This is a genomic window from Kitasatospora sp. NPDC059803 (assembly GCF_042732255.1).
Classification (GTDB): domain Bacteria; phylum Actinomycetota; class Actinomycetes; order Streptomycetales; family Streptomycetaceae; genus Kitasatospora.
Genome location: NZ_JBHWIJ010000042.1, coordinates 1 through 42,799 on the forward strand (window position 1 = coordinate 1; position 42,799 = coordinate 42,799).

General features: G+C 71.9%; 28 protein-coding genes and 1 riboswitch. Of the genes, 13 read left to right on the plus strand and 15 right to left on the minus strand.

Going from position 1 to position 42,799, the window contains the following annotated elements:
- Positions 1-120: 120 nt before the first annotated feature.
- The 3 genes from pyk to pta form a co-directional block, all read right to left on the minus strand.
- Positions 121-1,548, minus strand: coding sequence for a pyruvate kinase (gene pyk / locus ACFV6I_RS09975; RefSeq protein WP_063347766.1), 1,428 nt, complete (start codon positions 1,546-1,548; stop codon positions 121-123).
- Between the two features lie 94 nt (positions 1,549-1,642).
- A complete protein-coding gene (locus ACFV6I_RS09980; protein WP_380380820.1) occupies positions 1,643-2,857 on the minus strand; it encodes an acetate kinase in 1,215 nt (404 codons plus the stop codon).
- A complete protein-coding gene (pta, locus tag ACFV6I_RS09985; RefSeq protein ID WP_380336700.1) occupies positions 2,854-5,007 on the minus strand; it encodes a phosphate acetyltransferase in 2,154 nt (717 codons plus the stop codon). Before pta ends, ACFV6I_RS09980 begins: the two co-directional genes overlap by 4 nt.
- Positions 5,008-5,185: 178 nt before the next feature.
- Between pta and ACFV6I_RS09990 the strand changes: the two genes are divergently transcribed.
- Entirely contained in the window at positions 5,186-5,467 is a 282-nt protein-coding gene (locus ACFV6I_RS09990; RefSeq protein WP_063347763.1) for a type II toxin-antitoxin system Phd/YefM family antitoxin, read from the plus strand.
- On the plus strand, positions 5,464-5,868 hold the full coding sequence (locus ACFV6I_RS09995) for a type II toxin-antitoxin system VapC family toxin (protein ID WP_380424266.1): 405 nt from the start codon (positions 5,464-5,466) through the stop codon (positions 5,866-5,868). The genes ACFV6I_RS09990 and ACFV6I_RS09995 overlap by 4 nt, the downstream gene beginning before the upstream one ends.
- A gap of 64 nt (positions 5,869-5,932) precedes the next feature.
- Here ACFV6I_RS09995 and glgB read toward each other — a convergent pair whose 3' ends face one another.
- The 4 genes from glgB to ACFV6I_RS10015 all read right to left on the minus strand — a co-directional run bounded on the left by glgB (position 5,933) and on the right by ACFV6I_RS10015 (position 13,820).
- Positions 5,933-8,299 (minus strand): 1,4-alpha-glucan branching enzyme, encoded by a 2,367-nt coding sequence (glgB, locus tag ACFV6I_RS10000; protein ID WP_079135617.1) that lies wholly within the window; start codon positions 8,297-8,299, stop codon positions 5,933-5,935.
- Between the two features lie 112 nt (positions 8,300-8,411).
- Positions 8,412-9,902 carry a phosphotransferase gene (locus tag ACFV6I_RS10005; RefSeq protein WP_380336691.1) on the minus strand — a complete coding sequence of 497 codons (1,491 nt, stop codon included), beginning with the start codon at positions 9,900-9,902 and terminating at the stop codon, positions 8,412-8,414.
- 241 nt (positions 9,903-10,143) lie between these two features.
- Positions 10,144-11,868 (minus strand): maltose alpha-D-glucosyltransferase, encoded by a 1,725-nt coding sequence (treS, locus tag ACFV6I_RS10010; protein ID WP_063347760.1) that lies wholly within the window; start codon positions 11,866-11,868, stop codon positions 10,144-10,146.
- A complete protein-coding gene (locus ACFV6I_RS10015; RefSeq protein ID WP_380424284.1) occupies positions 11,865-13,820 on the minus strand; it encodes an alpha-1,4-glucan--maltose-1-phosphate maltosyltransferase in 1,956 nt (651 codons plus the stop codon). Before ACFV6I_RS10015 ends, treS begins: the two co-directional genes overlap by 4 nt.
- Before the next feature lie 1,007 nt (positions 13,821-14,827).
- On the opposite strand from ACFV6I_RS10015, the gene glgP reads away from it, so the two are divergent.
- Entirely contained in the window at positions 14,828-17,509 is a 2,682-nt protein-coding gene (glgP, locus tag ACFV6I_RS10020; RefSeq protein ID WP_380424268.1) for an alpha-glucan family phosphorylase, read from the plus strand.
- Positions 17,510-17,541: 32 nt separating this feature from the next.
- On the opposite strand, the gene ACFV6I_RS10025 is transcribed toward glgP, so the two are convergent.
- The 3 genes from ACFV6I_RS10025 to glgX form a co-directional block, all read right to left on the minus strand.
- Positions 17,542-19,401, minus strand: a complete 1,860-nt coding sequence (locus tag ACFV6I_RS10025; protein ID WP_363371973.1) for an ABC transporter ATP-binding protein — start codon at positions 19,399-19,401, stop codon at positions 17,542-17,544.
- Positions 19,398-21,218: an ABC transporter ATP-binding protein gene (locus tag ACFV6I_RS10030; protein WP_063347758.1), complete on the minus strand. Its 1,821-nt coding sequence runs from the start codon at positions 21,216-21,218 to the stop codon at positions 19,398-19,400. Before ACFV6I_RS10030 ends, ACFV6I_RS10025 begins: the two co-directional genes overlap by 4 nt.
- 168 nt (positions 21,219-21,386) lie before the next feature.
- Positions 21,387-23,594: a glycogen debranching protein GlgX gene (glgX, locus tag ACFV6I_RS10035; protein ID WP_063347757.1), complete on the minus strand. Its 2,208-nt coding sequence runs from the start codon at positions 23,592-23,594 to the stop codon at positions 21,387-21,389.
- A 313-nt stretch (positions 23,595-23,907) separates the two neighbouring features.
- Between glgX and ACFV6I_RS10040 the strand changes: the two genes are divergently transcribed.
- The 5 genes from ACFV6I_RS10040 to ACFV6I_RS10060 all read left to right on the plus strand — a co-directional run bounded on the left by ACFV6I_RS10040 (position 23,908) and on the right by ACFV6I_RS10060 (position 30,473).
- A complete protein-coding gene (locus tag ACFV6I_RS10040) occupies positions 23,908-25,182 on the plus strand; it encodes an Ig-like domain-containing protein (protein WP_380336683.1) in 1,275 nt (424 codons plus the stop codon).
- A gap of 174 nt (positions 25,183-25,356) precedes the next feature.
- Positions 25,357-26,631, plus strand: coding sequence for an Ig-like domain-containing protein (locus ACFV6I_RS10045; protein ID WP_380424270.1), 1,275 nt, complete (start codon positions 25,357-25,359; stop codon positions 26,629-26,631).
- Between the two features lie 288 nt (positions 26,632-26,919).
- The gene (locus ACFV6I_RS10050) at positions 26,920-28,152 is read left to right on the plus strand and encodes an Ig-like domain-containing protein (RefSeq protein ID WP_380424272.1); all 1,233 of its coding nucleotides are present in this window, start codon (positions 26,920-26,922) and stop codon (positions 28,150-28,152) included.
- Positions 28,153-28,430: 278 nt separating this feature from the next.
- Positions 28,431-28,928 (plus strand): ATP-binding protein, encoded by a 498-nt coding sequence (locus tag ACFV6I_RS10055; protein WP_244293363.1) that lies wholly within the window; start codon positions 28,431-28,433, stop codon positions 28,926-28,928.
- Positions 28,929-29,519: 591 nt separating this feature from the next.
- Positions 29,520-30,473 (plus strand): DMT family transporter, encoded by a 954-nt coding sequence (locus tag ACFV6I_RS10060; protein WP_380424274.1) that lies wholly within the window; start codon positions 29,520-29,522, stop codon positions 30,471-30,473.
- 281 nt (positions 30,474-30,754) lie between these two features.
- On the opposite strand, the gene ACFV6I_RS10065 is transcribed toward ACFV6I_RS10060, so the two are convergent.
- Positions 30,755-31,498, minus strand: coding sequence for a TetR/AcrR family transcriptional regulator (locus ACFV6I_RS10065; protein WP_380424276.1), 744 nt, complete (start codon positions 31,496-31,498; stop codon positions 30,755-30,757).
- A 140-nt stretch (positions 31,499-31,638) separates the two neighbouring features.
- Here ACFV6I_RS10065 and ACFV6I_RS10070 point away from each other — a divergent pair, with 140 nt between their 5' ends.
- The gene (locus ACFV6I_RS10070; protein WP_380424278.1) at positions 31,639-32,241 is read left to right on the plus strand and encodes an NADPH-dependent FMN reductase; all 603 of its coding nucleotides are present in this window, start codon (positions 31,639-31,641) and stop codon (positions 32,239-32,241) included.
- Positions 32,242-32,396: 155 nt separating this feature from the next.
- On the opposite strand, the gene ACFV6I_RS10075 is transcribed toward ACFV6I_RS10070, so the two are convergent.
- From ACFV6I_RS10075 to gcvT, 4 genes are all read right to left on the minus strand, one after another.
- On the minus strand, positions 32,397-33,764 hold the full coding sequence (locus ACFV6I_RS10075; RefSeq protein WP_063347749.1) for an L-serine ammonia-lyase: 1,368 nt from the start codon (positions 33,762-33,764) through the stop codon (positions 32,397-32,399).
- A 158-nt stretch (positions 33,765-33,922) separates the two neighbouring features.
- Positions 33,923-35,191, minus strand: coding sequence for a serine hydroxymethyltransferase (gene glyA, locus ACFV6I_RS10080; RefSeq protein ID WP_063347748.1), 1,269 nt, complete (start codon positions 35,189-35,191; stop codon positions 33,923-33,925).
- 93 nt (positions 35,192-35,284) lie between these two features.
- On the minus strand, positions 35,285-35,659 hold the full coding sequence (gene gcvH / locus ACFV6I_RS10085) for a glycine cleavage system protein GcvH (RefSeq protein WP_063347747.1): 375 nt from the start codon (positions 35,657-35,659) through the stop codon (positions 35,285-35,287).
- Between the two features lie 200 nt (positions 35,660-35,859).
- Positions 35,860-36,981, minus strand: coding sequence for a glycine cleavage system aminomethyltransferase GcvT (gcvT, locus tag ACFV6I_RS10090; protein ID WP_063347746.1), 1,122 nt, complete (start codon positions 36,979-36,981; stop codon positions 35,860-35,862).
- A gap of 231 nt (positions 36,982-37,212) precedes the next feature.
- A riboswitch (glycine riboswitch) is annotated at positions 37,213-37,318 on the minus strand.
- A gap of 187 nt (positions 37,319-37,505) precedes the next feature.
- Between gcvT and ACFV6I_RS10095 the strand changes: the two genes are divergently transcribed.
- The 4 genes from ACFV6I_RS10095 (at position 37,506) to ACFV6I_RS10110 (ending at position 42,648) form a co-directional block, all read left to right on the plus strand.
- The gene (locus ACFV6I_RS10095; RefSeq protein WP_380424280.1) at positions 37,506-38,348 is read left to right on the plus strand and encodes an enhanced serine sensitivity protein SseB C-terminal domain-containing protein; all 843 of its coding nucleotides are present in this window, start codon (positions 37,506-37,508) and stop codon (positions 38,346-38,348) included.
- Positions 38,349-38,465: 117 nt separating this feature from the next.
- Complete coding sequence (locus ACFV6I_RS10100; RefSeq protein ID WP_380424282.1) at positions 38,466-39,389, plus strand: enhanced serine sensitivity protein SseB C-terminal domain-containing protein; 924 nt, start codon at positions 38,466-38,468, stop codon at positions 39,387-39,389.
- Between the two features lie 442 nt (positions 39,390-39,831).
- On the plus strand, positions 39,832-40,821 hold the full coding sequence (locus ACFV6I_RS10105; RefSeq protein ID WP_063347744.1) for an ABC transporter permease: 990 nt from the start codon (positions 39,832-39,834) through the stop codon (positions 40,819-40,821).
- A 51-nt stretch (positions 40,822-40,872) separates the two neighbouring features.
- Positions 40,873-42,648, plus strand: a complete 1,776-nt coding sequence (locus ACFV6I_RS10110; protein WP_380344984.1) for an ABC transporter substrate-binding protein — start codon at positions 40,873-40,875, stop codon at positions 42,646-42,648.
- The last annotated feature ends 151 nt before the right edge of the window (positions 42,649-42,799 follow it).

Sequence of the window (42,799 nt, forward strand, 5' to 3'; positions counted from 1 at the left end):
GCGCTACCCGCCTGACTGGCCCCCGGCCGCGCGCCCGGGGGGGGGGGCTAGCCCCAGACCCCCCGCGGGGGCCGCCACCCCACGGACTCCCCCCGCCCGGGGCGTCGGTGCCACGGGGTGTTACTCGCCCCGGGTGCCCAGGTGGTGCACCTGGACCATGTTGGTGTTGCCGGGGATGCCGGGGGGCGAGCCGGCGGTGACGATGACGGTCGCGCCCTCGGCGAGCTGGCCCATGCTGAGCAGCTCGCGGTCGACCTGGGCGACCATCGCGTCGGTGGACCCGACCTGCTCGGTGACGTGCGCCTCGACGCCCCAGCTCAGCGAGAGCTGGTTGCGGGTGGCGACGTCCGGGGTGAACGCGATCACCGGGATCGGCGAACGGTAGCGGGACAGGCGGCGGGCGGTGTCACCGGACTTGGTGAACGCGACCAGCGCCTGGCCGTTCAGGAAGTCGCCCAGCTCGCACGCGGCGCGGGCGATCGAGCCGCCCTGGGTGCGCGGCTTGCGGCCCGGGTTGAGCGGCTGGAGGCCCTGGGACAGCAGCTCCTCCTCGGCCCTCTCGGCGATCCGGCTCATGGTGCGGACGGTCTCGATCGGGTACTTGCCGACGCTCGACTCGGCGGACAGCATGACCGCGTCGGTGCCGTCCAGGATGGCGTTGGCGACGTCGGAGACCTCGGCGCGGGTGGGGCGCGAGGCGTGGATCATCGACTCCATCATCTGGGTGGCGACGATGACGGGCTTGGCGTTGCGGCGGGCCAGCGTGATCAGCTGCTTCTGGACCAGCGGCACCCGCTCCAGCGGGTACTCGACGGCCAGGTCGCCGCGGGCGACCATGATGGCGTCGAAGGCGAGGACGATCTCCTCCATGGCCTCGACGGCCTGCGGCTTCTCGATCTTGGCGATGACCGGCACGCGGATGCCGACCTCGTCCATGACCTCGTGGACGTCCTTGACGTCGTCCGCGTTGCGGACGAAGGACAGGGCGACCATGTCGACGCCCAGGCGCAGCGAGAAGCGCAGGTCGTCCTTGTCCTTCTCGGACAGGGCGGGCACGTTCACGGCCGCGCCGGGCAGGTTGATGCCCTTGTTGTTCGAGAGCACGCCGCCCTCGATCACCACGGTCTTCACCCGCGGGCCGTCGACGCTGACGACCTCCAGGGCGATGACGCCGTCGTTGATCAGGATCGGGTCGCCGGGCTTGACGTCGCCGGGCAGGCCCTTGTAGGTGGTGCCGCAGATGTGCTGGTCACCGGGGACGTCCTCGGTGGTGATGGTGAACTCGTCGCCGTTGTCGACGGTCACCGGGCCGTTGGCGAAGGTCGCCAGACGGATCTTGGGACCCTGGAGGTCGGCCAGGACGCCGATGGCCTTGCCGGTGTCCTCCGAGACCTGGCGGACCTTGCGGTACCGCTCCTCGTGGTCCGCGTGGTTGCCGTGGCTCATGTTCAGTCGGGCGACGTTCATGCCCGCCTCGACGATGGCCTTCAGCTGTTCGTAGGAGTCCGTCGCCGGACCCAGGGTGCAGACAATTTTCGCTCGGCGCATATGGATCAGTCTATCCGTTCGTGTTATAGGTGCATTCGGCACGAATCGTGAGGAATCGCCAACGAAGGATCCCGAGGGGCGAGACGGCGTCCAGTCAGTCCCCAGACGGCCGGTGGACCAGGGCGAAGGCCTGTCGGGCGATCTCCAGTTCCTCGTCGGTGGGCACCACGGCGACCGCCACCCGGGCGTACGCGGGTGAGATGATCCGGGCCTCGCCGGAGCGCACCGAGTTCAGCTCGGGGTCGACCGCGATGCCCAGTTCGTCCAGCCCGGCGGTGGCCGCCGCGCGTACCGGCGCCGCGTTCTCCCCGACGCCCGCGGTGAACGCGATCGCGTCCACCCGGCCGAGCACGGCGTAGTAGCCGCCGATGTACTTGCGCAGCCGGTGGATGTACGCGTCGAAGGCGAGCTTCGCGTCGGCGTCCCCGGCCTCGGCCCGGCGCATGATCTCGCGCATGTCGTTGTCGCCGCACAGGCCGCGCAGACCGCTGCGGCGGTTGAGCAGGTCGTCGATCTCGTCGATCGACAGCCCGCCCACCCGGTGCAGGTGGAACACCACACCGGCGTCGATGTCGCCCGAACGGGTGCCCATGACCAGGCCCTCCAGCGGGGTCAGGCCCATCGAGGTGTCCAGGCAGCGACCGCCGGCGACCGCCGAGGCGGAGGCACCGTTGCCCAGGTGCAGCACGATCACGTTCACCTCGGCCGGGTCCTTGCCGAGCAGCCGGGCGGTGGCCCGCGAGACGTACTGGTGCGAGGTGCCGTGGAAGCCGTAGCGGCGCACCCGGTGCTCGTCGGCCACGGCCTTGTCGATCGCGTACCGGGCCGAGAACTCGGGCATCGAGGCGTGGAAGGCGGTGTCGAAGACGGCCACCTGGGGGAGGTCCGGGCGCAGCGCGCGGGCCACCTCGATGCCGGTGATGTTGGCCGGGTTGTGCAGCGGCGCGACCGGGATCAGCCGGCGGATCTCCTTGAGCACGTCGTCGGTGACCACGGTCGGCTCGGTGAACCGCTTGCCGCCGTGCACCACCCGGTGGCCGATCGCGGCCAGCTCGGGGGAGTCCAGCCCGAGGCCGTCGGCGGCCAGCTCCTCGGCGACGGCCTTCAGGGCGGCGGAGTGGTCCGGGAAGAGCTGCGGCAGCTCGCGCGGCCCGCCCGCGTGCGGGGTGTGCACCAGCCGCCCGCCGGGCTCGCCGATCCGCTCCACCAGGCCGGAGGCCAGCCGGGCACCGTCCAGCATGTCGATCAGCTGGTACTTCACCGACGACGAGCCGGCGTTCAGCACGAGAACGCGCGTTCCATCGCTCATGCCTGCGACTCCTTGTCGTCCTGGGCCTGGATGGCGGTGATCGCGACGGTGTTGACGATGTCCTGGACCAGCGCGCCGCGCGAGAGGTCGTTGACGGGCTTGCGCAGGCCCTGGAGGACGGGGCCGACCGCCACCGCGCCCGCCGAGCGCTGGACCGCCTTGTAGGTGTTGTTGCCGGTGTTGAGGTCCGGGAAGATCAGCACGGTCGCCCGGCCCGCCACCGCGGAGCCCGGCAGCTTGGTGGCCGCGACGTGGGCGTCCACCGCCGCGTCGTACTGGATCGGGCCCTCGACCAGGATGTCCGGCCGCAGCTCGCGGACCAGCTCGGTGGCCTTGCGGACCTTGTCGACGTCCGCGCCGGAGCCGGAGGTGCCGGTCGAGTACGAGAGCATCGCGACCCGCGGCTCCACCCCGAACTGGGCGGCGGTGGCGGCGGACTGGATCGCGATGTCGGCCAGCTGCTGGGCGTCCGGGTCGGGGTTGACCGCGCAGTCGCCGTACACCAGCACCTTGTCGGCCAGGCACATGAAGAAGACGCTCGACACGATGGCCGCGCCCGGCGAGGTCTTGATCACCTCGAAGGCGGGCCGGATGGTCGCGGCGGTGGAGTGCACCGCGCCGGAGACCATGCCGTCCGCGATGCCCTCCTGGACCATCAGGGTGCCGAAGTACGAGACGTCGGTGACCACGTCCAGCGCCAGCTCGACGGTCATCCCCTTGTGGGCGCGCAGCCGGGCGTACAGCTCGGCGAACTGGCGGCGCAGCGGGCTGGTGGTCGGGTCGACGATCCGGACCTGGGCGCGGTCGCCGCCCGGCTGTTCCTGCGGGAGGTCGATGCCGAGGCCCGCGGCCTTGCGGCGCACCGCGTCGGCCTCGCCGAGCAGGGTGAGGTCGCAGATGTTGCGGCGCAGCAGGATCTCGGCCGCGCGCAGCACCCGCTCCTCGGTGCCCTCCGGCAGGACGACGTGCCGCCGGCTTGCCCGGGCCCGCTCCAGCAGCGCGTGCTCGAACATCATCGGGGTGACGCGTTCGGACCGGCCGACCTCGATCAGGTTGGTCAACTCGGCCGTGTCGACATGCAGTTCGAACAGTCCGAGGGCGATCTCGGCCTTCCGCGGACTGGCCGCGGTGAGCTTGCCCTCCAGGTGGGTGAGGGTCGCGGCGGTCGGCCAGCTGCCCTCCGGGACGACCGCGACCGGGGTGCCGGGGGCGAGCCGGGCGGCCAGCGCCATCACGTTCGGGCCGGGGTGCTGGCCGAGCGTCAGCAGCACGCCGGCGATCGGCGGGGCGCCGGCGGCGTGCGCGGCCAGCGAGCCGATCACCAGGTCGGCGCGGTCCCCGGGGGTGACGACCAGGGCGCCCTCGGTCAGGGCGTCCAGGAAGGTGGGCAGCATGGCGCCGCCGAAGACGAAGCCGCGGACGTCCCGGGCCAGGCCGGCGGCGTCCCCGAGCAGGACCTCGGCGCCGGTCGTCTCGACCAGTTGGGCGACGGTCGGCGCGGCCAGCGCCGGCTCCTCCGGGATGACGTAGGCGGGGATCGGCAGCTTCTCGGTGAGCTTGCGCTGGATCCGCTGCTTGGCGCCCGGGGCGACCCGGTTGGCGATCATCGCCAGGGTCTCGCAGCCCAGGTCGGTGAACGCCCGGTGGGCGTTGCGGACCTCGGCGATGACGGCCTCCGGGTCCTCGGCGTGCCCGCCGACCACCGGCAGCACGGCGGCGCCGAACTCGTTGGCCAGCCGGGCGTTGAAGGCCAGCTCGTCCGGGATGTTGGTGTCGGCGAAGTCGGTGCCGAGGACCAGCACCGCCTGGCAGCGCCGCTCCAGCGCGCGGAAGCGGTCGACCAGGGTGGAGACCAGCTCGTCCTGCCCCTGGGCGGCCTGCAGCGCGGCGGCCTCCTCGTAGCTGAGCCCGTACAGCTCGGAACTCGGCAGGTCGATCCGGTACCGGCCGCGCAGCAGTTCCACCACGTGGTCCGAGCCCGGCTCGCCCCCGGCCCGGCGGCCGGCAGGTGCTCCCGCGTGCGCGTGCACCAGCGGCCGGAACACCCCGACCCGGTCCACCTGGCGGGTGAGCAGTTCCATGACCCCGAGTTCGACCGCCTGCCGGCCGTCCCCCCGGTCGATACCGGTCACGTACACGCTGCGCGCCACGTGGGTGTCTCCGTCCCGTCGTCTCGGAATATGGCCATATCGACCATACCTTCGCACCACGAACGGGCGTCCGCGAGCAGAGCGGCCCGGCGGGGGCAAGGGCTGAACGTCCCGGGCTCGGGGTTTGCGCCGCGGCCCGCCCTTGATGTACCTACATAATGTAGTTACATTGGAAGGCATGGAGACCATGGGACTGCGTGAGCTCAACCAGAACCCGTCCAAGGCGGTCGCGCGGGTCCGGGCCGGCGCGACGATCGTCGTCACCGACCGCGGGCGGCCCGTGCTGAGGCTGGTGCCGGAGGAACCCCCGGCGACGACCCTCGAACGTATGATCGCGGCCGGCGAGGTCACCCCGCCCGCCGAGGAGGGCATGCCCGAGCTGGCCCTCGACCTGCTGCCGGACATCGGCAGCCTCTCGGACCTGCTGGTGGAAGACCGCGAACGGGAGCGGAACCGTTGATCTACCTCGACTCCTGCGCGCTGCTGAAGTTCATCAAGCCGGAGCCGGAGACGGCCGCACTGCGGGCGTGGCGGCAGGCGCTGCCCGCCGGGACCGAGCTGATCACCAGCGCGCTGGCCCGGCTGGAGATCACCCGCACCCTGCTCCGCGCGGGCCTGGCCCACCAGCAGGTCCCCTACTACGTGGACCAGGCGCTCCGGGGCAGCCACCAGGTCGACCTCAGCAGCGCGGTGCTCGCCCGGGCGCTCTCCTACCGCACTCCGAGCCTCGGCTCGCTGGACGCGTTGCACCTGGCCAGCGCGGACCCGTTCCGCACGGAGCTGACCGAGTTCATCACCTACGACCGCGAGCTGGGCAGGGCCGCGGAGGATCTCGGCTTCCCGGTGTCGGCACCGAGCTGAGGGCCTGCCCGGCCGGGCAGGCCCTCAGATGCTCAGGCCCTCAGACACTCAGGTGCTCAGGCCCTCAGCGGGCCGGGCGGAGCCAGAGGGTGGCGAGCGGTGGGAGGACCAGTTCGGCGGAGCGGGGCTGGTCGTGCCAGGGGGTCGGTTCGGCCTTGACCGGGTGGGAGTTGCCGATGCCGCCGCCGCCGTAGGCCTCGGCGTCGGTGTTGAGCAGTTCCTCCCACAGCTGGTCGCGGCCGTCCAGGTCGGGCAGGCCGACCCGGTGGCCGTGCCGGACGACGGGGGAGAAGTTGCAGACCGCGACCAGCGGCGAGCCGTCGGCCGCGTACCGGACGAAGGAGAGCAGGTTGTCCTCGGCGGCGCCGCCGTCGAGCCAGCGGAAGCCGTCCGGGGTGGTGTCCCGTTCCCATAGGGCGGGGGTGTCCAGGTAGTGCCGGTTGAGGTCGCGGACCAGCCGGCGGACGCCGTGGTGGTCCTGGTGGGCGGGCCACTGCTCGTCGAGCACCCACCACTGCGGGCCCTGTTCGTGGTCCCATTCCGCGCCCTGGGCGAACTCCTGTCCCATGAAGAGCAGTTGCTTGCCCGGGTGGGACCACATGAAGCCCAGGTAGGCGCGGTGGTTGGCGCGCTGCTGCCACCAGTCGCCGGGCATCTTGGAGACCAGCGCCTGCTTGCCGTGCACCACCTCGTCGTGCGAGATCGGCAGGACGTAGTTCTCCGAGTAGGCGTACACCATCGAGAAGGTGATCTCGTTGTGGTGGAACTTGCGGTGCACCGGCTCCTTGGACATGTAGACCAGCGAGTCGTGCATCCAGCCCATGTTCCACTTGAGCCCGAAGCCGAGGCCGCCGGCGTCGGTGGGGCGGGTGACGCCGTCCCAGGCGGTGGACTCCTCGGCGATGGTGACCACGCCGGGGCAGCGCCGGTAGACGGTGGCGTTCATCTCCTGCAGGAACGCGGCCGCGTCCGGGTTCTCCCGGCCGCCGTGCTGGTTGGGCGTCCAGGCGCCGCCCTCGCGGGAGTAGTCGAGGTAGAGCATCGAGGCGACGGCGTCCACCCGCAGGCCGTCGATGTGGAACTCCTCGCACCAGTAGACCGCGTTGGCGACGAGGAAGTTGCGCACCTCCGTGCGGCCGTAGTCGAACTCCAGGGTTCCCCAGTCGGGGTGCTCGGCGCGCAGCGGGTCGGCCGGCTCGTACAGCGGCTCGCCGTCGAAGCGGGCGAGCGCGAAGGCGTCCTTGGGGAAGTGGGCGGGCACCCAGTCGACGATCACGCCGATGCCGTGCCGGTGCAGGGTGTCGACCAGGTGGCGGAAGTCGTCGGGGCTGCCGAGCCGGGCGGTGGGGGCGTAGTAGCCGGACACCTGGTAGCCCCAGGAGCCGCCGAAGGGGTGCTCCATGACCGGCATGAACTCCACGTGGGTGAAGTTCAACTCCTTGAGGTAGCGCGGCAGTTCCTCGGCGATGGCGCGGTAGCTGGTGAGGTCGGGCCGCCAGGAGGCCAGGTGCAGCTCGTAGACGGACATCGGCGCCCGGTGGTGCGCGGCGCGGGCCCGGCGGGCCATCCACTCGCCGTCCTGCCAGCGGTGGTCGGAGGAGGTGACCACCGAGGCGGTGGCGGGCGGGCACTGGGCGGCCCGGGCGAGCGGGTCGGCCTTGTCGAGCACCCAGCCCTGCCGGGTGTGGATCTCGTACTTGTACGCGGCGCCCTCGGCGAGGCCCGGGACGAAGAGCTCCCAGATGCCGGACGAGCCGAGCGAGCGCATCGGGTGCCCGGTGCCGTCCCAGTGGTTGAAGTCGCCGATCAGCCGGACGCCGACGGCGTTCGGCGCCCAGACCGCGAAGGCGGTGCCGGCGACGCCGTCGACGGTGCGCACGTGCGAGCCGAGGGCCCGCCACAGCTGCTCGTGCCGGCCTTCGGAGATCAGGTGCAGGTCGAGTTCGCCGAGGGTGGGCGGTGTGCGGTAGCCGTCGTGCTGGGCCAGCGGCTCGCCGCCGGGGTAGGTCACCAGCAGCCGGTAGTCCACGGTGTCGGCGCCGGCCACCAGCCCGGTGAACAACCCGCCCTGCTGATGGGTGAGTTCGGCCGGGCCCTGGGTGGTCTCGACGACCACCCGCTCGGCGAACGGGCGCAGCACCCGGATCGCGGTGCCGCCGTGCACCGGGTGCGCGCCGAGCAGGGCGTGCGGGTCGTGGTGCTGCCCGCCGACCAGCCGGTCCACCTCGGACGGCGGCAGCGGCGCCTCGGGCAGGCGCAGCGAGGCCGTGGGCGGAGCCGTGACCGGTGCGGACTCCGCGGCCGGCACGGGCTCGCCGGCCGGCGCGGACTCCTCGGCCGGGACGGGCTCGGGCCGGGGCGAGTCCGGGCCGGCCAGGAAGGTGGCCGGGACGGGGCGGGTGGTGCGGCCGGGCGGGTCGAGCGGCGTCACGGCTGGGTCCTCCTGCGACGGGGGGTGGGCTAACTCCAGGGCGGCGGAACCGGGGGTGCGGGTGGGGCAGGGGATGCGGGCAGGCCAGGGGGTGCGGGCGGGGCCGGGGCGGTCAGACGGTGAGGGCGAGCCGGTTGATCGCGGCGAGCGGGATCGGCAGCCAGCTCGGCCGGTGCCGGGCCTCGTACACGACCTCGTACACCGCCTTGTCGATCTCCAGGGCCCGCATCAGCTCCGGTGAGGCCGCCGGGTCGGCGCCGCCGCCGGCGGTGTAGCCGGCGCAGAAGGCGGTGCGGTTGCGCTGGGCCCAGGCGGCGGCGAGGTGGGCGAGTTCCGGGTCGACCGGGCCGCCGGCCAGCAGGTGGGCGGCCGCGTAGTCGAAGGAGCGGAGCATCGCGGCGACGTCGCGTAGCGCGGGCTGCGGTTCGCGGCGTTCGTTGACGGATTTGGCGGGTTCGCCCTCGAAGTCCAGCAGCACCCAGCCGTGCGGGGTGCGCATGGCCTGTCCGAGGTGCAGGTCGCCGTGGATGCGCTGGACGGGCAGGCCGTCGGGGTGGGCGTCGGCGAGTTGCTGGAAGGCGGTGCGCAGTGCGGCCCGGTAGCGCAGCAGGCCGGGGACGGCGGCGACGGCGCTGTCCAGCCGGTCGGCCATGGTGGTGGCGAGCCGGCTGGTCTGGGCGCGGTCGAGCCGGGCGACCGGCATCGAGCGGGCCAGGACCCGGTGGACTTCGGCGGTGGCCCGGCCGAGCCGGTGGGCCTCGATGGCGAAGTTGCCGGGGGAGGGGTCGCCCTTGAGTCGGCCGACCTGGTCGAGGGCGAGCTCCCAGCCGTCCTCGGCGTCCGGCAGGTAGCGCTGGAGCAGCCCGAGGGTGGCGGGTTCGGCGCGTTCCAGCCGGCTCTCGAACCAGGCGGCGACCCGGGGGATCCGGGTGGAGCCGGCCCGGGAGAGGGCGAGGGAGAGTTCGAGGTCGGGGTTGGTGCCGGGGTGGATGCGGCGGAACAGCTTGAGGATGTACGAGGTGCCGTAGATGACCGAGCTGTTGGACTGCTCGGCGGTGGAGGCGCGGCCGGGGAGGTTGGCGGGGAGCCCGGAGCCGGGGGTGCGGCGGAAGGACAGCGAGCCGAACCGGTCGCCGGTGGCGAGGTGTTCCAGCAGCCGCCCGGTGAGTTCGGGGTCGTGGACGGCGTCGTAGAGCGCCGCGCCGTCGTACGGGCCCTGGCTGAGCCGGCCGAGCACGGCGCTGGGCTCGATGTCCGCGTGCCCGTCCGAGCGGATGCCGAGCAGGAGTTGGTAGATGTCGCCGTGCGGGGCGCCGACCGTGGTGGCGTGCTCGACCCGCAGCAGCAGGTGCAGCAGGGCGGGGTCGCCGACCTGGAGCGGGGTTCCGACCATCGGGGTGAGGCCGGTGATGGGCCGTCCCTTTCCGGCGTACCACCGCTGGGTGGGGAGCCACTCGGCGATCAGCGGCAGCGCGGCCTGGACGAGTTCGCTGACCCCCAGGGCGGCTCTCCGGGCCCCGGTGCTCCGCGCGCCCGCCGGTGCGGCGGGGTCGGCGGGGGCATCCTGCTGCACATGGGCTTGAGAACGGGAGGTTTCGGACATGACTCCCTTTCCCCGGAAGCGGGCGGACTGCCCGACGGGTCTGGCCGGGTCCGTCAGTCTTCCGGATTTCGGCGGCGCGGCGGCGGCGGCACGCGAGCGGGGCTCAGGTGTCACGCCTTCGTGTGGGTGGCCGTTGGGCTGTTCTCCGTACGCGGCGGTGCAGAGAACTCCGGGGGCGCAGGGGTTCAACTCGCGCCCCCGGAGGGTCTGGTGGTGCTGTGTGGCAGGGTGTGGCGGATCGTTACTTCGAGCGCCTGGTCCCGCTCAGCCGCGGCGGCTGCCGGAGCTGGAACCAGTAGAAGCCGTGGCCGGCCAGCGTGAGCAGGTAGGGCCACTCGCCGATGGAGGGGAAGCGCACCCCGCCGATCAGCTCGACCGGGTACCGTCCGCCGTACTGCCGCAGGTCCAGCTCGGTCGGCTGCGCGAACCGCGAGAAGTTGTTCACGCACATGACCAGGTCCCCCTCGTGTTCGCGCACGAAGGCCAGCACGGCGGGGTTGCTGGAGGGCAGTTCGGTGTACGTGCCGAGGCCGAACGCCGGATTGAGCTTGCGGATCTCGATCATGCGACGCGTCCAGTGCAGCAGCGAGCTCGAACTGCTCTGCTGTGCCTCGACGTTGGTCACCTGGTAGCCGTACACCGGGTCCATGATGGGCGGCAGACTGAGCCTGCCCGGGTCGGCGGAGGAGAAACCCGCGTTGCGGTCCGGGGTCCACTGCATCGGCGTGCGCACGCCGTCCCGGTCGCCCAGCCAGATGTTGTCGCCCATGCCGATCTCGTCCCCGTAGTAGAGGACCGGCGAGCCGGGCAGCGAGAACAGCAGGGCGGTGAACAGCTCGATCTGGTTGCGGTCGTTCTCCAGCAGCGGGGCGAGCCGGCGGCGGATGCCCACGTTGGCGCGCATCCGGGGGTCCTTGGCGTACTCCGCGTACATGTAGTCGCGCTCCTCGTCGGTGACCATCTCCAGGGTCAGCTCGTCGTGGTTGCGCAGGAAGATGCCCCACTGGCAGCCGCCGGGGATCTGCGGGGTCTTGCTGAGGATCTCCGACACCGGGTAGCGGGACTCCCGCCGCACGGCCATGAAGATCCGGGGCATCACCGGGAAGTGGAAGGCCATGTGGCACTCGTCGCCGCCCGCGGTGAAGTCGCCGAAGTAGTCGACGACGTCCTCGGGCCACTGGTTGGCCTCGGCCAGCAGCACGGTGTCGGGGTAGTCGGCGTCGATCTCCTTGCGGACCCGCTGGAGGAACTCGTGGGTCTCCGGCAGGTTCTCGCAGTTGGTGCCCTCGCGGGCGAACAGGTACGGCACCGCGTCCAGCCGGAAGCCGTCGATGCCGAGGTCGAGCCAGAACCGCAGTCCGGCGATCATCTCCTGCTGGACGCGGGGGTTGTCGTAGTTGAGGTCCGGCTGGTGGGAGAAGAACCGGTGCCAGAAGTACTGCTTGCGGACCGGGTCGTAGGTCCAGTTGGAGGTCTCGGTGTCGACGAAGATGATCCGGGCGTCCGGGTACTGCTTGTCGTCGTCGGCCCACATGTAGAAGTCGCCGTACGGGCCGTCCGGGTCCGTCCGGGAGGCCTGGAACCACGGGTGCTGGTCGCTGGTGTGGTTCATGACGAAGTCGATGATCACGCGCATGCCGCGGGCGTGCGCGGCGTCGACGAACTCCATGAAGTCGGCGAGGTCGCCGAACTCCGGCAGCACCGACTTGTAGTCGGCCACGTCGTACCCGCCGTCGCGCAGCGGCGAGGCGAAGAACGGCGGGAGCCAGAGGCAGTCGACCCCGAGCCACTGCAGGTAGTCGAGTTTGGTGGTGAGCCCCTTCAGGTCCCCGACCCCGTCGCCGTTGCTGTCCTGGAAGGACCGCACCAGCACCTCGTAGAAGACCGCACGCTTGAACCACTCCGGGTCCAGGTTCTTCTTCGAGGTCTCCGGGAAGGTGTCGGGGACGGGCTCGTTCACAGTCACGCTGGGTTCCTCCGAACCGTGAGGAGGTGAGCCGGCTCGGCTGAGGGATCGAGCCGGACGTAGTTGTGCCGGCCCCAGGTGTAGACGGCGCCGGTGAGCTCGTCGTGCACCGCGTACGGGCCGTCGCCGTCGAGGGTGACGGTGGCCTCCTGGACGTGGTGCGGGTCGAGGTTGACCACGGTGACGACCTGGTCGGTGAGGCCCTCGGGGGTGGTCGCGGTCTTGGAGTAGGCGAGCACCTGGTCGTTGTCCGTGGGGTGGAAGCGCAGGTTGCGCAGCTGCTGGAGGGCCGGGTGGCGCCGGCGCAGCCGGTTCAGCACGGTGAGCAGCGGGGCGAGGGAGTCGGTGCGGGTCCAGTCGCGCGGGCGCAGCTCGTACTTCTCCGAGTGCAGGTACTCCTCGGAGCCGGGGTGGGCCGGCTCGTCCTCGTACAGCTCGAAGCCGGCGTAGACGCCGTAGCTGGGGGCGAGGGTGGCGGCGAGCACGGCGCGGATCGCGAATGCGGCGCGGCCGCCGTGCTGGAGGTAGCCGTGCAGGATGTCCGGGGTGTTGGCGAAGAAGTTGGGCCGCATGTAGGCGGCGGCGTCACCGGTGAGTTCGGTGAGGTACTCGGTGAGTTCCGGCTTGGTGGTGCGCCAGGTGAAGTACGTGTACGACTGGTGGAAACCGATCTTCCCCAGGGTGTGCATCATCGCGGGCCGGGTGAAGGCCTCCGCCAGGAAGACGACGTCCGGGTCGGTGCGGGCGATGTCGGCGAGCACCTTCTCCCAGAACGCCACCGGTTTGGTGTGCGGGTTGTCGACCCGGAAGATCCGAACGCCGTGGGACATCCAGAACCGGAGGATCCGGATGGTTTCCTTGACGATTCCTTCCATGTCCTGGTCGAAGTTGATCGGATAGATGTCCTGGTACTTCTTCGGCGGGTTCTCGGCGTACGCGATGGTGCCGTCCCCGCGGTGGCTGAACCATTCCGGGTGCTTGTTCACCCACGGGTGGTCGGGGGAGCACTGGAGGGCGAAGTCCAGCGCCACCTCCAGGTGCAGGGCCTCGGCCTCGGCGACGAAGTGGTCGAAGTCCTCGATCGTGCCGAGGTCGGGGTGGACGGCGTCGTGGCCGCCCTCGGGGGAGCCGATCGCCCAGGGCGAGCCGACGTCGTGCGGACCGGCCGTCAGGGCGTTGTCCGGCCCCTTGCGGAAGGCTCGTCCGATCGGGTGCACCGGCGGCAGGTAGACCACGTCGAAGCCCATCGCGGCGACGGCCGGCAGCCGCTCGGCGGCGGTGCGCAGGGTGCCCGAACGCGGCGGCTCGACGCCGCCCGGATCCACCACCGCGCCCTCCGAGCGGGGGAAGAACTCGTACCAGGAGCCGTACAGCGCGCGCTCGCGGTCCACCTGGAGCGGCAGCGGGCGGGAGGCGCTGAGCAGTTCGCGCAGCGGGTACCGGGCCAGCAGGTCCAGCACCTCGGGGGCGAGTGCGGCGGCCAGCCGGGACAGCGGCGGCAGGCCGGGGTCGCGCAGTGCGTCGGCGGCGGCCAGCACGTGCGCGCGGCCCTCCTTCTTCGGCACGCCGACCGCGGCCTGCTCCAGCAGCCGGGCGCCGTCCTCCAGGACCAGCGCGGTGTCGATCCCGGCGGGCAGCTTCACGGCGGCGGTCCGGCGCCAGGTGGCGACCGGGTCGCTCCACGCCTCGACCAGGTACGACCAGCGGCCGGACGCGGTCGGGGTGACGTGCGCGCCCCAGCGGTCGGTGCCCTCGGCCAGCTCGCGCATCGGCGTCCACGGGCCGCCGCGGCCGCGCGGGTCGCGCAGCACCACGTTGGCGTTGACGGCGTCGTGGCCCTCGCGGAACACGGTCGCGGTGACCAGGAAGGTCTCGCCGACGACGGCCTTGGCCGGGCGGCGGCCGGAGTCGACGAGGGGGCTGACGTCCAGGACGGGGATGCGGCCGATCACGGTGTCGCTCTCTGTCGTCTTGCGGGCGGCGGGCTTGCGGGCGGAGGCCTTGCGCGGCGCGGCGCCGGAGGTGCCCTCGGCGGTGGTCCCGGCGGTCCCGGCGGCGTCGGCGGTGGCCTTCGCGGTGGCGGCGGCGCGGCGCGTGGTGGTGGTGCGCCTGCGCGGTGCCGCGGTCCGGCCCTCCTCGGCCCCGGGTTGTCGGGCCGCTTCGGCCGGCTCGGTGCGGACCGCCCCGGCGGCCCGCGGCGCCGGCATCGCCGGATCCGTCCGAGTGTCAGAATCCATCCGTCCGGCGGATTCCGCGACCGCTGCGTCGTGGCTGTCGGCCACCGGTGTGGACTGGTCCCGCGTGTCGCCGTGCATGTCAAACTCCTGCCCGAGATCGGCGGCAGCTCCCGCGGGCCGGGGATGGGCCAGGGGAGTACCGGGAGGACTGCTGGGTGGGGAGGACGTGCGACCGGAAGCCTGCCCGCGCCGCCGTCCCCGGCAACCTGCCCGGCGCCCGCCGAGCCCTCGACGGGAGCCCTGGAGCCGCGCGCGTCCCGGCGCGCGCCTCCAGGGGCACGCCCCTGGGCGACCCGGTCGACCCGTGAACGAGCAGGCCGAGTACGAGGACACGCGTCGGTGCGAGGTGAGCGCCGAATGGGCTAAGAAGAAGGGGAACGATCAACGCGAAAAGGATTCGGACGTGCTGCTTCAAGGCGGACGCCACCCGCCGCCGCACTCCCCGCAGCATCAACGACCTTGAGTCATCCTCGCACCGGGGACAAGACTTTTGCAGCGGTACGACAGTAGTTTCGGGCTTTGTCCTGAGCGGATGAGTCATCGGAAATGGACCTGTTCCGCAGTGTTCATGCATTGGTAGCGCAGGACCCCGGAAATGTGCGCCGCGCGCGCCCCCCGTGCAGACCAATGCGCCGAATGCGATCTCATCAATAGGCCGAACGGATGCCCAATAGCCCACTTGACGCACTGTCATGACGGACATCGCGGCTACGCTTCACGCCGTGAAGGCAATCCGCAGATTCACCGTCCGCACCGTCCTGCCCGAACAACTCCAGCCGCTGCACGAGCTGGCCCTCAACCTGCGCTGGTCCTGGCACCCCGAGACCAGGGACCTCTTCCGGTCCGTGGACCCGGAGGTCTGGGCCGCGACCGGCGAGGACCCGGTGCGGCTGCTCGGGGAGGTCCCGGCCGCCCGGCTCGCCGCCCTCGCCGCCGACCGGCGGTTCCTGCGCAGACTCGGCGACCTCGCCGACGACCTGCGCGAGTACCTCAGCGGCCCGCGCTGGTACCAGGCCCAGCAGGAGGCCGGCACCACCCCGCCGCCCGCCGCCATCGCCTACTTCTCCCCCGAGTACGGCATCGCCGCCGCGCTGCCGCAGTACTCCGGCGGGCTCGGCATCCTGGCCGGCGACCACCTCAAGGCCGCCAGCGACCTAGGCGTCCCGATCATCGGCGTCGGCCTGTTCTACCGGCACGGCTACTTCCGGCAGTCCCTCAACCGGGACGGCTGGCAGCAGGAGCGCTACCCGCTGCTCGACCCGGACGAACTCGCGGTCAGCCTGCTCCGGGAGGACGACGGCACCCCCGGCCGGGTCGACCTCGCCCTGCCAGGCGGCCGCACCCTGGCCGCGCACATCTGGAAGGCCCAGGTCGGACGGGTCCCGCTGCTGCTCCTCGACTCCGACATCGAGGCCAACTCGCCCGCCGAGCGCGACGTCACCGACCGGCTCTACGGCGGCGGCAGCGAGCACCGGCTGCTCCAGGAGATGCTGCTCGGCATCGGCGGCGTCCGCGCCGTCCGCGCCTACTGCCGGCTCACCGGGCACCCCGCCCCCGAGGTGTTCCACACCAACGAGGGCCACGCGGGCTTCCTCGGCGTCGAACGGATCCGCGAGCTGGTCGCCACCGGCTCACCCGGCCCCGACAGCGTCGGCCTGGACTTCGCCGCCGCCCTGGAGTCCGTCCGGGCCGGCACCCTGTTCACCACCCACACGCCCGTCCCGGCCGGCATCGACCGCTTCGACCGCGAGCTGGTCGCCCGCCACTTCAGCGGCGACGCCGCCCTGCCGGGCGTCCCGGTCGAACCGGTGCTCGCGCTCGGCGCCGAGACCTGGCCCGGCGGGGACCCGAAGCTCTTCAACATGGCCGCCATGGGCCTGCGGCTCGCCCAGCGCGCCAACGGGGTCTCCACCCTGCACGGCGAGGTCAGCCGCTCCATGTTCAACGGGCTCTGGCCCGGCTTCGACGCCACCGAGGTGCCGATCACCTCCGTCACCAACGGCGTCCACGCCGCCACCTGGATCGACCCGGCGGTCGTGCGGCTTGGCGCCGCCGAGATCGGCGCCGACCGCGCCGAGGACGCCATGACCACCGGCGACGCCAAGCGCTGGACCGGCCTGGAGCGGATCGGCAACACCGAGATCTGGGACCTGCGCCGCAGCCTGCGCGCCCAGCTGGTCGACGAGGCCCGCCGCCGGCTGCGCGACTCCTGGCGCCAGCGCGGCGCCGGCGAGGCCGAACTCGGCTGGGTCTCCTCGGTGCTCGACCCCGACGTGCTCACCATCGGCTTCGCCCGCCGGGTGCCCTCGTACAAGCGGCTCACCCTGATGCTGCGCGACCCGGACCGGCTGCGCGCCCTGCTGCTGCACCCCGTCCGGCCGGTGCAGATCGTGGTCGCCGGCAAGGCCCACCCGGCCGACGACGGCGGCAAGCGGCTGATCCAGCAGATGGTCGCCTTCGCCGACGACCCGGCCGTCCGGCACCGGATCGTCTTCCTGCCGGACTACGACATGGCGATGGCCCGGCACCTCTACCCGGGCTGCGACGTCTGGCTGAACAACCCGCTGCGCCCGCTGGAGGCCTGCGGCACCTCCGGGATGAAGGCCGCGCTCAACGGCTGCCTCAACCTGTCCGTCCTGGACGGCTGGTGGGACGAGTGGTACGACGGCCAGAACGGCTGGGCGATCCCCACCGCCGACGAGACCGGCGGCGTGCTCGACCCGGAGAGCAGCGAGGCCGAGCGCCGCGACGACATCGAGGCCGCCGCGCTGTACGACCTGATCGAGGACCAGGTCGCCGGCCGGTTCTACGACCGGGGTACGGACGGGCTGCCGCACCGCTGGATCGCCATGGTCCGGCACACCCTCGTCACCCTCGGCCCCAAGGTGCTGGCCGGGCGGATGGTCCGCGAGTACGTCGAACGGCTGTACACCCCGGCGGCGCTGGCCCAGCGGGAGCTGTCGGCGGCGGAGCACCACGGCGCCCTGGAGCTGGCGGCCTGGAAGGCGAAGGTCCGGGAGGCCTGGCCGGCCGTCCGGGTCGAGCACGTCGAGGCGGACTGTCCGGACGAGGCGCAGGAACTGGGCAGCTCGCTGGCGCTGCGGGTGCAGGTCGCGCTCGGGGCGCTGGAGCCGGGCGACGTCGAGGTGCAGGCGGTGTCCGGCCGGGTGGACGAGACGGACGGCATCTCGGACGGCTGCGTGCTCGCCCTCAAGCCGGTCGGCGGGTCCGACCTGGACGGCCGGACCCGCTACGAGGGCTCGCTGGAGCTGGGCCGGACCGGTCCGTTCGGCTACACCGTCCGGGTGCTGCCGGCCCACCCCCGGCTGGCCTCCCCGGCGGAGCTGGGGCTGGTGGCCCTGCCCGCCGAGTCGTCGGGGATGGACGCGGGGGTGCTGAGGTGAGGCCCCGCTGCGGGGAGCGCCGACCCTAGGACCTAGACCAGGCTGTCCCGCCAGGCCTGGTGGAGTGCGGCGAAGCGGCCGGATCCGTCGATCAGCTCCTGCGGGGAGCCGTCCTCGACGATCCGGCCCTGGTCCATCACCAGGACGCGGTCGGCGATCTCCACGGTGGAGAGCCGGTGCGCGATGATCACCGCCGTCCGGCCGGCCAGCACCGTGCGCATGGCCCGCTGGACGGCCTGCTCGCCGGGGACGTCCAGCGAGCTGGTCGCCTCGTCGAGGATCAGCACCGCCGGGTCGGCGAGCAGGGCGCGGGCGAAGGCGACCAACTGGCGCTGCCCGGCGGAGATCCGGCCGCCGCGCTTGCGCACGTCGGTGTCGAAGCCGTCCGGGAGTGCGGCGATGAACTCGTACGCGCCGATGTCCCGGGCGGCCTGCTCGACCTCCTCGCGGCCGGCGCCGGGGCGGCCGATCGCGATGTTCTCGGCGACGGTGCCGGAGAACAGGAAGGACTCCTGGGTCACCATCACCACGCCGCGCCGCAGCTCGGGGGTGGCGAGGTCGCGCAGGTCCACGCCGTCCAGCCGGATCCGGCCGTCGGTCGGGTCGTAGAAGCGGGCCAGCAGCTTGGCGACCGTCGACTTGCCGGCGCCGGTCGCGCCGACCACCGCCACCGTCTGCCCGGCCGGGATCACCAGGTCGAACGGCGGCAGCACCTGCTTGCCGGTGCGGTAGGCGAAACGGGTCTCCTCGAAGCGGACCTCGCGCCCCTTGCCGACGGCCTGCGGCAGTTCGGCGGGCGCGGCCGGCTCGGCGACGGTCGGCTCGTGGGCGAGCAGGCCGGCGATCTTCTCCAGCGCGGCGGCGGCCGACTGGTAGCTGTTCAGGAACATCGCCAGCTGGTCGATCGGGTCGTAGAGCCGGCGCAGGTAGAGCACGAAGGCGGTGAGCACGCCCAGTTCGACCGTGCCGTCGGCGACCAGGTAGGCGCCGAGCAGCACCACGCCGGTGGTCCACAGGTTGGCGGTGACGCGGGAGAGGCCGACGTAGCGGGCGATCTCCAACAGGCCGTCCGCCGTCGCGGTGGCGGACTGCCGGTTGACCAGGCCGAAGGCCTCGTCGTTGGCCTTCTCCCGGCGGAAGGCCTGCACCGGGCGGATGCCGTTCATGGTCTCGGTGAAGCGGACGATCAGCGAGGCGGCCGAGGTGCGGGAGCGGCGGTAGACCCGGCGCGAGCGGCTGCGGAAGGAGCGGGCGATCAGCGCCAGCGGCAGGATCGACGCCAGCGAGACCAGGCCGAGCCGCCAGTCCAGCACCAGCAGCAGCACCGAGATGTAGCAGACCGACAGGAGGACGGTCAGCAGCTCCTGGAGGCCCTCGGAGAGCAGCTCGCGCAGCGCGTCCACGTCGCTGGTGGCGCGGGAGATGATCCGGCCCGAGGTGTAGCGCTCGTGGAAGTCCAGGCTCAGCCGCTGGGCGTGCCGGAAGATCCGGCCGCGCAGCTCCAGCAGGATGTCCTGGTTGACCCGGGCGCTGATCTTGATGAACGCCCACTGCAGCAGCAGGCTGAGCAGCGCGCAGCCCAGGTAGGCGCAGACCACCGCGATCAGCGGGCCGCTGTCGCTCTCGCGCAGCGCCGGGATGCCGCGGTCCATCGCGATGGCGACCAGCAGCGGGCCGGACTGCAGGGCCGCCTGCTGGATGAGGATCACCAGCATCGCGACGCCGATCCGGGCCCGGTGCGGGCCGAGTAGCGAGCGCAGCAGCGCCCGGGGCGCGCCGGGCGGGACGGGGATGTCCTCCTCGTCGGCCGGGGGCGGCGGCGGAAGCTGTTCCTCGACCGGTTCGGCGGTCTCCCGTTCGGCGGGGCCGGCGGGCGAGATGGTGGTGGTCATCGGGTGGTGCCCCCCTCGGAGACCAGTGCGGCCTCGGGCATCGGGGCGGACTCGCCCGACATCAGTTCGCGGTAGTGCGCGCAGTCGCGCAGCAGGTCCTGGTGGGTGCCGACGGCCTCGATCCGGCCGTCGGAGAGCACCGCGACCCGGTCGGCGAGCAGCACGGTGCTCGGGCGGTGGGCGACCACCAGGGCGGTGGTGGCGCCGAGGACCTGGCGCAGCGCCCGTTCGACCAGGGCCTCGGTGTGCACGTCGAGGGCGGAGAGCGGGTCGTCCAGCACCAGGAAGGCCGGGTCACCGACCACCGCACGGGCCAGGGCGAGGCGCTGGCGCTGGCCGCCGGACAGGCTCAGGCCCTGCTCGCCGACCTCGGTGTCCACGCCGTCCGGGAGCTTCTCCACGAAGGAGGCCTGGGCGGTGGCCAGGGCGGCGCGCAGCTGCCGGTCGTCCGCGCCCGGGGCGCCCATCAGGACGTTCTCCCGGACGGTGGCGGAGAACAGGGTGGGCTCCTCGAAGGCGACCGCGACCAGCTCGCGCAGCCGTTCCCGGGGGAGGTCGCGGATGTCCCGGCCGTCCAGGGTGATGGTGCCGGCCGTGGCCTCGTACAGGCGGGGGAGCAGTGCGGTGAGCGTGGTCTTGCCGCTGCCGGTGGCGCCGACCAGGGCCATCGTCTCGCCGCTGCGGATGTGCAGGTCGATGCCGGCCAGCAGGTCGGGGGTGTCGTCGGGGGCGTCGGGGTAGCGGAAGCGGACGCCGGTGAAGCGGATGCCGTCGGGGGTGGCGCCCAGGCCGTCGGCGGTGCCCGGGTCGGCGGTCTCGGGCTCGTCCAGCACCTCGAAGAAGCGGTCGGCGGCGGTGGCGGCCTCGTTGGCGTAGGCGAGCAGCCAGCCCAGGGACTCGACCGGCCAGCGCAGCGCCAGCGCGGTGGAGAGGAAGGCGACCAGGGTGCCGGCGCTCAGCTCGTCGTGGGCGACCAGGTAGGCGCCGGCGGCGAGGGCGCAGCCGAGGGCGATCTCGGGCAGGCCGACGATGACCGCCCAGAGGTTGGCGAGCAGCCCGGCCTTGCGCAGTTCGGTGCGGCGCAGGTCGTGGGCCTGGGCGCGGAAGCGCTCGGCCATCGAGCGGTGGCGGCCGAAGGCCTTGAGGATGCGGATGCCGAGGACGGACTCCTCGATGACGGTGGCGAGGTCGCCGTTCTGGTCCTGGGCGCGGCGGGAGGCGCCGGAGTAGCCCGCCTCGAACCGCCGGGTGAGCACGAACAGCGGGACGGCGGGCAGCAGGATGATCAGGGCGAGCCGCCAGTCCTGGGTGAACATCACCGCCGTGCCGGCGAGGAACATCACCGAGTTGACGATCAGGAAGACCAGCGGGAAGGCCAGAAACAGCCGCATGGTGTACATGTCGGCGGTGGCCCGGGAGAGCAGCTGGCCGGATCCCCAGCGCTCGTGGAAGGAGATCGGCAGCCGCTGGAGCTTGGCGAAGAGGTCGCCGCGCATGGCCGTCTCCAGCCCGGCCAGCGGGCGGGCCAGGACCACCCGGCGGGTGTAGAACAGCGCGGCCTCGACCAGTCCGAGGACCAGCAGCAGGCCGATCAGCGGCCAGAGCCCGCTCAGGTCGTGTTCGGCGAGCGGGCCGTCGACGATCCGGCCGAGGACCAGCGGGACGCCGAGGACGCTCAGCATGGCGACCAGGGCGGCGGCCACCGAGGTGGCCAACCGGCGGCGGACGGCTCGGGCGTAGGGCCACAGGCGCAGGAGGGAGCGGACCGTGGAGCGGTGCCCGGTCGCGGTGTCGTCGTCTTGTCGGTTCTCGGCCATCGTCGTGAGGGTAGGACGAGGTCGCGTCATTTCTCATCAGGTTTTTCACCCCTGACAGAACGCTTCGGCGAGAACCGGCCACCTGTACGGGTGGGGCGCGGGTGAAAAGCGGGGCGCGTGGGGCCGGCCGCAGGGGCCGGAGTGCGCCGCACGTGCGGCCGACACCGCTCAGGTCGTGGCGGCGGGCGCGCGCAGCAGCCGCAGCGAGCGCCCGGCCAGCAGCGTCGCGCCCTGCGGACAGGGCTCGCCGCCGCCCTCGACGGCGGTGTCGACCACCGTCTCGTACGCCTCCTCCGGCGCGGCCCAGGGCTCGCCGGGGAGGGTGAACAGCACGGGTTCGTGGCCGGCGTTGAGCAGCAGCAGGAAGCTGTCGTCCAGCGTCGGCCGCCCGGCCTCGTCCCGTTCGGACATCGCGGTGCCGGACAGCAGCATGCCCAGGCAGGCGGTCGGGGCGAACCAGTCGGCCTCGGTCATCTCCTTGCCCAGCGGCGTGAACCAGGCGAGGTCCGGCTGGCCGCCCGGGGCGGCGGCCCGGCCGGAGAAGAACGCCCGCTGCCGCAGCACCGGGTGGGCCCGGCGCAGCCGGATCAGCCGGGCGGTCAGCTCGCACAGCCCGCGCCAGCGGGGATCCGCCAGGAGCGACCAGTCCAGCCAGCCGAGTTCGTTGTCCTGGCAGTAGGCGTTGTTGTTGCCGCCCTGGGTGCGGCCCAGCTCGTCCCCGGCGGTGAGCATCGGGACGCCGGTGGAGAGCAGCAGTGTGGCCAGCAGGTTGCGCAGTTGGCGCAGCCGCAGGGCGTTCACCTCCGGGTCGGTGGTCTCGCCCTCGACGCCGTGGTTCCAGGACCGGTTGTCGTCGGTGCCGTCCCGGTTGGCCTCGCCGTTGGCCTCGTTGTGCTTGCGGTCGTAGCTGACCAGGTCGCGCAGCGTGAAACCGTCGTGCGCGGTCACGTAGTTGACGGAGGCGTACGGGCGGCGGCCGCCGCGCTGGTAGAGGTCGGAGGAGCCGGACAGCCGGTAGCCCAGCTCGCGCACGTCCGGGCGGGCGCCGCGCCAGAAGTCCCGCACGGTGTCCCGGTACTTGTCGTTCCACTCGGCCCACAGCGGCGGGAAGCCGCCGACCTGGTAGCCGCCCGGGCCGACGTCCCAGGGCTCGGCGATCAGCTTCACCCGGCTGAGCAGCGGATCCTGGGAGACGGCGGCGAGGAAGGGGTGGTCCATGTCCACCCCGTCGGTGCCGCGGGCGAGGGCGGCGGCGAGGTCGAAGCGGAAGCCGTCCACGCCCATCTCGGTGACCCAGTACCGCAGCGAGTCGGTGACCAGCCGGACCACCTGCGGGCGGCGGGTGTCCAGGGTGTTGCCGCAGCCGGTGAAGTCGGCGTAGCCGCGCGGGCGGTGCGGGGCCGGGCGGTAGTAGGCGGTGTTGTCGATGCCGCGCAGCGAGAGCATCGGGCCGAGTTCGGCGCCCTCCGCGGTGTGGTTGAACACCACGTCGAGGATCACCTCGATCCCGGCGGCGTGCAGGGCGCGGACCATCCGCTTGAACTCGCCGACCTGGCCGCCGCGCGAGCCGGCCGCCGAGTAGCCGGCGTGCGGGGCGAAGTAGCCGATCGTGTTGTAGCCCCAGTAGTTGACCAGGCCGCGCGACTGGAGGTGGTCCTCGCTGGCGTACTGGTGCACCGGCAGCAGCTCGACGGCGGTCACGCCGAGGCGGGTCAGGTGGGCGACGGCGGCCGGGTGGGCCAGGCCCGCGTAGGTGCCGCGGAGTTCCGGCGGGATGTCGGGGTGGCGCATGGTGAAGCCGCGCACGTGCAGTTCGTAGAGCACCGTCTCGGCCCACGGGGTCTTCGGGCGGTGGTCGTCGTACCAGTCGTCGTCATCGTGGACGACCACGGATCTGGGCACGTAGCGGGCCGAGTCGCGGTTGTCCCGGACGGTGTCGGCGACGTCCGCCTCCGGCCAGTTGCGGACGGCCGCGCAGACCGCGTCGTGGCTGGTGTAACAGCCGTCCACGGCACGGGCGTACGGGTCGAGCAGCAGCTTCGCCGGGTTCCAGCGGGCGCCGGTCCACGGATCCCACCGGCCGTGCACGCGGAAGCCGTACCGGGTGCCGGGGCGGACGCCGGGCAGGAAGCCGTGCCAGGTCTGGAAGTCCTGCTCGGTGAGGCGGTGCCGGCCCTCCCGGCCGTCCTCGTCGAACAGGCAGAGGTCGACCGCCTCGGCGCCGGCCGCCCAGAGTGCGAAGTTGGTGCCCTGGCGGCCCTGTTGGTCGGTCCGGAAGCGGGCGCCGAGCGGCTGCCAGCTGCCGGGCCACGGTGGCTCGGCGGTGTCCCCGCCGGGCGGCCGCACTCCGGCTTCCAGCTCCTGCCCTGACGCCATGGCCGCACCCTCCCTGGACGGGGTGTCCCGGACCCCGTTCACTTCCTCTTTCCCGGATTGCGCAGATCGGAAGCGGCTGAACGGGGGCTTACCGGCGGATGGCGGCCGATGGATGGGGGGATTTCGCGCGGCTGCGCGTGTCCCCGCCGCGATTGCCCTCGTTGTTCCCGGTATCGGGCGTTCCCGCTGCCGGACGTTCCTGGCACCGGGAGTTCCTGACATCGGGAGTTCCCGGCGTCGGGCGTCCCCGGTAGCGGAGGCTCCCGGTACCGGATCTTCCCGGTACCGGACGTGGACAGTGGGAGGCCCCGGAATGCGGCGCCGAGGACGGGTGTGGGCGCGGCGGGCGGCGGCGGTGGCCTGGGGCCTCGCCGTCCTGACGGGGTGCGGCGGCCCCCCGGCGGCCCCCGCGCAGGACGCCGCCGGGCCCGGGGCGCACACCCCGCCCCCGCCGCCGTCCCGGGCGGTCGTCACGGCGCTGCCCGCCGACGGCGCCCAGGACGTGCTGCCGGAGGGCCCGGTCCGGGTGACGGCGGCGCAGGGCCGGCTGGTCACCGTCCGGCTGGCCGACGCCAAGGGCACCGAGGTTCCCGGCACGATCGCCCCGGACGGCGCCGCCTGGACACCCGACGGCCCGTTGCCGCTGGGCACCGCGTACACCCTGGACGCCGTCGCCGAGGATGACCAGGGCCAACGGGCGGCCCAGCACTCGGCGTTCTCCACGATGGCCCGGGCGCACACCTTCGTCGCCTTCTTCACCCCGGAGGACGGCTCCACCGTCGGTGTCGGCATGCCGGTGTCGCTGCGCTTCAGCCGGCCGATCACCGACCGGGCGGCGGTGGAGAAGGCCGTCCAGGTGAGCGCCGACCCGCCCGTCCCGGTGGCCGCGCACTGGTTCGGCAACCAGCGGCTGGACGTCCGCCCGCAGCAGTACTGGGCGGCCGGCACCAAGGTGACGGTGGCGCTGCGGCTGAAGGACGTGCAGGGCGCGCCGGGCGAGTTCGGCACCCAGACCAAGGACCTGCACTTCACCGTCGGCCGGGCCCAGGTCTCCACCGTCGACCTGGACGCGCACACCCTGACCGTCCGGGCCGGGCAGGGCGGCAAGGTGGTGCGGGTGCTCAAGGTGTCCGGAGGCAGCCGTGACCACTCCACCTACCGGGGCGTCATGGTGGTGTCGGAGAAGTACAAGGTGACCCGGATGAACTCGCAGACCGTCGGGATGGGCGACGAGTACGACATCAAGGACGTGCCGCACGCGATGCGGCTGACCAACTCCGGCACCTTCGTGCACGGCAACTACTGGGCGGACCCAGGGGTGTTCGGCGCGGCCAACACCAGCCACGGCTGCATCGGCCTGGCCGACGCCAAGGGCGGTGCGAGCAAGGACTCCCCGGCGGGCTGGCTGTTCGAGCACACCATCCCGGGGGACGTGCTGGAGGTGAAGGCCTCCGCGGGGGACTTCGTGCCGCCGCAGAACGGCCTCAACGGCTGGAACGTGCCGTGGGAGCAGTGGGTGGCGGGCAGCGCCCTCGGGCCGGTTGCCGGTCCCGCCGTCGGTCCCTCCGCAAGCCCCGTCGCGCAGTAGTCGATCTTCACCGCCGATTCACCCCCGATCCACCCACCTCCCCCCGGGAGCCGCTCGGACGGCCCGGCTATCCTGCTCCGGCGCGCCCTGGTCCGGCGCGAAAGATCGGCGCCCGGTGCAACTCATGGGGGCACTCAACGCGTCAAGAGAGTGGATACCGGGAGGGGAGAAACCGTGAAGACGGGGAAGACGGCCGACGCCGCGATACGTACCACCAGCCGTTACCGGCGCAGGGGTGCGATGGCGTTGGTCATGGGCGGGGTGCTGCTGCTCACCGCGGCCTGCGGCGACGACAAGGGCGGAACGGGCGGCGGGGGTGACAACGCGGCGCCCGCGGCGACGGCGGGTGCGGGCGGGACGGCGGCCCCGGCGGGCGCGTCGGCCGAGCCGAAGACCTCCGCCGCGGTGCTGGCCGTCGAGCCGAAGGACGGCGCTCAGGACGTCGCACCGAGCAACGCGTTGCAGGTGTCCGTCTCGAACGGCAAGCTCACCACGGTCGAGGTGACCGACAAGAACGGCAAGCCGGTCGACGGGGCGATCACCCCGGACGGCATCGGCTGGAAGCCCGCCACCGCGCTCACCGTCGGCATGGCGTACAAGGTGAACGCGCAGGCCAAGGACGCCGACGGCCTGGTGGCCGCGTCCACCACGACGTTCACCACGCTGACGCCGGACAAGAAGGTCTCCACCAACGACAACATCAGCGACGGCGCCACCTACGGCGTCGGCATGATCGTCTCGGTGAACTTCAGCAAGACCGTCAAGAACAAGGACGCCGTCCTCAAGGGCATCACCTTCGAGACGAACAACGGCACCGAGGTGAAGGGCCACTGGTTCGGCGACAACCGGCTGGACTTCCGCCCGGCCGAGTACTGGAAGCCGGACACCAAGGTCACCATCAAGTACCGGCTGAAGAGCGTCGAGGTCGCCCCGGGCATCTACGGCGACGTGGACAAGGACGAGCCGTTCACCATCGGCCGCTCCCAGATCGCCACCGCCGACGCCAAGGCGCACCAGATGACGATCGAGCGGGGCGGCAAGAGCACCACCGTGCCGGTCACCATGGGCGCGGAGGCGACGCCGTCCTGGAGCGGGACCATGGTGATCATGTCCAAGGAGAAGGTCACCCGGATGAACTCGCAGACCGTCGGCCTCGGCGGCGAGTACGACATCCAGGACGTGCCGCACGCGATGCGGCTGACCACCTCCGGCACCTTCGTGCACGGCAACTACTGGTCCAACGCGACCAACCCGTTCGGCAGGACCAACGCCAGCCATGGCTGCGTCGCGATGATGGACGAGAAGGGCGGCAGCGACACCTCCGTCGCGGGCAAGTTCTTCAACGACACGATGGTCGGCGACGTGGTCAAGGTCGTGAACAGCAAGGAGAAGACCGTCGCGCCCTCCAACGGGCTGGGCGGCTGGAACGTCGCCTGGGCGAACTGGTAGATCCTGCCCGCTGATTGACCGGATAGTCCCGGTTCGTCGGCGCGGTGCAGAAGAGCGGCCCGATCCTCACCCGTTGGGGTCGGGCCGTTCGCGTTTTCGCAGCGCACCGGGCCCCGAATGGCGCAACCTTTCCGGGGGCCGGCGCGTGTAGTGGTCGGGTCCGTCGTGTGCACGGGAGTTGTGCGGGGTTTCGGGTCGTGGGGTTTCGGCCCGCGGGCTTCGGTTCGCGGGTTGCGGGTTGCGGTTCGTGGGGTTCGGTTCGTGGGGTTTCTGAGGGAGGGATCGACGTTGAGGTCGATACGCAGAGTGGTGGCCGTCGGTCTGGTGGGCGGCGCGATGGCGCTGACGGCCGCGTGCGGTGGCGGGAGCGGCGGTAGCGGGGGCGGGAGCGCGGCCAAGGCGGACCTGGGGGCCGGCGCGGCCGCCGGGACGACCTCCCCGGGCGCCGCGGCGGCGAGCAGCGCGGCGCCGAAGGTGTCGCAGGCCGTGGTGAACATCGAGCCCAAGCCCGGCACGGTGGACGTCGCGCCCGACGCGCTCAAGGTCGGCGCGACCGGCGGCAAGCTCACCACCGTCAAGGTCAGCGACAAGACGGGCGCGGAGGTGCCCGGCACCATCGCCGCCGACGGCTCCAGCTGGACCCCGTCGGCCGGCCTCGCCGTGGGCAGCGCCTACCAGGTCAGCGCGATGGCCGCGGACGCCAACGGCGTGGTCGCCAGCGCGGACAGCAACTTCACCACGCTGACGCCGACGGCCCTCGCCAAGGCCGCCGACAACGTGGACAACGACGCGACGTACGGCGTCGGCATGATCGTCTCGGTGAACTTCAGCAAGGACGTCAAGAACAAGGACGTCGTCGCGAAGGGCATCACCTTCGAGACCGACAACGGCACCGTGGTCAAGGGCCACTGGTTCGGCAACCGCCGACTGGACTTCCGCCCCGAGCAGTACTGGAAGTCCGGCACCAAGGTGACGGTGCACTACCGCCTCAAGAGCGTCGAGATCGCCCCTGGGGTGTACGGCACCGACCGGGACGAGCCCTTCACGATCGGGCGGTCTCAGATTTCGACGGTTGACGCCGCCGCGCACAGGATGACCGTCGAACTGGACGGCAAACCGTCGGACATCGACATCACCTCCGGCTCGCCCGAGCACCCGACCTGGAACGGCACGATGGTCGTCATGTCCAAGGAGGGCGTGGTGCGGATGCAGTCCAGCACCCTCCCTGGCATGAGCGGCTCCCCGTACGACCTTCAGGTGCCGCACTCGATGCGGCTCACCGACAGCGGCACCTACCTGCACGGCAATTACTGGAGCAAGCTCATCGGCGAGGACAACGTCAGCCACGGCTGTGTCGCCCTCAAGGACGTCGAGGGCGGCGGCGAATCCACCTCGATGGGCAAGTTCTACGCCGGCTCGATCGTCGGCGACGTGGTGGTCGTGAAGAACTCCACCAAGAAGGAGACCCTCGACCCGGCGAACGGCCTGAGTGGCTGGAACGTGCCCTGGAGCGCCTGGTAGGCCGACCGGTAGCCGCCCTGGTCGGGGCGGTTCCACGGCAACCCGGGATTGACGCGGACGCGGCCCGGGTTGCCTGCTCCCCACCCTCTTCCGGCTCCTTCCGGGCCCCCTCCAGGCCCCCGCCTGGCACTCTCCGCGGGGTCTCCTTGCACGCGGCATATGCCGACTCGGAGGAGATCGTTTGCTCATTGTCCGTACGCGGCCGCTTGCGTTCCGCAATGATGGACCGCATGGCGGGTTGGGGCGAAACAGATCAGTCATCAGTTCCCGGGGCCGGATTGGTCGCCGAGGCGTCGTGGATCGATGTCCAGGGCGCGCTGGCGGCGCTGGAGCGGCTCAGCTCGGAGGAACTGGAGGAGATGTATTGCGGCAGGCTGAGCGATCAGTCCGTGCCGAACGAGGTACGACTGCCGTCCCGGCCGGAGACCGGCCCGGTGGCCCGCCGACTGGTGCTGTCGGTCCTGGAGTCCTGGGACCTCCATCAGCACCTGGAGGCCGGTGAGTTACTCACCAGCGAACTGGTCTCCAACGCCGTCCGGCATGCCGCCGGACGCACTATCGGGCTCCAGGTGATCCGCAAGCCGGGCTGGCTCCGCGTCGAGGTCCGCGACTCCTCCCGGGCGCTGCCCTGCATGATCCTCGCGGAGCCGAAGCCGGTGACCGAGCGGGGGCGGGGCCTGCGGGTCATCGACGACCTGGCCGACCGCTGGGGCGCCGACCTGCTGCCGCGCGGCAAGGGCGTCTGGTTCGAACTGAAGGTCCGCGAGCGGCACTGACCCTTCCGGGTGTTCCGGGTGTTCCCGGGAAAACGCGCAGGGCCCCCGAAGTCGCCGTGGTCCGGCGGATGGGGGCCCCTGCAAGTCATCGCGCCGGCCAAGGGGGTGCGTGCCGCGCGATGGGCGTCGGCCGTGCCAGGTCGGGCCAGCCGAAGTCTCCACGCCCAGGCCGGCGTGCTGTGCCGCCCGCCGTTGGGCTGCTTCGACTATCGCACGGATCTCAGCATGTGGGCAAACCAGGTGACTTGGATTGAAAGGTTTGTAACCTAGTTCACCTTTGGATTTTGCATAGGTTCACGCTGTCGCCTGTGAATATTCACCATCCTCGCCGTCGAGCCTCCGGTGCTTCGTCGCCCGGCCGCCAATTCCTCCGTGAACCCCACCCCGCCGGAACTGCCGGGTAGCATCAGGCCCGTGAACCTGTACTGGCACGTCGTGCTGCCACCGCTCTGCGCCTGATCGGGCACACACGCCGGTGGCTTGACCCCTGCGCTCCCTGCTGCGGCCCTCTCCGGCCGCCAGGAGGCTGCCGTGTGTGCCCGTTGCGAAACCAGCTCCCCTGACGGTCTTCGACGACGGAAGTTCACGACTGTGCCGAACCGCATCTCCACGCCCGCGCCCACCCTGGCCACCACCACCCCCGCCGCCCGCCGCACCAGCCCGCTCGGCGGGCCGGTCCCGATCCTGGTCGCCGCACTGCTGTGGGGCACCACCGGGACAGCCAGCTCCCTCGCACCCGACGGCGCCCCTTCGGCGGGCATCGGCGCCGCCGCGCTGGTCCTCGGCGGCCTCCTCCTCTTCCTCTCCACCCGCAGCGCCCGCGCGCTGCCCCGGGCCTGCGGCCGCCGGGAGCGGTGGCAACTCGCCGTCGGCGCCGTCGCGGTGGTCGGCTACCCGGTCACCTTCTATCCGGCGGTGACCCGCGCCGGGGTGGCGGTGGCCACCGTGATCGCACTGGGCAGTGCCCCCGTCTTCGCCGGCCTGCTCGGCTGGCTCACCCGGCAAGGGCGGCCGAGCGGCCGGTGGGCCTGTGCCACGGTGACGGCGGTCGTCGGCTGTGCCGTCCTGGTGCTGGGCCCCGAACTCACCGGCGGCGGCGCGGCGGTGGACACCGTGGGGGTGGCGCTGGCCGCGCTCTCCGGTCTCTCGTACGCCGTGTACTCGCTCATCGGCGGGAAGCTCATCTCGCGCGGGCACCCGTCCGCCGGGGTGATGGGGGCGATGTTCGGCGCGGCCGCGCTGCTCGTCCTGCCGGTGCTGTTCCTCGGCGACCTGCGGTGGCTCGCCTCGCCGCGCGGTGCGGCGGTGGTGCTCCACCTCGCCGTGATCACCACCTTCCTCGCCTACCGCCTCTTCGGCCACGGCCTGCGCCGCACCTCCGCCCAGACCGCCACCACCCTCACCCTCGCCGAACCCGCCGTCGCCGCGCTCCTCGGCGTCGCCGTCCTCGGCGAACGCCTCCCCGCCGTCTCCTGGTGCGGCCTCGCCATCCTGGCCGCGGGCCTCGCCGTCCTCACCGTGCCCGTGGGCACCCGCCGTCGCTGACCTGCGGGCGGCACCTGCACAGGAAGTCGGACGGGCCGACTTCCTGTGCGCGGGGCCGGGATCGAGTGTCCGAGGGGGCCCGGGGAAAATATATCGACCGGTCTACATAGGGCGTGTTCGTGGAGGGCTGGGGCGCATAGGAAGTCGGCGGGGCCGACTTCCTGCGCGGGAGGTGGGTGGGGGAGCGCTGAAAAGGTAGACCGGTCTGCATATTCCGGGCGTGAAAGGTAGACCGGTCTACATAATTTCCCCTACCCACCCACCTGAGGGCCGGGTCGCGCTCAGATGCCGAGGTGGGTGGCGATGCCGGTGAGGACGCAGTCGAGGCCGGTTTCGAACTGCCAGGTGGGGTCGTCCTTGCGGGTGGCCTCGTGGAGGTAGCGCTGGTAGGTGGGGTAGCGGCCGGTGTCCATCAGGAAGGACATCCGGGGGGCGAGGCCGGCGCGGGTCTCGTCGCCGTCGGACCAGCCGTGCTCGCGCTGGAGGGTGCGCAGGGCGAGCTCGGCGGCGACGGACCCGTGGACGTAGCCGGTGACGGTGCGGAAGACCGCCATGGTGGTGTCGGCGTCCAGGCCGTGGTCGGCGAGGGCGGCGAAGGCGCGTTCGGGGATGGCGAGCTGGTTGGGGGTGAGGGGGACGGCGCCGGCGCGGACGATCCACGGGTGGGCCAGGTTCATGGCGCGCAGGTGGAGCGCCAGGGTGCGCATGGTGTCGCGCCAGCCGGTGGCGGGGGTGCCCCGGGGGAGTTCGCCGTAGACGAAGTCGACCATCAGGTCGATGAGTTCGTCCTTGCCGGAGACGTACCGGTAGGCGGCCATCGGGGCGACGCCGAGGGTGGTGGCGAGCCGGCGCATGGTGACGGCGTCGAGGCCTTCGGCGTCGGCGATCGCGATCGCGGCCTCGGCGATCCGGTGCGGGGTGAGGGTGGTGCGCGGCGCGGGGGCCGGGCGGGCGAGGCGCTCCCAGAGTGAGGCCTGGGGCTTGGTCTGGTCGTCGTCCCCGGCGGGGGCCTGCTGGGCGGGCATGACGGCGGGCTCCTTCCGGCTGGGGTCCTCTCACCCTACCACCGGAGTGTACGACGTATCGGAAGTGGACGGCGTACGCGCCTATGTGTACGTTGTATCCGACAGATACGTTGTATACATCGTCCCGGAGGGGGATATCCATGGCCAAGGACGTTTCGGAGAAGAGCCTGAAGGTCGCGGTCGTCGTGGGCAGCACCCGGAGCGGCCGGTTCGCGCCCGTCGTCGCCGACTGGCTGCTCGGCCACCTCGGCGCGCGCGGCGACATGACCGCCGACCTGATCGATCTGGTCGAGACCCCGCTGCCGACCACCTTCCCGTCCTTCGGTGGTGAACTGGAGCCGGGCGCCGCTGAGTTGCTCGCCGCCGTCACGCCCCGCCTGGAGGCCGCCGACGCCTTCGTGGTCGTCACGCCCGAGTACAACCACAGCTTCCCGGCCCCGCTGAAGAACGCCATCGACTGGCACAACAGCCAGTGGCACGGCAAGCCGGTCGGCTTCGTCTCCTACGGCGGCCTCTCCGGCGGTCTGCGCGCCGTCGAGCAACTGCGAGTGGTGCTGGCCGAGTTGAACGCCGTGACGATTCGCAACACGGTCAGCTTCCACGGCGCCGCCCAGTGCTTCGGCGCCGACGGCCAGCCGCTCGACCCGGCCGCCGACGTCGCCGCCAAGACCATGCTCGACCAACTCGCCTGGTGGGCTGAGGCGTTGCGCGACGCCCGGCGAGTCCGCCCGTTCGCGGCCTGAGTGGCCTGAGCGGCCTGAGCGGCCTGAGCGGGCGCGTCGGGTGGCGCCGGGAAGCGGGGCCGGGGTGGGGCCAGCGGTGGCCCCGCCGCCCGGGACGCCCCGGAACGCCGAGAGCCCCCGGACGGGTCCGGGGGCTCAGGCGACAGCGGGTGTGATCAGCACTCGATGACGTTGACGGCGAGGCCGCCGCGCGAGGTCTCCTTGTACTTGATCTTCATGTCGGCGCCGGTCTCCTTCATCGTCTTGATCGCCTTGTCGAGCGAGACGTGGTGCCGGCCGTCGCCGCGCAGGGCCATCCGGGCGGCGGTGACGGCCTTGACGGAGGCCATGCCGTTGCGCTCGATGCAGGGGATCTGGACGAGCCCGCCGACCGGGTCGCAGGTGAGGCCGAGGTTGTGCTCGATGCCGATCTCGGCGGCGTTCTCGACCTGTTCGGGGGTGCCGCCGAGGACCTCGGCGAGGCCGCCGGCGGCCATCGAGCAGGCGGATCCGACCTCCCCCTGGCAGCCGACCTCGGCGCCGGAGATGGAGGCGTTCTCCTTGAAGAGCATGCCGATGGCGCCGGCCGCGAGGAGGAAGCGGACGATGCCGTCCTCGTCGGCGCCCGGGATGAAGTTCAGGTAGTAGTGCAGGACGGCGGGGATGATCCCGGCCGCGCCGTTGGTCGGAGCGGTGACCACCCGGCGGCCGGAGGCGTTCTCCTCGTTGACCGCCATCGCGTAGAGGGTCACCCACTCCATCGCGTTGGCCGGGCCGATGCCCTCGGCGCGCATCGCGCGGGCGGCCGCGGCGGCGCGGCGGCGGACCTTGAGGCCACCGGGCAGGATGCCCTCGCGGGACATGCCGGCCCGCACGCACTCCTGCATGACCTGCCAGATCTCCAGCAGCCCGGTCCGGATCTCCTCCTCGGAGCGCCAGGCCTTCTCGTTCTCCAGCATCAGGCCGGAGATCGACAGCCCGGTCTCCCGGGTGAGCCGCAGCAGCTCCTCGCCGGTGCGGAAGGGGTAGCGCAGCGAGGTGTCGTCGGGCTTGACCCGGTCCGCGCCGATGGCGTCCTCGTCGACGACGAAGCCGCCGCCGACCGAGTAGTAGGTCTTCTCCAGCAGCGTGGAGCCGTCCGCCGCGTACGCCCAGATGGTCATGCCGTTGGCGTGGTACGGCAGCGAGCGGCGGCGGTGCAGGACCAGCTGGGTGCTCAGGTCGAAGTCGATGGGGTGGGTGCCGAGGAGGTTGAGCCGCTTCTCGGTGGTGATCCGCTCGACGTCCTTGTCCGCCTGGTCGACGTCGACCGTGCGGGGGGAGTTGTCCTCCAGGCCGAGCAGGACGGCCTTCGGGGTGCCGTGGCCGTGGCCGGTGGCGCCCAGCGAGCCGTACAGCTCGGCGCGCACGCTCGCCACCTGGGCGAGCAGGTCCTCGGACCGCAGGCGTCGGGCGAACATCCGGGCGGCGCGCATCGGGCCGACGGTGTGGGAACTCGACGGGCCGATGCCGATGGAGAAGAGGTCGAAGACGCTGATGGCCACGGGGGACGTCCTTGTCTGGTCTCGTGGAAGGACTGGCGGGCGGGGGACGACACGGGTCGGGGCACCGCGCGCACTGTCCAGTGTGCGCGGTGCCCCGGGATCCCAGGTGCCGCGGCGGGGTGAGGCCGGTCACCCCGCCCGAACGATCACCGCAGTGATCAGAGGTTCGGGTAGAGCGGGTACTTCTCGGCCAGCGCGGTGACGCGGGCCTTGAGCGCGGTGGCGGCGTCCTCGTCGAAGGCGGGCTTGAGCGCCTCGGCGATGATGTCGGCGACCTCGCGGAAGTCCTCGGCCTGGAAGCCGCGGGTGGCGAGCGCGGGGGTGCCGATGCGCAGGCCGGAGGTGACCATCGGCGGCCGAGGGTCGTTCGGGACGGCGTTGCGGTTGACCGTGATGCCGACCTCGTGCAGGCGGTCCTCGGCCTGCTGGCCGTCGAGCTGGCTGTTGCGCAGGTCGACCAGGACCAGGTGCACGTCGGTGCCGCCGGACAGCACCGAGGCGCCGGCCTCGGCGACGTCGGCCTGGAGCAGGCGCTCGGCGAGGATCTTGGCGCCCTCCAGGGTGCGCTGCTGGCGCTCCTTGAACTCCTCGGACGCGGCGACCTTGAAGGCAACGGCCTTGCCGGCGATCACGTGCTCCAGCGGGCCGCCCTGCTGGCCGGGGAACACCGCGGAGTTGATCTTCTTGGCGTACTCGGCCTTGGACAGGATGACACCGCCGCGCGGGCCGCCCAGGGTCTTGTGGGTGGTGGTGGTGACCACGTCCGCGTACGGCACCGGGTTGGGGTGCAGGCCGGCGGCGACCAGGCCGGCGAAGTGCGCCATGTCCACCATCAGCAGCGCGCCGACCTCGTCGGCGACCCGGCGGAACGCGGCGAAGTCCAGCTGGCGCGGGTAGGCGGACCAGCCGGCGATGATCAGCTTCGGCTGGTGCTCCTTGGCCAGGCGCTCGACCTCGGCCATGTCGACCTGGCCGGTCTTCTCGTCCACGTGGTACGCGACCACGTTGTAGAGCTTGCCGGAGAAGTTGATCTTCATGCCGTGGGTCAGGTGACCGCCGTGGGCCAGGTTCAGGCCCAGGATGGTGTCGCCCGGCTTGATCAGCGCGAACATCGCGGCGGCGTTGGCCTGCGCGCCCGAGTGCGGCTGGACGTTGGCGTGCTCGGCGCCGAACAGGGCCTTGATGCGGTCGATCGCGATCTGCTCGACCACGTCGACGTGCTCGCAGCCGCCGTAGTAGCGGCGGCCGGGGTAGCCCTCGGCGTACTTGTTGGTGAGTACCGAGCCCTGGGCCTCCATGACCGCCACCGGGGCGAAGTTCTCGGAGGCGATCATCTCCAGGGTGGTCTGCTGGCGGTGCAGCTCGGCGTCGACCGCGGCGGCGATCTCCGGGTCGAGGGAGTGCAGGGACTGGTTCAGAACCGTCATGGTGTGGTCTTCCCGGGAGGAGAGAGACGGGAGCAGAGAGGGGGGAGCCTGGCAGGGCGGCCGCCGCGCTGCGGCCGCCCCGTCACGAGCGGGTCAGCCGCCGATGAAGGCGGTGTACTCGTCCGCGCTGAGCAGCTCGTCGGTGGACTCCACCTGGACCTTGAACAGCCAGCCGCCCTCGAACGGGGCGCTGTTGACCAGGCTGTTGTCGTCCAGGACGTCCTGGTTGATCTCGACGATCTTCCCGGTCACCGGGGAGAACAGGTCGCTGACCGACTTGGTCGACTCCAGCTCGCCACAGGACTCGCCCGCGGTCACGTCGGCGCCGACCTCGGGCAGCTGCACGTAGACGATGTCACCGAGCGCGTCGGCCGCGTGGGCGGTGATGCCGACCGTGGAGACACCGCCCTCGATGGCGGTCAGCCACTCGTGCTCCTTGGTGTACTGCAGGTGCTGGGGGTTGCTCATGGCGTCATTCTCCAGGATGGGAAGCGGGTACGACGAAGCGGGCCGCCGCACGGACGGCTTCGACGCGGATCAGGCGTGGTTCAGGCATGGGATCGGACCTGGGTCGGACCTGGATCAGGCGTGGCTCAAGCCTGGGTCGGGCGTGGTTCAGGCCCGGGTCTACGGGGAAGGCGGGGCCTCGGCGAGCGAGGCCCCCGGCCTCAGCGGGCGCGCTTGTAGAACGGCAGTGCCACGACCTCGACCGGCTCGTGCTTGCCGCGCACGTCCACCGCGACGGCGGTGCCGGGGGCGGCGTGGGCCGCGTCCACGTAGGCGATCGCGATCGGCCGGCCCAGGGTCGGCGACGGGGCGCCCGAGGTGATCCGGCCGATCGGGGCGCCGTCGGCGGAGACCACGGTGTACTCGGCGCGCGGGACGCGCTTGCCCTCGGAGACCAGGCCGACCAGCACCCGCGGCGGGTTGGCCTCGGCCTCGGCGGCGGCCCTCTCCAGCGCCTTGCGGCCGACGAAGGTGCCCTCGTTGGTGGTCTTGTCGAAGCGCACGACCCGGCCCAGGCCCGCGTCGAACGGGGTCAGGTCGGTGGAGAGCTCGTGCCCGTACAGCGGCATGCCGGCCTCCAGGCGCAGCGTGTCGCGGCAGGACAGGCCGCACGGGACCAGGCCGCGGCCCTCGCCGGCGGCGGTCAGCGCCTGCCAGACCCCCTCGGCGTCGCCCGGGTTGCAGAAGATCTCGAAGCCGTCCTCGCCGGTGTAGCCGGTCCGGGCGAGCAGCACGTCGCGGCCGGCGACCTGGGCCGGGAGGATCGCGTAGTACTTCAGGCCGGGCAGGTCGGCGTCGGTGGTCCCGGCCAGGATCGCGGTGGCCTCCGGGCCCTGGACGGCGATCAGCGCGTAGGTGTCGCGGTCGTCCGTGACGACGGCGTCGAAGCCCTTGGCGCGGGCGATCAGCTCGTCCAGCACCAGCTGGGCGTTGGAGGCGTTGGCGACGACCAGGAAGGCGTCCTCGCGCAGGCGGTAGACGATCAGGTCGTCCAGGATGCCGCCGTCCTCGGCGCAGATCATGGTGTAGCGGGCGCGCAGCACGCCCAGCGCGGAGACGAAGCCGACCAGCGCGTGGTCCAGCATCTCGCCGGCCTGCGGGCCGGTGACGGTGATCTCGCCCATGTGGGAGAGGTCGAACAGCCCGGCCCGGGTGCGGACGGCGAGGTGTTCCTCGCGCTCGCTGCCGTAGCGCAGCGGCATGTCCCAGCCGGCGAAGTCGGTCATGGTCGCGCCGAGGGCGCGGTGCAGCGCGTCGAGCGCGGTGAGGCGGAGGGACGACATGGCCTGGAACTCCTCGGTCTGGGCACTCATGGGTGCACGCGCCGGAACCGGACCCGCTGGGGGGCCGACCCTGCGCGCGGGCATGCGGCGGCGTGGGTCTCCCCATCTGTCGTCGAACCTGAGAGCTTCACCGCCCACCTGCCCGCAGCTGTTTCCAGCATCCAGGACAGCATGGTGGCTTGCACCGTGGGTGGGCGCGCGACAGGGCCGTGCGCCACTTTCCAGATGTGCCTAACCCGTGCGGTAGGGGGGCCTGAGAGATTCCGGGGAGGAGTTGCTCCTTCGGCGCCGGCTGTGCCGCCTGACGGGGCACTCCGGGCTCTCCCGCGCGGGTTCGAGCGGCCGGTATGGAGTTGTCGGTCCGCCGGCGCGCCGCGCCGTCGAACGCGCACATCATGGCACGTCCGCGCCGACGACGGGAGAGGGGACCCGGTCACACCCCGCTCCTTCGAACCGGCGCCCTAGACTGCTGCGCGTCGGCGCAGCAGAGGGCGGCCGACCGGCAGAGGGCGGATCAGGCGCGCATGGGGTACCCGGTGGAGCAGCAGCAGGGGTGGGGCGGGCCGGAGTCGGCGCCGCCGGGCGGCGGGTGGCCGGCCAACGAGCTGGAGCAGGTGCTGACCGCCGCGCTGGGCGACCCGGGTGCGACGCCGCGGGTGGTCGAGGTGCTGGCCCGCAGCCAGGTGTGGATCCCGCTGCCGGCCGGCGGCGACCCGCAGGGGCCCGCGCTGGACCTGCCGACCATCGAGCTGGCCGGCGAGCCGTACGTGCCGGTGTTCTCCTCGCAGGAGGTGTTCCTGCGGCAGGCGCCGGGGATGGCCTTCGCGGTGGCGCCGGTCTGGGAGTTCGCCCGCGGGCTGCCGCTGGGCGTGGGCATCGCGGTCAACCCGGAGGCGGCGGTGGGCATCCCGGTGCCGCCGCAGGGTGTGGCGGAGCTTCGGCGCGGCCCGCGCGAGGAGCGCCTGGCCGACCAGGAGCAGGGCCGGAACCAGGAGCAGAACCAGAGTCAGGGCCAGGGACCGGAGGCGCCGACCGGTGGCCGGGTGGCGCTACGCGAGCCGGTGCCGGGGGAGGACCCGGAGCACTTCCTGGCCGCCTGCCGGGCCGAACTTTCCGCCCTGCCCGGAGTGTTGTCCGCGCGGCGGGCGCTCGCCAGCATCGAGGGCGAACCGACCGTGATGTTCGTGGGCGTCCAGCTGGACCAGGCGGCCCCGGCCGACCCGGGCGCGGTGAACGAGGCGCTCGGCCGCGCGTTGGGAACCGCGCCGCTGCCGGGGGGCGTCCACCTCGTACTGCTCGATCTCGCCGATGACCCGGTGGTCGAGTGGCTGCTCACCCGGGTACTCCCTTTCTACGCGCGGGGTTGAGCGGGGTTCGTATCGGAGGCACGTCGCCGTGGCGGTGGCCGGTGCCGCGCCATAGGGTGCGTGCAGACGGCCGACGGGCCGGCAGGCTTGAGGAAAGAGGCGCGGCGAGGTGGGCGCATGAGTGCGGGAGCGGTAGCGGGCGGTGCACCGGGGCCCTGGGGCCAGGCGCCCGCCGGGCGCCCCGGAGCGGATCCGGGCGCGCTGGAGCGCACCCTGCGCGAGGTCGCGCCGGAGCGCTACGAGGCTTACGAGCAACTGCTGCACGCACTGGCCGACGGCCAGGTCTGGATGCTGCTGTGGCACGGCACGCCGGGCAGCGCGGACGCCCAGTACGGGAACATGGAGATCAGCGGCCACGGCTACGCGCCGGCCGTCACCTCGTCCGAGCAGCTGGCGTCGTCCGGCTGGGCGCGGGCCCACGAGGTCATCTCCGGGCGGGAGATCGCCGCTTCGCTGTACCGGACCCGCTGGGGGCTGTGGCTCAACCCGCACGCGCCCGGCGGCGGGGTCGGGGTGCCCTGGGCGGACCTGCGGCGGATCGCCGCGGGCCTGGAGCGGCTGCCGGCCGGGCCGTTGAAGCTGAGTGAGCCGAAGCTGAACGCCCAGCCGTTCTTCGCGCTGCTGGAGCGGCAGGCCGGTGAGGTGCGTGCGGTGCGGGCGCTGCGCCGGGCCTGGGTGCAGCCGGCCGTGGGGGAGCCGTACCTGGCGATCGGACTGGAGCTGTACGAGAGTTCGCCGCCGGCGGTGGAGGCGGTGCGGGCGCTGATGCAGCGGGCGATCGCGGTGGCCCCGGAGGGGCTGGCGGTGTCCACGGTGGCGATGGCGGACGAGTACGACCCGGTGGCGCTGTGGATGCGGGCGCACGCGCGCCCGTTCTTCGACCGGGAGGCGGGCCGCCCGCCGACCGGCCCGTACCCGCCGGTGCCGCCTCCGCCGTACCCCGCGCAGCAGGGGCCGGGTTACGGCTACGGCACGCAGCAGCCCGCGCAGGGCTGGACCGGGCAGCCGCAGCAGCCGTGGCCCGGATACCCGGGGCGCTGACAACCAAAACCTTTTTCCAGAAGCCGACTTGATCTTGCATCAGGTCGGCTTCGGTGCTTTCCGGACGAACTTCCGGCCGTTACCGTCGATCACCTTGACATGCCTGTTGCAGCCGTGTGAAGAGGGGTATGCCGAAGGCGTAGGAGGTGCATGCGCACAGATCACAGTTGGGCATCTGTCGGTTGTCAGGGCTGGCGCAAGCGAGTTCGGATGGCAGAGAGTTCTGCGCAACGCACCGCGCGTACTGGGAACCCCACGAAGGTGAACGCGCACGCCGACCGCCAGAACCACGCGAAGCCCATCCCGCGTTGGGGCAGTACCCGTGCACGACGTACTGCCGCGAACACCCGTTCCAAGCACCTCCGCACGTCCGCAGCCGTACCGCCGAACCGGTGACCGGCGCCCGTGGGCCGGCCACCGTCGGCGAGGGGACCAACTGACCATGACCGCACCCATCGCAACCACCGGGAACGAACCGGAGGCACCCGCCCCCGCGAGCCCGGCCAAGAAGATCGAGGGCCGCTCCCTCGGCCAGATCGCCTGGACCCGCTTCAAGCGCGACAAACTCGCCGTCGCCGGCGGCGTCGTGGTGATCCTGCTGATCCTGCTGGCCGTACTGGCCAAGCCCATCGAGGCCCTGTTCGGCCTCGACCCGGACGCCCTGAACCAGGACCTGCTCGATGCCAACCTGGGCGGTATCCCGCTCGGTGACTGGGGCGGGATGAGCTGGGACCACCCGCTCGGCGTCGACCCGCTCCAGGGCCGTGACCTGCTCTCCCGCGTGATCGAGGGCTCCTGGGTCTCGCTGCTGGTCGCCTTCGGCGCGACCCTGCTGTCGAACACGATCGGCACCGTGCTCGGCGTCATGGCCGGCTACTACGGCGGCTGGGTGGACACCGTGATCAGCCGCATCATGGACGTCTTCCTCGCCTTCCCGCTGCTGCTCTTCGCCATCGCGATCTCGACCTCGCTGCAGGGCGGCGCGTTCGGCCTGCACGGCCTCCCGCTGCACATCTTGGTGCTGATCTTCGTGATCGGCTTCTTCAACTGGCCCTACATGGGCCGGATCGTGCGCGGACAGACGCTGTCGCTGCGCGAGCGGGAGTTCGTCCACGCGGCCCGCAGCCTGGGCGCCCGAGGCCCGTTCATCCTGTTCAAGGAACTGCTGCCGAACCTGGTCGGTCCGATCCTGGTCTACTCGACCCTGCTGATCCCGACCAACATCCTCTTCGAGGCCGGCCTCAGCTTCCTCGGCGTCGGTATCCAGCCGCCGCAGGCCTCCTGGGGCGGGATCCTCCAGGACGCGATCAAGTACTACCAGGTGGACCCCCAGTACATGGTGGTCCCCGGTCTGGCGATCTTCCTCACCGTGCTCGCCTTCAACCTGCTCGGCGACGGGCTGCGTGACGCCCTCGATCCCAAGAGCAACTGACGTAACGCCAGGCCCTCCCTCCTTCCCACCCTCAAGGGGTTGATCTCACCCATGCGCAGGTCCCGTACCGTCGCCCTGACCGCGGCGGCAGCCGCCGCGGTCCTGATCGTGACCGGCTGCACCTCCGGCAGCAAGGGCTCCGGCTCGTCCTCCTCCGCCAGCGGCAGCAGCGCCGGTGGCGGCGGTGCCGACGCCGCCACCAAGGGCATCGTCAACGCCTCGGACAAGAAGGGCGGGACGGTCACCTACGAGATGAAGGGCGCCCCGGACTCCTTCGACCCGGGCAACACGTACTACGCCTACATCTACAACTTCTCGCGCCTGTACGGGCGTCCGCTGACCACCTTCGCCCCGGGCGCAGGCTCGAACGGCAACAAGCTGGTCCCGGACCTCGCCGAGAGCCTGGGCAAGGCCAGCGCGGACGGCCTGACCTGGACGTACAAGCTGCGCGCGGGCCTGAAGTTCGACGACGGCACCCCGATCAGCTCCAAGGACGTCAAGTACGCCGTCGAGCGCTCCAACTTCGCGTCGGACGTGAACTCCAACGGCCCCACCTACTTCCACGACCTGCTGGTCGACAACGAGACCCCGTACCAGGGCCCGTACAAGGACAAGACCGGTGGCCTGAACTCGATCGAGACGCCGGACGACCTGACCATCGTCTTCCACCTGAAGCAGCCGTTCGCGGACTTCGACTACCTGGTGGGCTCCCCGCAGACCGTCCCGGTCCCGCAGGCCAAGGACGACGGCGCCGGCTACGTGAAGCACGTGGTCGCCTCGGGTGCCTACAAGTTCGAGTCCTACGAGGACGGCAAGCAGCTCATCCTGGTGCCGAACACCAACTGGGACCCGAGCACCGACCCGATCCGCAAGCAGCTCGCGGACAAGATCGTGGTCCGGATGGGCATGGAGCAGTCCACCATCGACAAGGACCTGATCGCCGGCAACGCCCAGGTGGACCTGGTCGGCAGCGGCGTCGACCCGCAGACCCAGGCGCAGATCCTGCAGAACCAGAAGCTCAAGGCGAACACCGACAACGCCTACGGCGGCCGCCTGGCGTACGTCGCGATCAACAGCAAGGTCGCGCCGTTCGACAACCTGGAGTGCCGCAAGGCCGTCCAGTACGCGATCGACAAGGTCTCCGTGCAGACCACGCTCGGCGGCCCGATCCGCGGCCAGGTCGCCAACACCGTGCTCCCGCCGGACGTCCCGGGCCACCAGGACTTCAACACCTGGGCGACCAACGGCAACAAGGGTGACGAGGCCAAGGCCAAGGACGCCCTCAAGGCCTGCGGCAAGCCGGACGGCTTCAGCACCGTGATCACCGCCCGCACCGAGCGCGACCCGGAGGTCCAGGCGGCGACCGCGATCCAGGCCGCGCTGAAGAAGATCAACATCAACGTCGAGATCCAGAAGTACGCGCAGGGCAAGTACTTCTCGGACGCCGCCGGTGTCCCGCAGTTCACCCAGGACCACAACATCGGTCTGATGATGATGCAGTGGAGCGCCGACTGGCCGACCGGCTACGGCTTCCTGCAGCAGATCTCCGACGGCCGCGCCATCAAGGCCTCCGGCAACAGCAACCTGGCCCAGCTGAACGACCCCGAGGTCAACAAGCTGCTCGACGACGCCATCGCCAACACCGACCAGTCGGCGCGCGAGAAGATCTACGGCCAGATCGACAAGAAGATCATGGACCAGGCGGTCTACGTCCCGCTGACCTACTTCAAGGTCTTCCTGTACCGCCCGGACAACGCCACCAACCTGGTGTCCACCTCGGGCTTCTCGGGTGAGTACGACTACCTGAACATCGGCACCACCAAGTAAAGAGCCTGGCTCCACATCCCTGAAGGCAGGTGAAGGCAGCGGCCGCCCCCCCCCCGCCGGGGCTCAGCCGGCGGCCGCCGGCCGCCCGCGCCCCCCCCACGGGTGTTGGGCGCAACAGCCCCCGCAGATGCCGGCCGCGGGGCGTCTGGGG

What these genes read in the sequence shown, in the direction of transcription:
- pyk (WP_063347766.1), bottom strand. Translation starts at nt 1,548, where the DNA reads ATGCGCCGAGCGAAAATTGTCTGCACCCTGGGTCCGGCGACGGACTCC.
- ACFV6I_RS09980 (WP_380380820.1), bottom strand. Translation starts at nt 2,857, where the DNA reads ATGAGCGATGGAACGCGCGTTCTCGTGCTGAACGCCGGCTCGTCGTCG.
- ACFV6I_RS09990 (WP_063347763.1), top strand. Translation starts at nt 5,186, where the DNA reads ATGGAGACCATGGGACTGCGTGAGCTCAACCAGAACCCGTCCAAGGCG.
- ACFV6I_RS10005 (WP_380336691.1), bottom strand. Translation starts at nt 9,902, where the DNA reads ATGTCCGAAACCTCCCGTTCTCAAGCCCATGTGCAGCAGGATGCCCCC.
- ACFV6I_RS10025 (WP_363371973.1), bottom strand. Translation starts at nt 19,401, where the DNA reads ATGACCACCACCATCTCGCCCGCCGGCCCCGCCGAACGGGAGACCGCC.
- ACFV6I_RS10030 (WP_063347758.1), bottom strand. Translation starts at nt 21,218, where the DNA reads ATGGCCGAGAACCGACAAGACGACGACACCGCGACCGGGCACCGCTCC.
- glgX (WP_063347757.1), bottom strand. Translation starts at nt 23,594, where the DNA reads ATGGCGTCAGGGCAGGAGCTGGAAGCCGGAGTGCGGCCGCCCGGCGGG.
- ACFV6I_RS10040 (WP_380336683.1), top strand. Translation starts at nt 23,908, where the DNA reads ATGCGGCGCCGAGGACGGGTGTGGGCGCGGCGGGCGGCGGCGGTGGCC.
- ACFV6I_RS10065 (WP_380424276.1), bottom strand. Translation starts at nt 31,498, where the DNA reads ATGCCCGCCCAGCAGGCCCCCGCCGGGGACGACGACCAGACCAAGCCC.
- ACFV6I_RS10070 (WP_380424278.1), top strand. Translation starts at nt 31,639, where the DNA reads ATGGCCAAGGACGTTTCGGAGAAGAGCCTGAAGGTCGCGGTCGTCGTG.
- glyA (WP_063347748.1), bottom strand. Translation starts at nt 35,191, where the DNA reads ATGACGGTTCTGAACCAGTCCCTGCACTCCCTCGACCCGGAGATCGCC.
- gcvH (WP_063347747.1), bottom strand. Translation starts at nt 35,659, where the DNA reads ATGAGCAACCCCCAGCACCTGCAGTACACCAAGGAGCACGAGTGGCTG.
- gcvT (WP_063347746.1), bottom strand. Translation starts at nt 36,981, where the DNA reads ATGTCGTCCCTCCGCCTCACCGCGCTCGACGCGCTGCACCGCGCCCTC.
- ACFV6I_RS10095 (WP_380424280.1), top strand. Translation starts at nt 37,506, where the DNA reads ATGGGGTACCCGGTGGAGCAGCAGCAGGGGTGGGGCGGGCCGGAGTCG.
- ACFV6I_RS10100 (WP_380424282.1), top strand. Translation starts at nt 38,466, where the DNA reads ATGAGTGCGGGAGCGGTAGCGGGCGGTGCACCGGGGCCCTGGGGCCAG.
- ACFV6I_RS10105 (WP_063347744.1), top strand. Translation starts at nt 39,832, where the DNA reads ATGACCGCACCCATCGCAACCACCGGGAACGAACCGGAGGCACCCGCC.
- ACFV6I_RS10110 (WP_380344984.1), top strand. Translation starts at nt 40,873, where the DNA reads ATGCGCAGGTCCCGTACCGTCGCCCTGACCGCGGCGGCAGCCGCCGCG.